Here is a 55211-nt window from a genome sequence, read left to right as displayed (position 1 = left end):
AAGAAGAATTCGCCAGCGCGCGGGCACGACAGGCAAAAAAATCTATTCGAATCAGAGGCTTACCGATAATTCTGCACGATTCAACCAAAGATTCCCAGAAAAAATATTTCTCCTGTTAAAGATTGTTACGGGACGTCCGAAGAAGGGGATGTCCGGCTCGTGATCGGAGCGGGCCAGGAAAAAGCAGCGGAAAAAAATCCTAAACTTTTTCCAGACCCGACCGATAAAGCTTTCAACAGCGGTTCAGCAACGCGGACCGGAGTTGAAAGACTCACACCGGAATGATTCGGCCCCCGTCAAATTAGGAGAAATACCATGGCCTCTTATATCAATACCAATATCTCGTCGCTGAACTCGCAGCGCGCACTGACCTCCTCCCAGGGCGCCCTGGCAAGCTCGCTGCAACGCCTGTCCTCCGGTCTGCGCATCAACAGCGCCAAGGATGATGCAGCAGGTCTGGCGATCTCCGAGCGCATGACCTCGCAGATCCGTGGCCTGAACCAGGCAACGCGTAACGCAAACGACGGCATCTCGCTGGCCCAGACCGCCGAAGGCGACATGGTCCAGATCGGCAACAACCTGCAGCGTATGCGTGAACTGGCCGTCCAGTCGGCCAACGCATCGAACTCCGGCGGCGACCGCTCGGCACTCGACGCTGAATTCCAGGCGCTGTCCGAGGAAATCGACCGCGTTGCATCCAACTCCCAGTTCAACGGCGTCAAGCTGCTTGACGGCTCCTTCAGCCAGCAGAAGTTCCAGATCGGCGCGAACGCAACCGCCGCCGACTCGATCAACATCAACAGCATCGCCAGCGCCCGCACCAGCGCCCTCGGCCAGTACAACGGCTTCGCCAGCACCTCGCTCGGCGCAATCACCGATGGCGCAGCCGCGACCCTGACCATGGTCCTGAACAAGACCAGCGGCCCGGCGCAGACCATCACCGTCTCTTCGGTGGAGACCGATGCCAAGTCGATCGCCGCAGCAATCAACTCGCAGAACATCCAGGGCCTGACGGCCACCGCCCAGAAGAACGAGGCAGTCGGTTCGCAGACCAACGGCATCACCGCCGGCGGCACCGATACCTTCACGCTGAACGGCCAGACCATCTCGGTCGTGGGCGGTACCGACGCAGCGTCGAACCGTGCCAATGCGCTCAAGGCAATCAACGACCAGTCCGCAGTGACCGGCGTCGTGGCAAAGGACACCGGCAACGGCCTGACCCTGACCGCCGCCGACGGCCGCAACATCGAGATCGCCAACTTCACCGCCGGCTCGACCGGTGGCGACCTGGCCTCCTACGGCCTGGTTGCAGCAGGCACGACCGAAGGCACCGTCAAGGTCGAATACCAGGCGCCGGCCGGCTCCAACATCACGTCGATGGCCTTCTCCGGCGCAGGCATGGCCGGCACCACCACCGGCACGGTGGCGGCTACCGGCAAGGCACTGTCCGCAGTCGACATCAAGACGGCCGACGCTGCTTCCGGCGCGCTCGCCTCGATCGATGCCGCACTCGGCTCCATCAACTCCAGCCGTGCCAGCCTCGGTGCAGTGCAGAACCGCTTCAACTCGGTGATCTCCAGCCTGCAGACCACCTCCGAGAACCTGAGCGCGTCCCGCAGCCGCATCCAGGACGCGGACTTTGCGGCAGAAACCGCGAACCTGACCCGTGCCCAGATCCTGCAGCAGGCTGGTACCGCGATGCTGGCGCAAGCCAACTCGGTGCCGAACGGCGTCCTGAGCCTCCTCCGCGGCTAATCATCGCGATCAGCAGCAAGAACCCGGCCAAATTACTGGCCGGGTTTTTCTCCTTGAAGGGTGATCAACATGGCAATCGAACCTACGAGCAGTCCAGCGGCCTCCGGCGCCGAGTATCCGCCGAAAACCGTCGCCGCGACCGGTTCCCCGGCGCCCGCGAAACCCGCCGCCGCCCCGAGCGAAGCAAAGACGACCGTCCAGCAGCCCGGCGCCGTGCCGAACCTGGCGGAACTCGAAGAGGCGGTGAAGAGCATCAAGGCAGCCGTTGAAGTGAAGTCGCAGGGGCTCGAATTCGTCATCGACGACGAGAGCGAGCGGCCGATCGTCAGGATCATCGACACCCAGACCAAGGAAGTCCTGCGCCAGATTCCCTCCGAGGAAGCGCTGAACATGGCGAAGGCCATCGATCGCGCTGCGGGCCTGCTGGTGCGGCAGAAGGCCTAAGAACCCGAAAAGACGGGGAATTCGCCTTCTAAAGTCTGCTTTAGCAAAGCCGTTATAGAGTTACATTGTGTTTTTCCGAAGGAGGCGCACGTGGCTCTCTCCCCACTTGGCGGTTCAAACCTCGACATCAACAGCATCGTCGCACAGCTGATGGCCGTCGAGGAACGGCCGCTCACGAGACTCACTGAAAAAGAAGCGAGCTACAAGGCGAGACTGTCCGCCGTCGGCAACCTGAAGAGCTCGCTGTCCGCCTTTCAGACCGCTCTCCGGTCCCTCTCCGACGTAAGCAAGTTCCAGTCCGTGAAGGCGTCCGTCGCCGACACGGCGGTTGCCACTGCAAGCGCATCCGCCGGGGCTGCCGGCGGCACCTTCACGCTGGAGGTCAGCAAGCTGGCGCAGGCGCAGAAGCTCGCGTCCGCCGGCCAGGCGAGCGCCGGCACGCCGATCGGCACCGGCACGATCACTTTCGATTTCGGTTCCATCAATGTCGGCTCCGGCAGCTTCGACGCCGCGACCGGCAAGTACACCGGCGCATCCTTCACGAGCAACGGCAACGGTGTCAAGACCGTGACGATCGGCAGCGGGAATGCCAGCCTGTCCGGCATCCGGGATGCGATCAATGCCGCCGGGATCGGCGTCACCGCGTCCATCGTCAACGACGGCAGCGCATCGCCCCATCGCCTGGTGCTGACGGAGCAAAGCACCGGCAAGACAAACAGCATGAAGATCTCGGTCTCGGGCGACGCCGCGCTGGCGAGCCTGATGAACCACGATCCCGCCGGCACGCCTGCGGCACAGGGCTTTACCGAGACCAGCACCGCCCAGAACGCGGAGCTCAAGGTCGACGGCATCGCTGTATCGAAGCCGAGCAACACGATCAACGACGTCATGACGGGCGTTACGCTCACCCTGAACAAGACCAACGTCGGCAGTCCGACCAATGTGTCGGTCACCAAGGACGCGAGCGCAATCAACGGCGCGGTCGGCCAGTTCGTTGCCGCCTACAACGTCATCAACCAGGCACTGACCAACGCCTCCTCCTACAATCCGGAAACCAAGGTGGCGGCGGTGCTCAACGGCGACGCGACGGTACGCTCGATCCAGACCCAGTTGCGTGCGATGCTGATTACGCCGATCGAGGGCGGAGGCGCGTTCAAGACGCTGAGCCAGATCGGCGTCTCGGTCCAGAAGGACGGCAATCTTGCGGTCGACAACGCGAAATTGCAGAAGGCGGTCGAAAGCAACTTCAGCGACATCGCCGCCCTGTTCACGGCGACCGGCAAGGCAACGGACAGCCTGGTGGCGTACTCCGGATCGACTGAAAAGACCAAGGCGGGCAGCTACGACCTGAACATCTCGCGTATCGCCACCAAGGGGAAGACGACCGGCAGCGCGGTTGCCGCACTGACGATCGGCGCATCGAACGACACGCTCGAAGTCAAGCTCGACGGCGTTACCGCCACCATCAAGCTGGCCCAGAAAACCTACGCCAGCGCCGATGCCCTCGCGCTCGAGATCCAGTCGAAGATCAACGGGGTCGCAGAATTCGTGTCCGCCGGCTCGAGCGTCAGCGTCAGCCAGACCGGCGGCAGGATTTCCATCCTGTCGTCGCGCTACGGTTCCGGCTCCAACATCAGCATCACCGGCGGCAACGGCAGCGCCGGCCTCCTTGGCGCCACCCCCGTGACCAGCGGCGGCGAGGATGTCGCCGGCACGCTCAACGGCGTCCCGGGCGTCGGCGCCGGCCAGTTCCTGACCGGGGCGGCGGGCAGCGCCGCCGACGGGCTCAAGCTCCTGATCAGCGGCGGAAGCGCGACCAGCCGGGGCACGGTCAGCTTTTCCAAGGGTTATGCCTACCAGTTCGACAAGCTGGTCGATACCCTGCTTGCGGAGGACGGCCCGATCAACGCAAAGACGGACGGCATCAATGCGTCCCTCAAGTCGCTCGACAAGCAGAAGCAGCAACTCAACGACCGCCTCGACCAGATCGAGAAGCGGTACAAGGCGCAGTTCAGCGCGCTCGACACGCTGTTGTCGAGCATGGGACAGACCAGCTCGTATCTGACACAACAGCTGGCGAGCCTGTCATCGTCGATGTAACAAAGGAAACAACGGGAATGTTTGGAGCACCCAACAAAGGCGCAAACGCCTACGCCAAGATCGGCATCGAGACCGGCGTCGCCTCCGCGAGTCCGCACAAGCTGATCGTCATGCTGTTCGAAGGCGCGATGGTGGCAGTCGCCTCCGCCGTGCAGCACATGAACGCGGGCGACGTCGCGAACAAGGGCGCTGCGATCTCGAAGGCGATCTCGATCATCGACAACGGCCTGCGTGCCAGCCTCGACAAGAACGTCGGCGGCGAAGTCGCGCTCAACCTCGATGCGCTGTATGAATACATGAGCAGCCGCCTGCTCATTGCGAACCTGAAGAACCAGCCGCAAACGCTGGACGAGGTGTACCAATTGCTGAAGGGATTGCGCGACGCCTGGGTGACGATCAACCCCGACGCCGCCGCGCAAGTGCCGGCCGCAGCTGCCCCGCAGCAGCCGGCCGACCCGCTCGCACCGCAGTCCTCCCGCCTTGTGAAAGCCTGACCATGGACAACCAGGAAATCATCTCCATCTACGAGACCGTCGCCGACATCACCGACCAGATGCTGGCCGCGGCCCGCACCGGTGACTGGGAACAGCTGGCTGCGCTCGAATCGCGCTGCTCCAGCCAGGTCGAGATCCTCAAGCGCAACGACCAGCCGCGCGAGCCACTGACGCCCACCGCCCGCGAGCACAAGACCCGGATCATCAAGAAGATCCTCGAGGACGACCGCCAGATCCGCAACATCACCGAGCCCTGGATGGCACGGCTGTCAAAGATGATGAACAGCGCCGGCACCGAACGCAAGCTGGCGCAGGCCTACGGCGCCAACCAGACCGGCTGACCGATGCTGCCGCGGGCCGACCTCAACGCCGCCCGGCCCGCCATGTCGGTCGATGCGCCGACGAGGTCAGTGTCAGCCACCGATCCGCGGCTGGATGTCCTCCGCCGGCTCAACCAGATCGCCATCGGCAAGGAAGTGCAGGCGATGGTCGATTCGATGCTCGATGACGGCAACTTCCTGGTGCGGGTGGGCGATGGCCAGGCCCGCATGGCGCTTCCCGTCGGGACCAGGGTCGGCGACCAGCTGTCGATGGTGTTCATCGCACGCGAGCCGCGTCCCACTTTCCTGCTCAACCAGCCCGGCGGCAGCGCGCCCGCCACCCTCAGCGCCACTGCGCGCCTGATCGACCATGTACTGCAGGCCGCCGGCGGAAATGCTTCCGCCGCGGTGAATGCCGGCGCCCCGCTCCTGGCCGCCGCCGACGCTGATCCGGCACGCATCGCCGGCGCGCTGCAGGACAGCCTCGGGCGCAGCGGCCTGTTCTATGAATCCCACCTGCAGGACTGGCTGAACGGCAGCCGCACGCTGGAGGAACTGGCGCAGGAACCGCAGGCGCGGCTCGCCCAGCCGGGGACGCGGCCGGAGCAGTCCGGCGCGGACATGGCGCGGCTGGCGGACAGCATGCGCGACCTCGGTGACGGCGTGCACAAGCTGCTGGACCTGATGCGCGACGCCAAAGTGCAGGCCGCCAATCCACAGATGACCGACGCCGACGTGATCGCGCGCGCCGACGCCGGCCTGCCGCCGATCGATCCCGAAGCGGCGCGCCTGATCAACCTCCAGCTCAATGCGCTCGAACAGCAGCAGATGCGCTGGCGCGGCGAACTGTGGCCGGGACAGGAACTGGAATGGGAAGTGAGCCGCGACCAGGGTGGCGGCGGCGCCGGCCAGGAAGTGGCGTGCTGGAGCAGCGCGGTGCGCTTTGAACTGCCGCACCTCGGCGCGGTGTCCGCGACGATCCGCCTGCTGGGCGGCCGCGTCCAGCTGCAGGTCAATACCGACAGCGACGACGCCGCCGCCCTGCTCCGCGGCCACGCGGACTCCCTTGCGCAGGCGCTGGACGCTGCCGGCGCGCCGCTCGATGCCATGCTGGTGAAGCGCGATGAACAGGCCTGACCGCATGCAGAATGCAGTCGCCCTCGCCTACCAGACCGGCGAGCTGGCGCCGAAGGTGGTGGCCAAGGGGCGCGGCATGGTGGCGGAACAGATCATCGCCCGCGCGCGCGAACACGGCGTCTTCGTGCACGAATCGAAGGAACTGGTCGCGCTGCTGATGCAGGTCGAACTCGACCGCCATATTCCGCCCGAACTCTATCGGGTAGTGGCGGAATTGCTCGCGTGGCTTTACCATATCGACGCGCTCAAAAATAAGGGGCCACACTCCCGCCCCTTGGCCGATTCATAGAAACAGAGACAATGGCATTCAACAGCAAGTTCGGAACGGAAGACGTCAGTCCGTACCAGGTTCACTCACGCCGGGAGATCGTCAGCCTGCTGCGTGCGATGCATGAGCGGAACCAGCTCGTCAGCATGCAGGCCGACGGCGGCGCGGACGCGGTGGTGACCTCGGTGCTCGACGTGGATGAGGAGGCGGGACTGGTCGTGATCGACCGCGCCCCGAGCAACCTGCTCAACCAGCGCCTGCTGGACAGCGACAACGTCTCGTTCGAGACCGTGCTCGACAACATCCGCATCATGTTCTTTGCCGACAAGGTCGGCGAATGCCTCTACGACAACCTGCCGGCGCTGTACATCGCGATCCCGTCCAACCTGATCCGGCTGCAGCGGCGCGAACACTTCCGCGTACCCACGCCGGTCGCCAGCCCGCTGCGCTGCACGATCCAGATTCCGCCGGACGACAACGGAACGGGCGGCACCTCGGTGGTCGTCACCCTGAAGGACATCAGCGGCGGCGGCATCGGCGTGGTCGACGAGAAGAAGCTGCTCGACAACACCATCGGCCGGGTCTACAAGGACTGCCGCATCGATCTCCCGAGCAGCGGTCCGGTGGTGTGCACGCTGCAGGTGCGCAACTCCCACGACCTTCAGCTCAGCACCGGCAAGTCCATCCGCAAGCTGGGATGCATGTTCGTCGACCTGCCCAAGCCGATGGTGGCGGCGGTGCAGCGCTACATCACCAAGCTGGAACGCGAACGCAACGCGAAAGCGACCGGCCTCAACTGAAGCGCCCGACGCCCTGCCCCGGGCCCGTCTCCCCCCGAGTCGCCGCACCTGCTCGCATTGAACGCGCGGACCGATGCCGTGCCGGTGCAGGACCGATGTCCGGATCATTCGTCCCGGGGAAATTCGTACACATCGCCGCCTGCGCCGGTATTGCGCTTGCCGGCGCGCAGATCCCGGTACACCGCGGCCCGCATGATCATCATTGCCACCACCGGCGCGGTCATCAGCACGAAGGCGGCGATGAGCAACTCATGCAGCACGAGCCGGCCCTGTTGCACGCCGAAGTAGAACATCGACGCAAGCAGTATGCACCCCGCGCCGAGCGTGATGGTGATCGCCGGCCCGTGGATGCGCTGGTAGAACTTCGGCAGGCGCAGCAGGCCCAGCGCACCGATCAGGCTGATACTGCCGCCGACGATCAGCAGCAAGGCAATCGGCATCGCCGCCCATCCGGGAATCCCCGTGAAGTCGCTCATTCGATCACCTCCCCGCGCATCAGGAACTTGGCAATGGCGATCGTCGATACGAAACCGAGCAGGGCAATCAACATTGCGAAGTCAAAATACACCTGGCTGCCGAAGCGGATGCCGAGCACGATCGCAAGCAGCATGGTGCACATCCAGAGCGTGTCGAGCGCGAGGACACGGTCGTGCGCGGAGGGGCCGATCACCAGCCTGATCGTACAGAACAGCATCGCCACCAGGATGCAGATGAAGGCATAGGCGACGGAGAGTTCCAGCAATGTTGCGAACACGGCTACTCCTGGTCAAAGATGTCTATCAGCGGTTTCTCGTATCGGGTCTTGATCGTGTCGACCCACCATTGCTCGTCGTGCAGGTCGAATACGTGCAGGGACAGCGTGTGAGTCCCCGGCAGGATCTCGACCCAGACGGTGCCGGGCGTGGAATTGATCAGGCATGAGAGCAGCGCCAGGCCGAACGGGCTTTGCAGATCAAGGGGGATGCGGATGAACTGGGAGTTGAGCCCGTCCGCTTTCGCAAACAGGATGATCCGGCCGACGTTGAAGCATGAGCGCACGATCTCGCGCAGCGCCATCGAAAGCAGGCGGACCATCGCCGCGGGCCGGGAGATACGGGGATAGCCGAGCGGCTGCAGGCTTCTCGTGAGCAGTGGCGCCGCCACTGCCACCACCGCGCCCAGCAGGACCTGCGCCGGCGCGAGGCTTTGATTCAGCACCAGCCAAAGCAGCAGCAGCAGGCCCGAGAGCCAGGGGAAAGGCAGCCATTTCTTCATTTTTCGCCTCCGGGGGTGGCCGGCCCCGGCACGGCGGGCGCCGCGCGCACCCGCTCGACATACTGCCCCGGCACATGAAGATCGCCGGCGGTGCGCGACAGGTGGCTGAAGATCGGCTGCGCCTGTACGGTCATGGCGATGCAGGCCAACAGCAACAGGCCGATCGGCGCGACTTCGGTTGCCTGCAAGGGGGGCGGCAACACCGGGCCCGCCGACCAGAAGGTGCGGACCCCGAAACGAAGCATGGATAGGATGGTGGCCAGGCCCGACAGCACGATCAGGACCACCAGTGCCCAGCCGAGCGGAGTCGGGCCGCTTGCGGATGCTTCCGGGTTGAGCAGGACATGAATCAGCCCGAACTTGGCGACGAAGCCGGAGAACGGCGGCAGCCCCGCGATGATCAGTGCGCAGGAGGCATAGGACAAGCCGAGAAAGGCGAGCGCCGCCGGTATGCCGACGCCGACCGGCGGGTCAGGCGCGTCCTCGATCGCAAACGCTTCCATCGTTACCGCCAGCAGGGCCGCGCCGGGGGTACGGATGCGTTCGATCAGTTCGATCAGCATGACGAAGGCCGCCATGGCCATCGTGGAGCCGAGCATGTAGTACAAGCCGGGCGTGATGAGCGAGGGCTGCCCGTAGCCGATCACGGAAAGCACGGTGCCCGAGGAGATCATGGCGCCATAGCCGGCCATCCGGCCGGGCGACTCGCTGGCCAGCATCCCCGCCGCGCCGTACACCATCGTCGCCATGCCTCCCCAGAGCAGCGCCTCGACCCCGAAACCGGCGGCGGCGCCCGCACCGTCCGGGAATACCAGCAGCCAAATCCGCAATATCGCGTACACCCCGACCTTGGTCATCAGTACCAGCATCACCGTCACCGGCGGCGAGGCCGCGTCGTAGGTCGGAGGCAGCCAGAAGCCGAGCGGCCACATCGCGCTCTTGATCAGGAAGGCGATGGCAAGCACGGTGACGCCGACCTTGAGCAACGCAAGATCGGTTGGACCGGCATGGGCAACGCGGCCGGCAAGATCGGCCATGTTCAGCGTCCCGGTGCTGGCGTAGATCAGTGCGACACCGATCAGGAACAGCAGGGACGCCACGAGATTGACCGCGATGTAATGCATGCCTGCGCGCAGGCGGCTGACGTTGTAGCCATGCAGCAGCAAGCCGTAGGATGCGGCCAGCATCACCTCGAAGAAAACGAAGAGATTGAACAGATCATGCGTCAGGAACGCGCCGTTGATCCCCATGATCAGGAACTGGAACAGCGGATGGAAATGCACGCCGACGCGGCTCCAGCGCAGCATCGAGTAAACCAGCGCCGATGCCGCCAGCAGCGCCGTCAGCAGCAGCATCAGCGCCGCCAGCCGGTCCGCGAGCAATGCGATGCCGAATGGCGCGCTCCAGTTCGCCGCCAGGTAGACACCGACGCCGGCGTTCCACTGCCCGCCGTCGATCAGCGCCAGCAGGATGATTGACACGAAAAAGGTGCAGGCGACCGAAGCCGCGCTCAGGCCGAACTTCAGCCAGTGCCGGTTGTGCCTGACCGACACCTGGAGCGCGCCGCACAGCAGCGGCACGAGTACGGGGGCCACGACCAGGTGTTCGCTCCAGGCCAGACTCATTGGTCAGGTTCCTCGCCGTCCACATGGTCGGTTCCGGTCACGCCGCGCGCCCCGATGATCACCACGAGATAGAGCGCCGTGGTGGCGAAACCGATGACGATCGCGGTGAGCACCAGCGCCTGCGGCAGGGGATCGGCGACCAGCGCGGGATCGGGCGCTTTGCCGGCCTCGATCAGCGGCGGGCGATCCAGCCACAGCCGGCCCATGATGAAGATGAACAGGTTGACGGCATAGGACATCAGCATCAGGCCGATCAGCACCTGGAAACTCCGGGGCCGCAATATGAGCCAGATGCCTGATCCGAAAAGTACGCCGATGGCGCAGGCGATGACAGGTTCCATCAAGGTATGTCTCCGGTGACGGCTTCCGGGGTCGCGGCCTGCAATCCGCTCGCAATGCGGTGGCTGCGGATCGACTGGTGCGCGAGCCCGACCAGGATCAGCATCGTCGACCCCACCACCACGGCAAACACCCCGAGGTCGAATGCGAACGCACTCGGTACGTGAACCTCTCCCAGCAGGGGCAGGTGAAGGTGGGCGGTGTGGCTGGTCAGGAAAGGATAGCCGAACAGCAAGGCCCCGAGGCCGGTGCACAACGCGACCAGCAGGCCGTATCCTATCCAGCGATGGGGGCGCAGCCGGATATGCGTCTCCACCCACACGGTGCCGGCGATCATGTACTGCACGATCAGCGCGGCGGCGAAGATCAGTCCCGCGACGAAGCCGCCGCCAGGCAGATTGTGCCCGCGCATGAAGAAATACGCCGTCACCACGACCATGAATGGCAGCAGGAACCGGAGGTACACCGCGGGGATCATCAGATAGCCGCTCTTCGCCTGCTGCAGCGGGGTCTGCAGCGCGGCCGGGTCGAGGTCGTTGGCCTGCTGTTCCGGTATCGGGATGCTCTCCGGCGCGGGGCGGAAGCGCCGCAGCAATGCATAGACGGTCAGCGCCACGATCGAGAGCACGGTGATTTCCCCCATCGTGTCGAAGCCGCGGAAGTCGACCAGCAGCACATTGACCACATTGCCGCCGCCGCCCTCGGGCAGCGCGCGCAGGATGAAGTAGTCGCCGATGCTCTTTGGCGCCGGATGCGTCAGCACGACATAGCTCGCCGCGGCGAGGCCCGACCCGCAGGCGACGGCGACCAGGAGATCGCGGGCGCGGCGGCCGGCCACGGCGAGCGGAAGACGGGCATCCCGCCCCTTCGGCACCAGCCGCGGCGGCAACCAGCGCAGCCCGAGCAGAATCAGCACCGTGGTCACCGTCTCGACCATGAGCTGGGTCAGCGCGAGGTCCGGCGCCGACAGCCAGAGGAAGGTCACGCTTGTGACGATCCCGGTTCCGCCAACCAGCAGCAGTGCGGCGAGCCGGTGATACTTGGCCTTCCATGCGGCGGCCACGGCACAGCCACCGCCGATCAGCCATGCCAGGGCGAACAGCAGATTGGCACCGCCGGCGGGTGGCGCCGGCAGTTCGGGAAGCGGGTTCACCAGCAGCAGCGGCAACGCGATCGCGGCCGTCATGATCAGCAACAATTGCAGTTGCAGGCGGCGTGCTCCAAGGCGCCTGATCACCCAGGCGGCCGAGACGGACAGCGTCAGCAAGGCGGTTTCGTAAGCCTGTGCCCCGCGGAACCGGTGCAGCACCGGGGTCTTGTCGCGGGATGCCAGGGTGTAGTACTTGCGCAGCAGCACATAGAAGACGACGCCGCCGGAGAGGGCCGCAACGCTCATCAGCAACGGCAGGTTGAAGCCATGCCATATCCCGAGATCGAATTGCGGCATGGCCTCGCCAAGCACGGCGCGCGCGCCCACCGTAAGCACGCTCCCGACGATCATTTCAGGCAGGATGCCGACCAGGACGCACACCAGAACGAGCAGTTCGACCGGGAACCGCATCCAGCGCGGCGGTTCGTGCGGGGCTTTTGGCAGGTTCGGGGAAAGCCGGCCGAAGAAGACACTGATGAAACGCAGCGAATACGCGATGCTGAAGATGCCCATGGCGACGGCGGCATAGGACATCCACCAGTTTTCGGTGCCGCCGACGTGGACCGTCTCGGCAAAGAACATTTCCTTGGACAGGAATCCGTTGAGCAAGGGCACGCCGCCCATCGCCGCGCTCGCCACGATGGCGAGCGTCGCCGTTTGCGGCATCGCCCGGTAAAGACCGCGCAAGACGCGCATGTCGCGAGTCCCGGTTTCATGGTCGATGATGCCGGCGGCCATGAAAAGCGACGCCTTGAAGACCGCGTGGTTGAGGGTATGGAAAATCGCGGCAACCACCGAAAGCGGCGTGCCGATGCCCATCAGGACGGTAATCAGGCCGAGGTGGCTGATGGTCGAATAGGCGAGCAGGCCTTTCAGGTCATGCTGAAAAATGGCGATGAACGAGCCGAGCAGCATGGTGCAGACACCCGCCCCGCCGACGATCCAGGTCCACTCCGGGGTGCCGGCCAACGCGGGCCACAGCCGCATCAGCAGGAATACGCCGGCCTTCACCATGGTCGCGGAATGCAGGAACGCCGATACCGGCGTCGGCGCGGCCATGGCGTGCGGGAGCCAGAAATGAAACGGAAACTGGGCGCTCTTCGTCAGCGCACCGAGCGCCACCAGGACCAGCGCCGGACGATACCAGGCGTGCGCCCGCACCGCTTCGCCGGACGCCAGCACGATGTCAAGGTCGTAGCTGCCCGCCATCCGTCCTAGCAAGAGGACCCCGCACAACAGGCACAGGCCGCCCGCCGTCGTCACCGTGAACGCCATCCGCGCGCCGCGGCGTCCGTCATGCCGGTGATGCCAGTAGCCGATCAGCAGAAAGGAGGTCAGGCTCGTCAGTTCCCAGAACACGACCATCTGAATCAGGTTGCCGGACAGCACGACCCCGAGCATCGCCCCGGAAAACGCGAGGATGAACGAGAAGAAGCGCGGTATGGGATCCTGCGGCGACATGTAATAGCGCGCATAGAGGACGATCAGCAATCCGATGCCGAGTATCAGCATCGAGAACAGCCAGGCGAGGCCGTCCATCCGCAGCACGAAGTTCAGGCCGTAGTCCGGCAGCCATGGCAGGTCGTAACGAATGATGGTGCCGTCCTGGATGTGGAAATACATCCACGCGCCCACGGCCAGCGCGACGGCGTTGACGGCACCTGCAACGCCCGCCGCCCTGTTGCGGGCGCGGGCGGGCGGACAGGCGGCACAGACGCTTCCAAGAAACGGCAAGAGCACAAGAAGCAGTAGCAGCAGCGGCATCATTGCGGCAGTCAAGGTCGAGGCGTGGCAATACGTGCGATGCGGACCGGGGAAGGTGTGGTCATCGCCATGAAATCAGAGCGTGCACTCGAACCTTAATGCGATGCCGGCGGCAGCGGGAGGAAGAATGTCAACGAACCGACAGGCGGAAGCGATCGACGCCGGCATCAGGCCACCACCCTGCCGCGCTTCATCCGCTCCCTGCGCCCGGGAATGACCAGCGTGTCGCACGACAGCCAGTAAACCAGGCTTTCCGCTGCGCCCTGCGACAGCACACGCGTGATCGCCGTCCTGGCGCGCGCGCCGGCAATGACGAGGTCGATGTCGTGATTGCGGACAAAGCGGGCAAGGCCGGTCGCAAGTGGCACCTCCTCGATGACGATCCGCAAGCCCCGTCGCACAGCGCCGGACAGCGTGCATTCCGCCACGAAACGCGCGCATGCGCCGTGCGCGGCCTCGATGCCGGCACCATGCAGCGCCCCGCGGTCATTGACCAGCCTCGCATAGGGCCGCCTGTGCACGTGATACAGGACCAGGACATGTTCCGGAAAAAGGCGCGCCGCCGACTCCAGCACCTGCCGCGATCCGGCGGAAAAATCGGTGGCAACGACGATCCGCCGGTAAGCGGCATGCGCGCGGTTGCGCACGACAAGCAGGGGGCGGGACAGGGTCCGCAAGAGCCGTTCGGCGGTGGTGCCGAGGAGAAAATCACGGACCGACCGCCGGCTTCCGGCACTGGCAATGACCAGGTCGCTGTCAAGCGCGGCAGCCGCACGGCGCACCACGCCTGGTGTATCCCCGGCGGCGACATGCATGCGCACGTCCAGGTTCGATCCCAGGAAGGCGCTTCGCGCGCGGCGAAACATCCTCATCCCGGCATCTGCGCCCTCTTTCCTGTCGAACCAGTCGAGTACCTCGGCCGGGTCGTCCAGGCCGTTCGGCGGCGAGACCAGGGTAAGGTCGGCGCGCCAGTCGCGCGCCAATTGCTTCGCGCGCTCCAGCGCCCTGTCGTCGTCGACGCTGAAGTCGGTCGCAAGGAGCAGCCGCCGCGGCGGCGAGAGATCGATATTATTTCTCATCATGGTCAATTCCTCCTGTCCGGACGCACCGGCGATGCGCCCGGTGCGATGACCGGACAAACACATGGAGCGGATTCCGGGCCCGCCCGCGGGACCGGCGCGGCGTGCGCGGGCGCCTGCGCGCCGCGCGGTCAGGGAAATACCAGCACCGGGATGCCCGATTGCCGGATGACCTGCTGGGTCGTGCTCTCACTGAAAAGGGTGTCGATGACACCCGTCTTTCCGCGCGTCGCCATGACGATCAGGTCGCAGTTGAACCGGCGGGAAGCCTTGAGTATTTCGTCCTCCGGGCTGGCGGAAACCGACACGACACGTTCGCACTGCACACCTGCGCCTTCGGCTGCTGCGCAGGCCATGTCGGTCCGCCGCTGTGCCCATTCGAGGTGTTCCGCCTCCGCGGCGGCGCCCGTTTGCAGGGAATCCCGGTCGGAAGCGCGGTACAGGCGCGGCTCGGCGACCGACAGGACAACGACTTTTGCGCCAGTGGCCTGCGCCATCGACATGACCGCCTCTACTGGCTTGAAGGAATTCTCGGCATCGCTCAGCGGTAACAAGATTGAATTGAACACGGTTGACCCCACTTTGTCGCTTGCGACGGGCAGGCGGAACCCGCTCGGGCCGATGCCCGCCGCTTTCTCTGGAATTGCGGAAGGAAGAGGCTTCCGCTCGCTGACTTCGGGCTGGCGGTCAGGCCCGTGGTGGTGGTGTGTGTCCTGGCAGGACGACGGAACGGCCGCAGGCCATCGGCGCGGTATCGCCGCCGGCACGCCGCGCGACCTCGCTGGCCGGCAGATCGAACGGGAGGTAATCGGACAGCTCCTCCGTCGAGGCGGATACTTCCTTGCTCCCCCGCTGGTCGGCGCCGTCGTCGGCCGCGACAGCCTCCTCAAGGACGTGCGCGGCGTGGGCCTGGCCCGCCAGCAGGCTGTCATGGCCAAGCGCCGGCACGGCACCCTGCAACGCAAGAATCGCCAGCAACAGGGATAGGAGAAGTGATTTCATATCCTGGGGTACATGCGGGAGCGAAGCGCTCCGGTCGGGAACCGCCGTCGCGCTGCAGCGCGCCGATGATGTCGGTCCATGGACAAGCGACGGGAATTCGCGCCATCCAACCCGGATAGAGTGTTATTCGAAGCGAAAGTTGCGGCGGGCGGATGCGGCGGCGCCGGACGCCGGGAAAGCAAACCGGCCGCGGGCGGGCCGTTGCAGGATTGGCAAATGTTCCGGGCGAGTCGGGCATGCCGCCCCGCCTTCGGCCCGCCGGTCAGACCTGCATGTTCATGATGTCGTGATAGGCGCTCACGAGCTTGTTGCGAACCTGCACGGTGGCCTGGAAGGCGATGCTCGCCTTTTGCGAATTGATCATCACATCCGACAGGTTGACGCTGTCATCGCCCGAGACGAAACGCTTGGCAAGCGCGTCCGCATTCTGCTGGGCGCTGTTGACCTGGTCGAGCGAGGCCTTCAGCGCGCTGGCAAAGTCCACCCGCTGCGCCGGCACATCGTCCTGCTGCACGCCCCTGACGGTATTCTCGGGACGGGTCGCGGCCGCGCGCAGCTGCGCTATCATCGACTCGATCCTGCTGCTATCGATCCCACCAGTTTTCATTCCTGCCTCGCACGTCCTGTCCGTCGCCATGCACGGACCCGTTTTCAGTAGCGCTAAGTTATCACCACGGAAGGCACGTTTTTTGCCGGATTAGGGGCGTGATTCATGCTCTTTTCGTTCGATTGAATTTACAGGAGAGGCACAAAATGCCAGCCTAAGAAAAGTCCCTCGAAACCCTGCATGCGTATGCAAACGAACAATATCAATCTGGTCAGCGGCGGCAAGCCGGGAGCGCAGCGATGACGCCAGCGGCGGAAGGCGCGGTCGCGGTCCCGTCGGGCATCGTCGGCTTCGCGCAGACGCCGGGCGGCAGGAATTTCTTCCTGATGCTGGGCGTCGCGGCCGTGCTCGCGGTGATGTCCGGCGTCTGGATGTGGAGCCAGACCCCCGACTATCGCGTGCTGTTCTCGAATTTCTCGGACCGGGACGGCGGCGCCATCGTCGCCTCGCTGCAGCAGCTGAATGTCCCCTATAAGTTCGCGGAAGGCGGCGGCGCCATCCTGGTCCCGGCGGACAAGGTGCACGACGCGCGCCTGAAACTGGCCGCGCAGGGCCTGCCGAAGGGCGGCAGCGTCGGCTTCGAGCTGATGGAAAACCAGAAGCTGGGCGTGTCCCAGTTCCTCGAACAGGTCAATTTCCAGCGCGCGCTCGAGGGCGAGCTGGCGCGCTCCATCCAGTCGGTGGCGGCGGTGCAGGCCGCGCGCGTGCACCTGGCGCTGCCGAAGGCGTCGGTGTTCGTGCGCGACCAGCAGAAGCCGACCGCCTCGGTGCTGCTCAATCTCCATCCCGGACGCGCGCTCGACGCGCAGCAGGTCAGCGCGATCGTGCACCTGGTCGCGAGCAGCGTGCCCGACCTCCCGACCAAGAACGTCACCCTGGTGGACCAGAACGGCAACCTGTTGTCGGAGAACGGCAAGCAGGCGGGCGCGAACGGACTCGACCCGACACAGCTCAAGTATGTGCAGGAACTGCAGCAGAGCATCGTCAAGCGCATCGAATCGATCCTGACCCCGATCGTCGGCGCCGCCAACGTGCGGGCCGAGGCAACCGCGGACGTGGACTTCTCCCACAGCGAACAAGCCGCGGAAACCTACAAGCCGAACGGCACGCCCAGCAACGCGACCATCCGCAGCCAGCAGACCAGCGAAAGCACCAACGGCGGCGCGGCCGCCGCCGGCGGGGTGCCGGGTGCGCTGAGCAACCAGCCGCAGCCGAATGCGACGGCGCCGATCAATCCGCCGGCCGCCGCCGCCCCCGGTGCACAGCCCGGCCAGCAGGCCGCCCCTGCGGCACCGACCCAGCGCGACATGACGGTCAACTACGAGGTCGACAAGACGGTGCGCTACGTGCAGCAGCCGATGGGCGGCGTCAAGCGGCTGTCGGTCGCGGTGGTGGTCAACTACCGGAAGGAAGTGGCGAAGGACGGCAAGGTCAGCATGAAGCCGCTGTCGGAAGCCGAGAAGACCCAGATCACCGACCTCGTGAAGGAGGCGATGGGCTACAGCAAGGATCGCGGCGACACCCTCAACGTGGTCAACAGCCCGTTCGCCCGCGCCGAGGCGGAAGTGCTGCCGGAAGTGCCGCTCTGGAAGCAGCCCGAGATGATCGAGCTCGGCATCACCGGCGCCAAGTACCTGCTCGGCATCGGCGTCCTCGCCTACCTCTTCTTCGGCGTGCTGCGGCCGCTGTTCCGGCGCATCGCCGCCACCTTCGGGCCGCCGCCGGCGCCGGAGGTGGAACACGAAGAGGAAGACGCGATCGTGCAGATCGAGCACGAGCCGGAACCGATGGGCACCAAGCCGCGCAGTTACCAGGACAACCTGGAAGCGGCCAAGCAACTGGCAAGGACCGATCCGAAGATGGTCGCCAACGTAGTCAAGTCATGGGTAGGAACAAATGAGTGAGGACGGCATTCTGAAGGGAGCGATCCTGATGCTCGCTTTGGGTGAGGAGGAAGCGGCGGAGGTGATGAAGTACCTCGGCCCGCGCGAAGTGCAGAAGCTGGGCGCCGCCATGTCCACGATGAAGGCGGTCGCGAGCGAGCAGCTGGAGTCGGTGCTCAACGAATTCCGCAGCGAGACCGAGCAGAACACCTCGTTCGGCCTCGATTCCGACGAATACATCCGCAGCGTGCTGACCAAGGCGCTGGGCGAGGACAAGGCGTCTTCCCTGCTCAACCGCATCCTCGGCACGCGCGACGCCAGCGGCATCGAAAGCCTGAAGTGGATGGACGCGCAGTCGGTCGCGGACCTGATCCGCAACGAGCATCCGCAGATCATCGCCACCATCCTGGTGCACCTGGAACGCTACCAGGCGAGCGAGGTCCTGACCTATTTCACGGAGCGGCTGCGCAACGACGTGGTGTTGCGCATCGCGACGCTTGACGGCGTGCAGCCCACCGCGCTGCGCGAGCTGAACGAGGTGCTGACCAAGCTCCTGACCGGCAACGAGAACCTGAAGAAGAAGTCGATCGGCGGGGTGCGCACGGCGGCGGAGATACTTAACTTCCTGGGCGGCGACACCGAGACCTCGGTGATGGACAACCTGAAGAACTACGACAGCGACCTGGCGCAGAAGATCATGGACGAGATGTTCGTCTTCGACAACATCATCGACATCGATGACCGCGGCATCCAGGTCCTGCTGCGCGAGGTGCAGTCGGAATCCCTGATCGTCGCGCTCAAGGGCGCCAGCCCCGAGCTGCGCGAGAAGATTTTCAAGAACATGTCGCAGCGCGCCGCCGAGATGATGCGGGAAGACCTGGAGTCGAAAGGCCCGGTCCGCCTGTCCGAAGTCGAGGCCCAGCAGAAGGAAATCCTGCAGATCGTGCGCCGCCTGGCCGACGAAGGCCAGATCATCCTTGGCGCCAAGGGCGACGACGCCTTCGTCTGACCACTGAATACCCATGAGCTCTCCCGTCATCCCGAAGGAACACCTGTCCGCCTACCAGCGCTGGGAAATGGCGTCGTTCGGCGAGGACCGGCCGACCATTACCCAGAGCCCGGCCGCGCTCGAGCAGGCGGCACGCAAGGCGGCGGAAGACGCCGCCCGGCTGCGCGAGGAAGCGCAGCGCGAGGGCTATGCGGAAGGACACGCGCAGGGACACGCCGCCGGCATGCAGGCCGGCATGGACGAAGGACGGGCCATTGCCGCCCGCGAGGCTGCGCAGTTGCGGATGGTGGCGGACGCTTTTGCGGGCGAAACGATGCGTGCCGGCGAAACCGTCGCGCACGACATGCTTGCCCTTGCGCTCGACCTCGCCAAGGCGATGCTCAAGACAGCCCTCAAGGCGAAACCGGAGCTCGTACTGCCGGTCGTGACCGAGGCGATCCGCTACCTGCCGGTGGTGCAGCAGCCGGCACAGCTGGTGCTGCATCCCGACGACGCCGCCGTCGTGCGCGGCCATATCGGGGACGAGCTTGCGGTGGGCGGATGGCGCATCGTGGAGGACCATGGCATGGAGCGCGGCGGATGCCGCGTCGATACGGCGAGCAATCAGATTGATGCGTCACCGCAGGTGCGGTGGCAGCGGATTGCGGAGGCGTTGGGGAAGCAAGGCGAATGGCTGGAATGAGGGGCGTGGCATGTGTCCGCGTTGCGTCAAACAGAGCCGTGACTTTATTCTTCCCGCTCTTCGGTGCTTCAGTGCGTTCGCTACGCCGTGCTACCGCCGGGACTGGCCCCGGCCACTTCCCACGGAGTGACAGCGGCCCTGCGGCACCGAAGAGAAGCGCGACCGGACGGCCAAGAACAACAGCATGACCACACCCCAACACACCACCCGCTGGCAATCCTACCTCCGCGACTGCGCATCCCTGGTATCGATCCCGGAACCGATGCTGGTCTCCGGCCGCGTCACGCGCGTCGCCGGCCTGGTGATGGAGGCGGTCGGGCTGCGGCTCGCGGTCGGCAGCGCCTGCACCATCCCGCTGCCGAGCGGCGCCCGGATCGAAGCGGAAGTGGTCGGATTCGAGAATGACAAGCTGTTCCTGATGCCGCAGAGCGACGTGGAAGGCGTGGTGCCCGGCACCCGCGTGTTCCCGGTGGAGGTGGTGCAAAGCCTGCCCCGCCCCGGCACCGTCAACCATCCGCGCCGCCGCCCGAGCGACCGCGGCCGCCACCTGCCGGTCGGCGACGAACTGCTGGGCCGGGTGCTGGACGGCGCCGGCCGTCCGCTGGACAGCCTCGGTCCGCTGAATGCGGCCCATGCGGCGCCGCTGACGGTGCGCGCCGCCAACCCGCTGACACGCGCGCCGATCACCGACGTGCTGGATGTCGGCGTGCGCGCGATCAACAGCATGCTGACCGTCGGACGCGGACAGCGCATGGGCCTGTTCGCCGGCTCTGGCGTCGGCAAGAGCGTGCTGCTCGGGATGATGGCGCGCTACACCAGCGCCGACGTCATCGTGGTCGGGCTGATCGGCGAGCGGGGGCGCGAGGTGAAGGAGTTCATCGAGCAGATCCTCGGGACCGTGGGCCTGGCGCGCTCGGTGGTCGTGGCCGCCCCGGCCGACACGCCGCCGCTGATGCGCCTGCAAGGCGCCGCCTACACGCATACCATCGCCGAGTACTTCCGCGACCAGGGCAAGAGCGTGCTGCTGATCATGGATTCGCTGACCCGCTATGCGATGGCGCAGCGGGAAATTGCGCTCGCCATCGGCGAGCCGCCGGCGACCAAGGGCTATCCGCCCTCGGTCTTCGCGAAACTGCCCAGCCTGGTCGAACGCGCCGGCAACGGCAACAAGGGCGGCGGCTCGATCACGGCGTTCTATACGGTCCTGACCGAAGGCGACGATCAGCAGGATCCGATCGCCGACTCGGCGCGCGCCATCCTGGACGGTCATATCGTGCTCAACCGCAGCCTGGCCGAGGCCGGCCACTATCCGGCGATCGATGTCGAACAGTCAATCAGCCGCGCCATGCACAACATCACCTCGGGCGAGCACCAGAAGCAGATGCGGCACCTGAAGCAGCTGTATTCCCGCTTCCAGCGCAACCGCGATCTGATCAGCGTCGGCGCCTACAGCGCCGGCTCCGATCCGGTGCTCGACCAGGCCATCGCCCTGCATCCGAAGATCGAGGCGTTCCTCCAGCAGGACATCGACGAACGGGCCGGCATTGCCGAGAGCTTGGGGCAACTTGCCTCGCTATTCAACGGATAGGCCGCAAGACCCGCTGCCTATAATGCAGCATGGCCAAGAGTTCCGCCCTCGACATCCTTATCGATCTGGCAAGTACGCAAAGCGACGAAGCCGCCAAGCGGCTCGGCGTGGCGGTTCGCGCCTGCGAGGATACCGAACAGAAGCTGGCGATGCTGCTGCAGTACCGCGACGACTACGAGGCGCGCTTCCGCGCAGGCGTCGCCAACGGCATCAGCATGGCCGGCTACCGCAATTTCCAGCAGTTCCTCGAAAAGCTGGACGCGGCGATCGCCGGCCAGCAGCGCATCGTCGACACGGCCAAACGCCGCATCGACGCGGAACGTGGCAACTGGCAGTCCTGCGAGCGCCAGCGCCTGTCCTACGGGACGCTCGCGACGCGCGCGCAGCAGGTCGAGCAGCGCAAGGAAAACAAGCGCGACCAGAAAATGATGGATGAATACGCCACGCGGCTGGCGAACTACAAACGGTAGAGACGACGATGCAGACACCCCAAGTGAGCAATCCGGCCAATGCGCTGGCAGGTGCCAGGCAGCCGGGCAAGCAGACCCAGGCCGAGAACGGCACGGAAGCCTTCGGCCAGGCCCTGTCGCGCGAAGTCGCCGGTCGCCGCAACGACGGCAGCAGCAACGGCGAGCCGGCGCGCGCAGCCGCGGACGCGGCGGCCAACCGCCAGCCTGCCGCCGCCCGCAACAAGCCTGCCGAAGCCAAGCCGGCAAAGGGCAAGGCCGAGGAAGGCAGCGAGCACGGCGAGGATGCCGTGGTCCCGGCCGATGCGCAGGCGCAGTTCTCGACCGACATGCTGGCCCTGGTCGCCGCGATCAACAGCATTACCGCGCCCGCAGTGACCGACACGGCGAAGCCGGCGACCGAGGCCGCCGACACTGCCCTTGGTCTTGCCGGCGACGCAGGGGGCGGCACTGCCGCGCAGGCTGCCTTCGCCGCGCTGCAGGCAGCGGCCGGCGAGACCCGCGGCAAGCCGGACCAGGTCGCGGCGACAAACACCGGTGACGACGCGGTGGCATTCGATCCGGCTGCCGCCGGCAGGGAAACCGCCGCGGCACTCGCCACCGCGACCGGCGAGAGCGCCGGCGCCACCGAAGCTGCGCCGGAGTTCCTCGCCGCGCTCCAGGAATCCGCAGCCGCCATCAACGCCGCCCCGGCCATGCCGCAGCTGGCGGTACAGGCCGCCCAGCACGCCAGCCACGCCGCCGCCGACAAGCTGACCCCGGCGGTCGGCACGGCCGCCTGGGACCAGGCGCTGGGCCAGAAGGTGGTGTGGATGGTGGCGGGCGAACAGCAATCTGCATCGCTCACCCTCAATCCTCCTGATCTCGGGCCGTTACAGGTAGTACTGAACGTGTCGAATTCACACGCCAGCGCGACCTTCACCGCGGCGCAGCCCGAAGTCCGGCAGGCGCTGGAAGCGGCGCTGCCGAAGCTGCGCGAGATGCTGGGCGAGGCCGGCATCCAGCTCGGCCAGGCCAGCGTCAACAGCGGCCATCCGCAGCAGCCGGGAGACAACGGCCAGCAGGCGGCGCAGTCGCGCGGCACGGGCGGCAATGGCGCCGGCTTCGGCGACGGTGCGGGCGACACTGCGCAAGCGCGCGTGTCCCACGTGCAGCCCGCCTCCTCCGGCACCGGGCTGGTCGATACCTTCGCCTGAACCCCGCCTGCGGGACGCCGCCGGGCAAGCAGCGATCAGGGGCGGCTTCCGCCTTCTTTTCGCTGCATGCCGGCCGTGGGTTTTTCCCGATAATCAGCAGCATAGGAATCTGTCGCACGACAGAGGACAGAGGATAGAAGATGGCAACTGCCCCCAAAGCAAACGCGAAAGTCGTACCGATCGATGAAGCCGCCGGCGCGGCGCCCAAGAAGTCGAAGAAGAAGCAGATGATGCTGGCCGTGCTGGCCGTGCTGCTGCTCGGCGGCGGCGGCGCGGGTGCCGCGTGGTTCTTCATGAACAAGGGCGAGCACGCGGAAGCCGTCGCCGAGGTCAAGCACGAACCCGGCAAGCCGCCGGTCTTTATCGCGATGGAACCCTTTACCGTCAACCTGCAGCCGGAGAACGGCGAGCAATACCTGCAGGTGGCGGTGACCGTGCAGGTCGCCGACGAAACGCAGACGGAACAGATCAAGGTTTATACCCCGCTGGTGCGCAGCCGGATCCTGATGCTGCTCGCAGCCAAGAAGCCGTCGGAGCTCGCCACCACCGAAGGCAAGGAAAAGCTGGCCGGCGAGATCGCCGAGCAGATCAGGAAGCCGTTCTCGCCCAAAGCCAGGCCGCAGGACGTTTCGGCGGTGTTCTTCACTTCCTTCGTGATCCAGTAAGCCATGGCCGACAATTTCCTGTCACAGGAAGAAGTCGATGCCCTGCTCAAGGGCGTCACCGGCGACCAGGACGAGGCCGCCGCGCCGGAGGACGAGTCCGGCATACGCCCGTACAACCTGGCGACCCAGGAGCGGATCGTCCGCGGCCGCATGCCGACGCTCGAGATCATCAACGAGCGTTTTGCCCGGCTGCTGCGAATCGGCCTGTTCAACTTCCTGCACCGCAGCGCCGAAGTCTCGATCGGGCCGGTGCGCGTCCACAAGTACAGCGAGTTCATCCGCAACCTGGTGGTGCCGACCAACCTGAACCTGGTGCACATGAAGCCGCTGCGCGGGACGGCGCTGATGGTGTTCGATCCCAACCTGGTATTCCTGCTGGTCGACAACCTGTTCGGCGGCGACGGCCGTTTCCATACCCGGGTCGAGGGCCGCGACTTCACCCAGACCGAGCAGCGGATCATCCAGCGCATCCTCGGCATCGTGTTCGAGACCTACGCCAAGTCGTGGGAGCCGGTGTACCCGGTCGAGTTCGAGTACGTGCGCTCGGAGATGAACACCCAGTTCGCCAACATCGCCACGCCAAACGAAGTGGTGGTGGCGACCACCTTCACGATCGAGCTCGGCCCGGTCAGCGGCGAGATGCACTTCTGCACGCCCTACTCGATGATCGAGCCGATCCGCGACATCCTGACCAGCAGCCTGCAGGGCGAGACGCTGGAGATGGACAAGCGCTGGGTGCGCCTGATGACGCAGCAGATCCAGACCGCGGAAGTGCAGATCGTCGCCGACTTCGGCCACGCGACCCTGACACTGGGCGACATCCTCAACATGAAGGCCGGCGACGTGATCCCGATCAACGTGCCGGAAATGGTGTCGGCCAAGGTCGACGGCGTGCCCGTGATGGACTGCACTTACGGCAAGTTCAACGGGCAATACGCGCTGCGCGTGCAACAACTGCTCACGCACAGCAGCAATGAATTTACAGGAGAAGACCATGGCTGACGAAAACGGCGGCATCACCGAAGACGACTGGGGCGCGGCGATCGCCGAACAGGCGCAGGCCGAACAGGCCGCCCTGACCAACAAGCAGGCGTCCGCGCAGGTGTTCCAGGAGTTCTCGGGCGCCGGGGTCAAGACCGGCACCCACAATGACATCGACTTCATCCTGGACATTCCGGTGCAGCTGACGGTCGAGCTCGGCCGCACCAAGATCGCGATCAAGAACCTGCTCCAGCTTGCGCAGGGCTCGGTGGTGGAGCTCGACGGCCTGGCCGGCGAACCGATGGACGTGCTGGTGAACGGCTGCCTGATCGCCCAGGGCGAGGTGGTGGTGGTGAACGACAAGTTCGGCATCCGGCTGACCGACATCATCACGCCGTCGGAACGCATCCGCAAGCTCAACAAGTGATGCGCCTGCTCCTCCCTTCCCTGGTCGCCATGCTGCTGTCGGCGCCCGCGCTCGCCGCCGATGCGCCGGCCTCGGCCGCCCCGGCAGTCGGCGCCGGAAGCCTCGCGCAGGTCCTGCTCTGGCTGCTGGTGGTGCTCGGGCTGCTGGCGGGAACCGCATGGCTGATGAAGCGCATGGGCGTGGCCGGCGCGGGCGCCGGCAACGTCGCCAGGGTGGTCGGCGGCGTGAGCGTCGGCAACCGTGAAAAAGTGCTGGTGGTGGAAGTCGCCGACCAGTGGATCGTCGTCGGCGTCGCCCCCGGCCGGGTAAGCGCGCTGTCGACCATGCCGCGCCAGGAGATCGCCGTCCAGCCCTCGCCGGCCACGGTGCAGCAACCGAACTTCGCCGCCTGGCTGAAGCAGACCATGGACAAGCGCAACGGCCGCTAGGGCCGGCGCGTCCCCCTTGCAGTGAATGCAGTGAACAGACTCCTACGCTATCTTCCGCTGGCCGCCCTGCTCTGCGCGCCGGCGCTTTCCTGGGCGCAGGCCGGCCTGCCGGCGTTGACCAGCACGCCCGGCCCGGGCGGCAGCCAGACCTACACCCTCAGCCTGCAGACGCTGGTCCTGCTCACCGCGCTGACCCTGCTGCCGGCGGCGCTGCTGATGATGACCAGCTTCACGCGGATCATCATCGTGCTGTCGCTGCTGCGCCAGGCGCTTGGCACCCAGACCGCGCCGCCGAACCAGGTACTGGTCGGCCTGGCGCTGTTCCTGACCCTGTTCGTGATGGGACCGGTACTGGACCGGGTATACACCGAAGCCTACCAGCCGCTCTCTGAAAACAAGATCACGATGAACCAGGCACTGGAACGCGGCGTCGCGCCGCTGAAAAGCTTCATGATCAAGCAGACCCGGCAGTCCGACCTGGCGCTCTACGTCAAGCTGTCCAACACACCGGCCCTCAACGGCCCGGAAGACGTGCCGCTGCGCGTGCTCGTGCCGGCCTTCATCACCAGCGAGCTGAAGACCGCCTTCCAGATCAGTTTCGCGATCTTCATCCCGTTCCTGATCATCGACATGGTGGTCGCCAGCATCCTGATGTCGATGGGCATGATGATGATGTCGCCGGCAATCGTGTCCCTGCCGTTCAAGCTGATGCTGTTCGTCCTGGTCGACGGCTGGCAACTGCTGGTCGGCTCGCTTGCGCAAAGCTTCTACTGAGGAACCGCAATGACCCCTGAAAGCGTAATCACGATGGGACGCCACGCGATGGAAGTGACGCTGATGGTCGCCGCGCCGATGCTGCTCGTCGCGCTGGCCGTCGGCCTGATCATCAGCATCTTCCAGGCCGCGACGCAGATCAACGAAACCACGTTGTCGTTCATTCCGAAGCTGGTGGCGATCTTCGTGACGATGATCATCGCCGGCCCGTGGATGCTGACCGTCATGCTCGACTACATGCGGCAGATGTTCACCAGCATCCCGTCGATGGTCGGCTAGCTGCACCCTGGCGGCGCCGGCCGCCCTTCCCTCCGATGATTTCCATCAGCAGCACCGAACTCTACACCTGGATCGCCGCCTTCCTCTGGCCCCTGACCCGGATCCTCGGCCTGATCGCCACTGCGCCGTTGTTCGGCAACCTGGCCGTCCCCATGCGCGTCAAGCTCGGCCTCGGCATCATGCTGACGCTGGTGATCGCGCCCGCGGTCCCGGCGATGCCCGCAGCGGATCCGATGTCCTTCGCCGGTCTGCTGATCCTGTTGCAGCAACTGGTGATCGGCCTGTCGATGGGGTTCGCGATGCGCATCGTGCTGGCCGCGGTGGAGATGGCCGGCGAAGTGGCCGGCCTGACCATGGGCTTCGGCTTCGCCACCTTCTTCGACCCGCAGACCCGGGCCCGCAGTTCGGCACTGGCGCAGTTCCTGGCGCTGCTGGCGCTGATGATTTTCCTGGCGCTGAACGTGCACCTGATGCTGATCGCGACGCTGGCGGAAAGCTTCGTGACGCTTCCGGTGTCGGCCCAGCCGATGGGCGGCGGCGGCTTCCGGCAGGTGGCGGTATGGGGCGGCCTCATCTTCAGTTCCGGCGTGCAGCTGGCGCTGCCGATCATCGCCGCCCTGCTGCTGACCAATATCGCACTCGGCATCCTGACGCGCGCCGCGCCGCAGCTCAACCTGTTCGGCATCGGCTTTCCGGTCACGCTCGGTGCCGGCTTCATCGTGCTGATGCTGTCGCTGCCCTACCTGGCGACGCCCCTGGAGCGGCTGTTCGAGCAGGGCAACAACTTCATCCGGCAGACGCTGGCGGTGCCGGCGCAGCGCTGAGACCGGGCGGGCAGGTCATTTCACCTGTTTCGGCGCAGGCAGCGCATGCGCTAAGCGTGGCAGTCACGGGACGAAAAAATCCGATGCGGACGAACGGGAACGGCCGATGGCGCCCGCGCTGCAGCAGCGGCGCAATGGAGGTGTTTCACACAAGGCCGGAGACACCACGCGGCGATGTGGTCCGGACCCGCGCCGGCCGGGCGGCGCGCCGGGACGCTCAAGCTCAGGACATGTAGTTGAACAGGCTCATGCCGGAGGTCTTGACGAATGCCTGCTGCGCGGCGTCGAGCATGATCTTCTGCTTGCTCAGGTCGGTGATCGCCTTGGTGTAGTCCAGTTCGGTCAGCTCCTGCAGCGATTTCGCATACAGCGTATCGCGCTCGTCGCCCTGCTCGTCGAGCGCCTCCAGTTCGCGCAGGCGCGAGCCGACGCTGGCGCGCGTGGTCAGCACGTTGTCCAGGGCATTGCCGAGATTATTGATTGCCGTGTTGAGGTTGTTGCTGAGGCGGGCCTTGCCGGTCGCGTCGCCGGCCGACTGGCCGAGTGCTTCGACCAGGCCGGCCAGCGTATTGAACAGGCTCTGGTTCTTGCTGGGCTGCACGTCGAAGGTATCGGTCACGGCGGGCGTGCCGGTGATGCTGACCTTGTATTCGCCGACGGTGATCGCATCGCCGGCAACGAAGGGCTGCGGCGCGCTGGTGGTCGAGGCCGTTAGGTCGTGCACCACGTAGGTGGTCGGCGTATCGAACTCGATCCGGTAGCTGTGGTGGGTGATCGCCGCGGTGGCGGTGCCGTTGACGATCACGCCGCTGCCGGCGTTGTCGCCGCGGGCGATGGTGGTGACGACGCCGGTGCCGGTCTTGATCTTTTCGAAGATCGCGCTGCCGCTGTCGTTGATTTCCAGCTTGCGCGAAGGCCCGACCTGGATCAGGCGCTGGCCCTGGTCGCCTTCGTAGGTGGCGCCGCCCGGGACCTTGAGGAAGGGCACTTCAGACACCCGGTAGCCGCCGAACACGTAGTTGCCTTCGGCATCCCTGGTATTGGCCAGGCCGAACAGGTCTTCCAGACGGCCCTTGAGTTCGGTCGCCAGGTACTTGCGCTGCTCGTCGTCGAGGGAGCCATTGCCGGCGTTGACTGCGGTGGTCTGTGCATCCTGGATCAGCTTCGTCACGCTCTGCAGCACATGCTCCTCGAGGTTCAGCGCATTCTTTGCCGCGGTCCTGTTGGTGGCGAACTGGGCGTTGATCGACTGCGCCTGGCTCAGTTCGAGCGCCTGCGCGGCGGAGATCGGGTCGTCGGAGGGCGTCAGAACGCGCTTGCCCAGCGAGATCTGCTCCTGCAGCTTGGCCAGGCGCGACTGGAGATCGCCGATGCGGCCGGCGCCGGTTTCGAAGAGAGTGTTGGTGCTGATACGCATGCTCATGTCCGTTTCCCGTTCGGGTGTGATCCTCAGCCGCCCATCGTCAGCAGCATGTCGAACAGCTGGCTGGCGGTCTGCATCAGTCTTGCCGCGGCCTGGTAGGCCTGCTGGTAGCGCATCAGGTCGGCGGCCTCCTCGTCGAGGTTGACGCCGGATTCGGCCTGCATCGCGGTCTCCGCCTGCGCCAGGTACTTGGTCTCGGCGGCGTTGGTGACTTCCAGCTCGCGCGCCTTGTTGCCGACCGAGCTGACCAGCTGCGAATACGCGCCCTGGTAGGTCGCGCTGCCGTTGAGCATGGTCTTCGTGGTCTGGAGGGCGCCGAGGGCCACCGCGTTGCGGTTGTCGCCGCTGCCGGCCACGTTCTGGTTGAGCTCGAACTTGTCGCCGTTCTGCGGGGTGCCCGTCATCGTGAAGCTGATGCCGCCGAAGCTGAAGGTATCGCCCGGCTTGTAGGGCACGTCGGTGAGGTTTGTGACGTTGTCGATCACGGTATCCGGCGTACCGTCCGCATGCTTGATGGTGATCGTGCTGTTGTCCGGGAAGCCACGCAGGTTGTTGCTGTTGAACGTGAGCGTGCCGTAGGGCCGGTCGATGGTATGCGCGCCGGGCGTGGTCGGGATGCCGCTCAGGGCCACGCCGCCGACGGTCACGCGATAGTTGGTGTCGTACGGCACGCTGTCCGTGCCCGGCGGATAGACGGTGGTGGTGGTGCCGTCGAAGACGGAGATCGGCTGGTCGGCCGGGAAACCGGACAAGGCGCCCGGCGCCGGGACGGCGGCGAAGTTCAGCGTCAGCGGCGAACCCTGCATCAGCAGGGATGACGTCACCGTTACCGGCGACATCGTGGCGTTGCCGGCATTGGTGGTCGGCACCTTGCCGGTGACGGCGGCCGAGGCGGCGATCTGCTCCGTGTTGGTGACGGCGACGCCAAAGTGCGACGCGCCATTGCGCGTCGGACGGATCAGGAACCGGTCGCCGGCGGTGGTCGGCGGGTCGGCCGCCTCGATGGTCACGCCCTTGATGGCGGCGGTCGCCACGGCAAAGCTGCCGGTGGTCTTCACGCCGGTGGTCAGGTTGGTGACGGTGAAGCTGCCGCCGCCGTTATCCTGCAGCTGGTAGTCGTCGATCGTCAGCGCGGACGGATCGGTGATGTTGATCTCGAACTTGGCTGCCGGCGCCTTGAAGTTGTTCCTGTGCGCCTCCGCCTCCACCTGCGGCTGCTTGAAGAAGTTGCCGGCCGCCGCGCCGGTCTGGTCGATGCCGAGCTTGTGCTGCGCGTTGAAGGTTGCGGCCAGACCGATCGCCACGCGGCCGAGCGCGTTGATCGCCGGGTCGAGGGACTTGGCGCGGAACTCGATCAGCCCGCCGAGCTTGCCGCCGGCAATGGAGCTTTCCGCGAGCTCGTTCAACTTCCCGTTCATCATGTAGCCGACGCCGAGACGGGACGGATCGTTGGCGGACGCCACTGCAGCGAGGTCGTAGACATTGGTGCCCACCACGAGCGGCTGGCCGTTGCCGATGAAGATGTTGTAGCTGTTGCCCTGCTTGACGATCGAGGTCTTGATTTCCTTGCTCAGCTCGCTGATCGCGTAGTCGCGCTGGTCGAGCAGGTCGTTGGACGCCTTGCCGTCGCCGCTGCCCTGCGCCTTTTCGATGGCGTCGTTGAGCTTGGCGATCTGCTCGGCATAGGTGTTGATGGTCTGGACGCTGGTCTCGATCTGGCCGTTGACGCCGTCCGCCACTTCCCGCATCTGGCCGTCCAGCGCCTGGAAGCGCGCCGCCAGCGTCTGGGCGGTCGAGAGCACGCCCTGGCGTGCCTCCGCGGTGTCCGGATGCGAGGCGAGGCTCCCCACGTTCTTGAAGAATTCCTGCAGCGCCGGCGACAGGCCGCCGGCCGAATCCGCGAGCTGGTTGTTGATGCGGTTGAGCTGCGTGTAGTACGCCTGGATCTGGCTCTGCGTCGATTGCGCGCTGCGCACGTTCCCGGCCAGCAGTTCGTTGTACACCCGGCGCACATCCGCGACCTGGGTGCCCTTGCCGACAAAACCGCCGCCCATGTTCTGGGAACCCGCCGATGCCTGGACCACGACCTGGCGCGAATACCCGGGCGTGGCCGCATTGGCGATATTGTGGCCGGCCGTCGCGAGGCCGGCTTGCGCCGCGGCCAGCGCGCTCTTGCCGATGCCGAGGATTGAGCTCATAGGTCCTTCGTCCAGAAATCGATATCTTGTTGATCGGCAGCGCGCTCCAAAACTTGAGGAAAAGGCGTCAAGTTTTGCGCTTTATTGTCAGGCAGACAAGGAACGGGTGATGATCCGCGTCAGTTTCGCCGCGTACTGCGGGTCGGTCGCGTAACCGGCCTTCTGCAGGCCCTGGGCGAACCCGACGGCGTCCTGCGCGTTCGCAATCACGTTCTCGTAGCGCGGATTGTTCTTCAGCAGCCTGGCGTAGTCGCGAAAGGCATCGGCATAGGAGTCGTAGGCGCGGAACTTCTCGACACGGGTTTGCGGCACGCCGTTCACGTACTCGGTGGTGGTGGCCTCCACGACCCGGCCCTTCCAGCCGCCGGTGGCCTTGATGCCGAACAGGTTGTTGCTGCGTGTGCCGTCGGCGCCGACGATCTCGCGCTTGCCCCAGCCGCTTTCCAGCGCCGCCTGTCCCAGCATGAACTTGGCGGGGATGCCGGTGACGCGGCTGGCCTCCTCCGCGTGCGCGGCCAGCTTGTCCTGGAATGCGCGCACATGGGCGGGCTGCGACGCGCTGCCCTTCCCGGGTTCGGCCGGCACGGGCGCGACGGCGGCAGCACCCTGGCGCGGCAGTTCGAAGCCCTGCACCGGCGGCTGTTCGCCCACGCTTCTCGCCCCGTGCATTCCCTGCATTCCCTGCTGTCCGACGGTGTTCGACAGCTGGCGCATCAGCACCTCGGCCAGGCCGATGCCCCTGCTGGCCATGTTCTGGCTCAGCTGCTGGTCCAGCATCGAGGTGTACATCTTGCTCTGCTGGCTGTCGAACATGCCTTCCTGCGGCGTCGCCTCGCGCATGCTCTTGAGCATCATGTTCATGAACAGCGCCTCGAACTGCTGGGCGGTCGCCTTCAGCGCTTCCGGCGCGTTCTCGCGCGCGGCGCGGCGCAGGTTGCCGACTTCCTTGACGTCGAGGGCGAAGCCGCCCGCGGGATGATTGTTGACCGGCGCCGTCATGTCAGATGATTTCCAGTTCCGCCCGCAGCGATCCCGCCGCCTTCATCGCCTGCAGGATGGCCAGCAGGTCCTGCGGCGTGGCGCCGATCGCGTTGAGCGCCTTGACCACATCGGCCAGCGAAGTGCCGCCCTTCAGCAGCAGTACCTGCCCGGGCTCCTTCTTGATGTCGATCTGCGACGTCGAGGTGACGACGGTCTGGCCGCCCGACAGCGGCGCAGGCTGGGAGATCACCGGCTCGGTATTGATCACCACCGACAGATTGCCGTGCGAGACCGCGCAACTGTCCAGGGTCACCGCCTGGTTCATCACCACCGAGCCGGTCCGCGCATTGAGGATCACCTTGGCATTGGTCTGCGCCGGCGTCACCGTCAGGCTTTCCAGCATGCCCAGGAAGGCCACGCGCTGGTCGCTTTCCTCCGGCGCGCGCACCCGGATCACGCGCCCGTCCTGGGCGGCGGCGGTCTGCGGGCCGAAGCGGCTGTTGATGGCAGCGACCACCCGGCTGGCCGTCGAGAAATCGGTGTCGTTCAGTTCAAGGAAAATCGCCTCGCCGTTGCCCAGCGTGGTGGGAACGGCGCGCTCGACCGTGGCGCCGGCCGAGATGCGGCCGACGCTCAGGTGGTTGACCTGGGCCTTGCTGCCGCTGGCGGAGGCGCCGACGCCGCCGACCAGTACATTGCCCTGCGCGATGCCGTAGATCTGGCCGTCCGCGCCTTTCAGCGGCGTCATCAGCAGCGTGCCGCCGCGCAGGCTCTTGGCGTTGCCCATCGACGAGACGGTGACGTCCAGCGTCTGGCCGGGCTGGGCAAAGGCGGGCAGCGAGGTGGTCACCACCACGGCGGCGACGTTCTTGAGCTGCAGGTTGGTGCTCGGCGGCAGGTTCACGCCGAGGTTCTGCAGCATGCTGACCACGCTCTGCACGGTGAACGGCGTCTGCGTGGTCTGGTCGCCGCTGCCGTCCAGGCCGACCACCAGCCCGTAGCCGATCAGCTGGTTCTGGCGCACGCCCTGGATGCTGGCAAGGTCCTTCAGGCGTTCGGCATGGCCGGCGCCGGCGGCAAGCAGCGCGCATGCGCCGAGGGCGGCGGCTGCCAGGCGGCGGACGGAACGGGATTGGAAGGTTTGGTTGGTGCGCTGGTTCATGCGGTCAGAGCGGCAGGATGCTGAGGAAGAAACGGGTCAGCTGCGACATCATCTCGGCCTTGTCGATGCGACTGTTGGTGCGGTATTCGACGCGGGCGTCCGCGACCTGGGTGGACGCGACGACATTGCCCCCGAGGATGGTGTCCGGGTTGACGACGCCCGAGAAGCGCACGTACTCGACGCCCTTGTCGAGCGCCACCTGCTTCTCGCCGCTCACCAGCAGGTTGCCGTTGGGGAGGACTTCCATCACGGTGACCGCGATGGTCCCGCTGAAGGTATTGCTGGACGAGCTGCTGCCCTTGTCCTCGAACTTGTTCGCGCTTTCCACGTCCAGGCCGAGCTTGGCCGCGGTCGCCGCCGGAATGCCGAACAGCCTGTTCGCGCCGAACTCGACGTCGCTGCTCTTGCTGGTCGCATTGGCGGCCGACTTGCCGGCGCTGGTGCGCTCGCTGATCGCGATGGTCAGCATGTCGCCCACCCTGCGCGCGCGGCGGTCCTCGAACATCGGCCGGTAGCCGGCGTTGAAGATGGCACCGTTGGCCGTCGGCGCCGCTGCCGGCATCGGCTGGCGCGTGGTCGGCTGCTGGACGATGGTGTCCGGCACGGTCGAGCAGCCTGCCAGCAGCAATGCCGCCAGGGGAAGCTGGCGTGCGTGGACGATAAAGCGTTTGATCATCATGCCCGTCGTTGTCGATTACATCTGCGTCAGGCGCTGCAGCATCTGGTCGGAGGTGGTGATCGCCTTGCTGTTGACTTCGTATGCGCGCTGCGTCTGGATCATGTTGACCAGTTCCTCCACCACGTTCACGTTGGAGGTCTCGACATAGGCCTGCACCAGCAGGCCGGAGCCGTTGGTGCCGGGCGTCGTCGTGTTCGGCGTGCCCGATGCGGCGGTCTCGACGAACAGGTTCTCGCCCTTGGCTTCGAGGCCGGCCGGATTGATGAAGGTGGCCAGCTGGATGTTGCCGATCTGGGTCGGCGCCGCGGTGCCGGCCTGGGTCACGGACACGGTGCCGTCGCGCGCCACGCTCAGGCTGTGGGAATCGGCGGGGATGGTGATCGCCGGCTGCACCACGAAGCCGCTGGCGGTCACCAGCTGGCCCTGGCTGTCGGTCTGGAACGAGCCGTCGCGGGTATAGGCGGTGGTGCCGTCCGGCAGCAGCACCTGGAAGAAACCGGGACCCTGGATCGCGACGTCTTTCTCGTTGCCGGTCTGCTGCAGGTTGCCCTGGGTGAAGATCTTCTCGGTCGCCACCGGGCGCACGCCGGTGCCGATCTGCAGGCCCGAAGGCAGCTGCGTCTGCTGCGAGGACTGGGCGCCGGGCTGGCGCATGGTCTGGTACAGCAGGTCCTCGAACACGGCGCGCGAACGCTTGAACCCGGCGGTGCTGACGTTGGCCAGATTGTTGGAAATGACGTCCATCTGCGTCTGCTGCGCATCGAGGCCGGTCTTGGAAATCCAGAGGGATCGAATCATGTTGTTCTCCGCGTCGCCGGCGCACTGCCGGCATCGTCATTGTGCGTCGCTTATCAGGCTGTCAAAGAGAGGATCTGCGAGGCTTTCGCCTCATTGCTCTCGGCGTTCTTCAGTACGCTCATGTGCATTTCGAACTGGCGCGCGAGGTCGATCATGTCGACCATCGCATCGACCACGTTGACGTTGCTGCCCTCTACCGCGCCGGCGACCAGCCTGACATTGGCGTCGGCCGGCGCATCGCCACCCTCGCGCAGGCGGAACAGGCCGTCGTCCCCGCGCACCAGGTCGGCTTCCGGCGGGTTGACCAGCTTGATGCGGCCGAGCACATTGGGCGCGCCCGGCTTGAACCCGGTCTCCATCGCGGTGACGGTGCCGTCGCCGCCGATCGTGACCGTCACATCCGGCGGAATGGCGATCGGCCCGCCGTCGCCGAGCACCGCCTTGCCGCCCTGCGTCTGCAGCAGGCCGTTCTCGTTGGTCTCCAGGCTGCCGTTGCGGGTGTACGCCTCGGTGCCATCCTCCATCTGCACCGCGATCCAGCCGCTGCCCTGCACCGCGACATCGAGGTCGCGCCCGGTCTGCTGGATGGCGCCGGGGCGGAAATCGGTGCCGACGGTGGAGTCCACCACGAAGGCGCGGGTGGGCAGCGGCGCTCCCTGCACCGGCACCGCGCGGAAGCTGTCGATCTGGGCGCGGAAGCCGGACGTGTTGACGTTGGCAAGGTTGTGCGAGGTGTTCGCCTGCTTTTCCAGGATGTGCTTCGCCCCGGTCATCGCGGTGTAGATCAGTCGGTCCATCGTATTCTCCGAAGGCGCGGGCCGCGGCCCGTGCCAGGGTGTATTTGAGACGCGTAGCGAGCAGTCCCGGATTTGCACCGAGCACCGCGCGCGTACGATCGGTACGGCGGGCACCGCAGGCGCAAACCCGGGCCGCGCGGCAGCTTGTCAGGCATCAGCGCAGGTTCACCAGCGTCTGCAGCACCTGGTCCTGCGTCTTGATGGTCTGCGCATTCGCCTGGTACACCCGCTGCGCGGTGATCATGTTCACCAGTTCCGCCGTGAGGTCGACATTGGAATCCTCGACCGCGTTGGACTGCAGCACGCCGAGACCCGCCGAGTTCGGCGGACCGACCAGTGCCGGACCAGAGACCGACGACTCCGCCCACTCGTTGTTGCCCAGCGGTTGCAGGCCGTTCGGGTTGGTGAAATTGGCCAGCACCACCTGGCCGAGGGTCGCTGCCTCGCCGTTGGTGTAGCGGCCGGTGATCACGCCGTCGGCGCCGATGTTGAAGCCCGACAGGCGCCCGGCGGTGTAGCCGTCCTGGTTCAGCTTGTTGACGCCGAAGGCGGAGCCGAACTGGGTCGAGTTGGTGAAATCCAGGCGCAGGTCGAAGGCCGGATCGGCGTTGTTCTCGACCGGTTTCCCGGTGGCGGCCTCCAGCGCCGCGGCCAGGTTGTTGAGGTTGATCGGCGTCAGGGCGTCGCCCTGCATCGCGAGGGACGTGCTGCCTTCGATGATCTTGCCGTCCGGGTCGAACTGGATGTGGCCGAGCGTGGCGGCCGGGGGCATCGGGACGCCCGGCGGCAGCGTGATGCCGTCCATCGAGCCGAACACTTCCCAGCGTCCCGGCGTGGTGGTGTTGACGTAATAGAGCTGCAGCACGTGCTCGTTGCCGAGGCTGTCGTACACCGACACCGAGCTGGAATTGGTGTACGTGGTTGCATCGGTGACGTCGAAATTCGCCGGATCGAGCTGCGGCTTGCGGGAATCGAGGTTGACCTGGACGTTGACGTTCTCGGTGGTCTTCGGCGGCAGGTCGTCGGTGCGGATGTTGATTTCGGTCGGCGCGCCGGTCGAGAGGACACCCGCGGCGTTGGCCGCATAGCCGGTCAGGCGCGAGCCGCTGTTGTTGACGATGTAGCCCATGTTGTCGAGCTGGAACTGGCCGTTGCGGGTATAGGTGATCGCGCCGTTGTTGCTCATCCTGAAAAAGCCGCCGCCGTTGATCGCCACGTCCAGCGGGTTGTTGGACGCGGTGATGTTCCCCTGCGTGAACTGCTGGACGATGCCCGCCACCTTGGTACCGATGCCGACCTGCGAGCCGCTGGCGCCGGTCAGCGAATTCGCGAACACGTCGGCGAACTGGGTCTGCGACGTCTTGAAGCCGACGGTGTTCGCATTGGCGACGTTATTGCCGATCGTCTCCAGGTTCTTGGACGCTGCGTTCAGTCCGCTCAGTCCCTGTTGAAAGCTCATGGTGTTCTCCTGGTCAGGATGTGTTCGATGGATTAGTAGATCTGGCGGATCTCGGAGAAAGCGACCGTGCCGAGCCCCGGCAGCATCACCTTCACGCCCTGCGCATTGCTGGTCACGCTGGCCACTTCGCCGTAGGACAGCGATGTCGACTTCACCACGCCGTCGCCGCGCGTGGCCTTGATTTCAAATTTGTAGACCCCGTCCGGCGCCTTGGTGCCGGTATCGGTCTTGCCGTCCCAGGTCAGGGGCACCGTGCCCGCGTCCAGCTTGCCGGTATCGAAGGAGCGCACCGGGACACCGGCAGCGTTGGTGACGGTGACGCGCACGTTGTCGACGGCTTCCGGCAGCTCGACGCCGAACACCGACTGGCTCTCGTACAGGCTGAGGGTCGAGCCTGGCACCAGCACGCCGTGGCCGATCATGTCGGTGGCCTGCAGCGCCTGGCTGGTCTGGTAGCTGGCCTGCAGCGCCTGCAGCGTGCTGTTGAGCTTGTCGATGCCGGTCACGGTCGACAGCTGCGCCATCTGGCTGGTCACCTGCGCGTTGTCGAGCGGATTGAGCGGATCCTGGTTGCGCATCTGCGTCACCAGCAGCGTCATGAAGCGGTCTTGCGCCTCCTGGGTGCTGGCGGCCGTGGACTTGGTCCCGTTCATCGCCGCCAGCAGGTCGGACGGCACCCTGTTCGTGTTCTGCACTGTCGTTGCCATTCAATTCTCCTTTACTGGCCGAGCGTGAGCGTTTTCAGCAGCATGGTCTTTGCTGCATTCATGGTCTCGACATTGGTCTGGTAGGAACGCGAGGCGGAGATCATGTTGACCATCTCCTCCACCACGTTCACGTTCGGCATCGCGACGTTGCCGTACTCGTCGGCCTGCGGATGCTTGGGGTCGTACACGGTCTTCAGCGGCGACGGGTCTTCCACCACCTGGGCGACGCGCACGCCGGCGGCGGCCGGGTTGGCGGTCGGGACGACCTGGAACACCACCTGCTTGGCGCGATAGGTCTTGCCATCGGCGCTGGTGGTGCTGTCCGCGTTGGCGATGTTGGAGGCCACCGTGTTGAGGCGCTGGCCCTGTGCGCTCATGGCGGAGCCGGCAACGTTGAAGATATTGAAGAGCGACATGGCTATTGCCCCTGGATCGCCGTCAGCAGGCTCTTGAGCTGGCCGCTGGCGAAAGTGATGCCGGCTTCGTAGCGCAGCGCGTTGTCGGCGAACTGGTTGCGTTCGGCATCCATGTCGACGGTGTTGCCGTCGACATTGCCCTGCTGGTTGGTCCGGTACAGGAGGGTCGCGCCGCTCGCCGTGACGCCGGCCGCGGTACCGCCGAGATGCGCGGGAGACGTCTTCGTCAGCGCGCCGGCCGGCGACGGCGCGGCCGCTGCGCCCCCCATCGCCTGTTTCAGCGCGGTGCCGAAGTCCACGTCGCGCGCCTTATAATTCGGCGTGTCCGCATTGGCGATATTCGACGCCAGCACCTGCTGCCGCTCCGCCCGCAGCCTGAGCGCGGTCTGGTGGAACCGCAGCGCCTCGTCCAGTTTTCCTATCATGTCGACCTCCCGGCATTGCCACTTCAGCATCGGCCGTGCAGCGCACGGAAAACCGATGATGGATTGATATAGACTGGATGTTACGGACGCGAAAGTCACACCGATCGGACGAGAAGACTTGGAAAGTCTCTGCTGTTCACCCTTTTGAATCGCCGGCGGCTCGTCAACAATGACGCTCAGATTTCGCCCCTTTCCCACCGATGAGAAACCGCCCCCAAGGATTGCTTGTCCTCCTGTGCCTGGCCTCCGCCGGCGCGCTGGCGCAGCCTGTCGCACAGCCGCCCCGGCAGGAGCCGTCGGTGCTGCGCCAGGGCGCCGAGCAGTTCCTGCGGGTGCAGGCTGCCGGACTTCCCGGCGAAGTGCAGATCACCGTCGGCCAGATCGACGCCCGGACCTCGCTTCCGGCCTGCGCCTCTCCGGAGTATTTCCTTCCCAACGGCGCCCGCGCCTGGGGCAAGACGACGGTAGGCGTGCGCTGCACGGTGCCCTCGCCCTGGACGATCTATGTATCCGCGGTGGTGCAGGTACAGGGCGACTACGTGGTGACCGCGCTGCCGGTCGCCCAGGGACAGGCACTCGGACCGAACGACGTGGCCAGGGTGCGCGGCGACCTTTCCGCCCTCCCCGCCGGCATCGTCACCGACCCGTCGCAGGCCGTGGGCCGCACCGTCACCATGTCGCTGCAGGCGGGCACGCCCTTGCGCAACGATGTGCTGCGCAGCATCCAGGCGGTGCAACAGGGACAGACCGTCAGGATCGTGACCGCCGGACCGGGCTTCAAGGTGTCGGCCGAAGCGCGTGCCCTGAACAATGCGGCCGAGGGCCAGGTGGCCCAGGCGCGCACGGCGTCCGGACAGGTGGTCAGCGGCGTCGCGCGGGCAGGTGGGGTGGTCGAAGTCACGTATTGATCAAGCCACGGCGATTTTTTCGGTTCAGGTGCTAAAGTTTCGGCTGGTGCCGTCGATAAGTACATTGAGAAGTAATGAAAGACTGCTAACCAGCGAAGGACACCCCAGTGAAGATCGAAGACGCATTGAAAAAGACCGCGGGCATCGGCGTCGCAACGACGCCGGCGCGCGGCAAGGGCGCCGACAAGGCGGCGGGCGTTGGCCAGGCGGCGACGGAAACCGACAGCGTCAAGCTGTCCGCGACCGGACAGGCCCTGGCGCAGGCCGGCACCGGCGGCGTGTTCGACAGCCAGAAGGTGGAAGAGATCAAGGCAGCGATCGCCAAGGGCGAATTCAAGGTCGATCCGGAAAAGGTGGCCAATGGATTGCTCGACACGGTCAGCGACCTGATCAAGGCCAACAAGAAGGGTTAATTTTCATGCAACAAACCGGTAACGTCCCCATGCTGCAGTTCGGCGAGGAAATCAACGCAGGCAAGGCGCTGCTCGCATTGCTGCAGCAGGAGCAAGACTGCCTGGTCGCCGCCGACCTCGATGCGCTGGGTGCGCTTGCCGAAGAAAAGACGCGCCTGCTCGCCCGCCTGGGCGAACTGGCGCAGGCGCGCCAGCGCGCGCTGGCCGCCGCCGGCCTCGAGGACAGCGAAGCCGGCATGCAGGCCTGCCTGAAGGCCGCGCCCGCCGCCGTACGCGCCGAGTGGGACGCGCTGATGGACATCGCCCGCGACGGCAAGGAACTGAACCGGGTCAACGGCCTGCTGATCGGCCAGCACATGGCCCGCAACAATGCGGCGCTGAATGCCCTCCAGGGCGGCGATGCGCCTGCCGGACAGCTCTACGGACCGGATGGCCAGTCGGCATCGTCCGGCGGATCGCGTCGGCTGGTCGTCGGCTGAGCGTCGCGCCGCCGATATTCCCGCATCAATACCAGGCAATACCAGGGACCTTCCCTTCGTCCGCCGCAGGTTGCCGGATCGATCCGCTGCGTCCCGATTCCCCCGTCCTGCTGCTGGGCCTGCCAATACCGGCGACGCCGATCGCCCACCCGACCGGTCGATCCGCCGGTGTCGGCACGCTTGCAATCAGTGTCGCCAGCGCATCAGGCCTGGCCGGCGCTTCTGGCCGCGGCCAGCGCATGCTGCAGGTAGGTCGCCAGCTTCTTCGAAGCGATGTCGTGCACACTCCGCAGCTTGATGTGCCGGCGCCCCTTGCCGGCGCCTTCCAGAAACCCATCGCGGTCCAGGATGGCGGCGCCGTGGCTGAACTCCACGGACACATGCTCCCTGTAGGCGAACACGCCGCCGAACTGCAGCCCGGATGAGAACAGGATCCCGCCGTACTTGACTTCCTCGGTGAGTGGAGAGACCGTGCATCGGGCGAGGCTTCTTACCGCCTCGACAATCTGGAACTGGTGTTCGCCGAGCAGGCGAATGTCTTCGAGCAGGGCTTCGACGGACTTGGCCATGGTGATGTTTCTTCCGGTAGGTGCGGCGGCCTGGCGCCGGGCGCGATGGATCGCTGCCGCCAGATTAACACGCGGAGCGGCGCGGGTCCGGGCGGCCGCAAGGCCGGGGGCCGCGGCATCCGTAGTGGAGAGACTGCGCGTTCCGTAAGCAGGCGAGCCCGGCGGCGGCAAGGAACACGCCGGAACCTTCGGCGGCAACGAAGCCGGCCCCGGCGGAGGCCGGCGTCAGTTCTCGAGCGCGACCGGCACTTCGGTCCTTTCCTCCGGCAGATTGGACAGGATCATGATGGAGACGCGGCGGTTGCGCAGCCGTCCGTCGGCGGTCTCGTTGCTGTCCACCGGCCGGGTCGCGCCGTGCCCGACGGCGGTCAACCTTTGCTCCCCGATCCCGCCGTCGACGAACAGGCGCACCACGGAAGAAGCCCGCACTGCCGACAATTCCCAGTTGGAGGGAAAGACCGCAGTGCGGATCGGCACGCTGTCGGTATGCCCTTCGACCTGGATCGCATGGTCATCGTCCTTCAGGACCGCCGCGACCGCGCGCAGCGCCTGCACGCTGCCTTCCGACAGGCGCGCGTCGCCGGGCGCGAACAGCACGCTGGCATTGATCTCTACATTGACGCCGCGCGGCGTCTGCGTGACCCGCACCTTGCCCTGCTCCACCAGCGGCGCAAGCACCTTGAGGATGTCGCGCGCCACGCCGGTCAGCTGCTCCTTCTCGCGCCGCAGGGCCTCGGCATTGCGCGGGCGCGGCGGCAGTGCGCGCGGCGCCACCGGGCCGCTCGGCACCACAGGCGGCACCTCCGGCGCCACCGGCGCGACCGGCGCCCCGCCGAATGCATTGAGCAGGGAGTTCGACAGCACCCGGTACTTGCCCTCGTTGACCGAGGACAGCGCGTACATCACCACGAAGAAGGCGAACAGCAGCGTGATGAAGTCGGCGTAGGACACGATCCAGCGGTCCTGGTTTTCGCTTTCCTCCTCGAACCGCTTGCGTCGTTCGCGCGCCATGGCCGATTCCCTGCTCAGCTGTAGGCGAGGATCCGCTCCTCGACCACGCGCGCGTTGTCGCCATTGGCGACGCTGCAGAAGACATCCGCCAGCATTTCGCGCCGGCGCACTTCGTCGCCGACGATGTTCTTGAGCTTGTTGGCGACCGGAAGGAAGATCAGGTTGGCCAGCCCTACGCCATACACGGTGGCGACGAAGGCAACCGCAATGCCGCTGCCGAGCCTGGCGGGATCGCCAAGGTTTTCCATTACGTGGATCAGGCCGAGCACCGCGCCGAGGATGCCGATGGTCGGCGCATAGCCGCCGGCGGCTTCCCAGATCCGGATCGCCTGGCGCTCGCGGCGTTCATAGCTGGAGATGTCGACATCGAGGATCTCGCGGATCTTGTACGGGTCGATGCCGTCGACGATCAGGCGCAGGCCTTTTTCGGCATAGCGGTCGTTCACGGTGTCGACGAAGCGCTCCAGGCTCAGCAGCCCTTCGCGGCGCGCCGTCGCGCTCCACAGCAGCGCATCCTGCTTCAGCGTATTGCTCTTGCTGACCGGCGGCGAGAACACCCAGCGGAGCATCCGCATGCCGCGTACGAAACTCGCCATCCCGCTCTGCAGCAGCACCGCCCCCATGGTGCCGACCGCGACAATCAGGAAGGCGGCCGGCTGCAGCAGGGAGCCGATCTGCCCGCCGTCCAGCACCTGCCCCGCTGCGACGCCGGCCAGCGCCAGCGCAATTCCCGCTAGACTAGCCCAGTCCATGCCTGCTCCTTGAGACGCGCGCGCATCCGCGCAATTGCCTGGCCGTGCAGCTGGCAGACGCGCGACTCCGACACGCCCATCACCGCACCGATCTCCTTCAGGTTCATTTCCTGCTCGTAGTACAGGCCCATGAGGATCTTCTCCCGCTCCGGCAAGGCCTCGATGGCGCGGATCACGGCCTGGCGGAAGCCGCCGTTCATCAGGGCCTGCAAGGGATCGCTGACCAGGTCGACGCAGTAGCGGTCGAGGAAATGGTCGTTGTCGTCCTTGTCGTGGAAGTCTTCGTAGTACACCAGCTGGTGGCCGCTGCCCTCGCCCAGCATCTCCTGGTACTCCTCCAGCGAGATCTTGAGTTCCTTGGCGATCTCGGCTTCCTTCGGCGCGCGTCCGAGGCGCTGCTGCGCCCGGTTCATCGCATCCTCGATCTTGCGCATGGTCTGGCGTATGCTGCGCGGCAGCCAGTCGTTGCTGCGCAGTTCATCGAGCATCGCGCCGCGGATACGTTGCACTGCGTAGGTCTCGAACTGCGCGCCGTGCGTCTCTTCATAGCGGCCGACGGCATCGAGCAGGCCGATCATGCCGGCCTGGATCAGGTCGTCCACCTCGACGCTGGGCGGCAGCTTGGCCTTCAGCTGGTGCGCCAGGCGCTTGACCAGCGGCGTGTGCTCCTCCAGCAGGTGGTTCTTGTCCGATTTTCCGCTAACGGTGTACATAGTCTGGGGATGATGCGGGCGCCCCGGGCGCCCGCGACTGAATCATGTTATCCCGCCGCTGCCGCATCCGGTACCACGAACCGGCCGGCCAGCCGGCGGAACGCGACCGATGCACCGGCCAGCGGAAAGGCGTCGACCACGGCGCGCCCGAGCTTCATTGCCCGCTTCAGGTGCTCGTCGGCCGGCACCGAGCCTACCGAGTTGAGCTTGACGGCGAGGTAGCGATTGGCGACCTGGGCCATGTTTTCATAGACCACCTGCGCCTCCTTCTCGCTGGCGCCGGTGACGAGGATGCTGAACGGCCGGCGGCCGAGCTGGCCGTTGACCCGCTTGATGATGGTATAGGCGGCCTTGATCGATGCCGGGCTGTTCGCCACCTGCACCACGATCTCGGATTCGGCCAGCGCCGGGATGGCGAAGGCGTCGTCGCGGTCGAGTTCCGCGTCGACGACCAGGATGTCGGCCCGGGTCGACAGGATGCCGAAGGCGTCGTTCAGGCGCGCCTGCTCGGCCGCGTCCGCGAGCGGACGGTGCGGACCGCGTCGCAGCGCGGCGACGCCGAATCCCTGCGGCATCGGCTGAACCGCCTCGTCGAGGCTGCGCTCCTGCCGCGCGACCTGCTGCAGCGTCGCCGACTTGAGCGCGCCAAGACGGCCGGCGATGCCCTCGGAGGCGATGCAGGCATCCAGCATCAGCACGTCACGGCCGGCCTGCGACAGCGAGGCGGCCACGTTCACCAGCATCGCGCTCTTCTCGTCGGCCGACTCGGCGGACAGGAAGGTGTAGATGCGTGGCTTGGGGCCGGCCAGCATGCGGCGCAGACCCTCGGCCTGGTCGAAATCGAAACTAGCCAAGTGACACCTCGCGCAAAGCCTTGTCGTTCATTGCATGGGCGGTATTGGCGATCACCAGCGGCAGCTCCTCGTCCTGGTACTGAAAAGGCGCGGTCTCGCGCTTGAGCTTGAAGGCGCGGTCGATCAGGTAGTGCTGGTTCGGCACATGCAGGTCCTCCGGCACGCGCTGGCCGTTGGCGACGTAGTACAGCGGCAGCTTCTGGCGGATCATCACGTCCAGCACGTTGCCGACGGTCGCCGCCTCGTCCAGCTTGGTCATGATGCAGCCGGCCAGGCCGCCGCCCTGGTAGGAACGCACCACCTCGTTCAGCGTCTCGCCGGTGGAGGTGGCGGACAGGCAGAGCAGGCGCTTTACCTTGGCGTCGCTGCCGGACAGCATCGCGATCTGCTCGGCCACCATCTTGTCGCGCTGGCCCATGCCGACCGTGTCGATCAGCACCGTGTGCTTGTTCTTCAGCTCGTCGAGCGCGATGCGCAGGTCGGTCTCGTCCTTCACCGAATGCACCATCACGCCGAGGATCTTGCCGTAGATGCGCAGCTGTTCATAGGCGCCGATACGATAGCCGTCGGTGGTGATCAGGGCCAGCTTGCCGGCGCCGTGACGCATCACGCAGCGTGCCGCCAGCTTGGCGGTGGTGGTCGTCTTGCCGACGCCGGTCGGTCCGACCAGGGCATACACGCCGCCCTTCTCGAGGATCTCGTTCTCGTTGCCGACGATGCTCAGGTTGCGCGCCAGGACCGACTTCACCCAGGCGATGCCGTTGTCGGTCTCCGCCTCGTTCTTCGGCATGTTCTGCGTCAGGTAGCGTGCCAGGCTGGCGGAGAAGCCGGCCGACAGCAGCTCGCGCATCACCGCCGCCTTCACCGGTTCGCGTTTCTGCTGGGTACTCCATGCGATTTCCGCGAGCTGCGATTCGAGCATGCCGCGCATCGAGCGCAGCTCGTTCATCACCTGGGCAAACTCTGCCGCGCCTTCCGCGGCCGGCGTCCGGCTGGCGGCAAGCGCGCCTGCCAGGCTGGCCGCCTGATCGTCCGCCGCCTTGGGACCGGCGGCCTGCGGCTCCGGCTGCCGCTTGGCGCCGAGCGCGGCCAGCGTGGACGCCGACACCGCGGGACGATCGACCACCGGCTCGGCCAGGGACGACATGTCCTCCGGCGCCAGGGCAAGGATCTCGACCATGCCGTTGACGGTGCGGTTGGAGAGGATCACGGCATCCGGACCGAGCGCGTCGCGCACGTCGCGCCATGCCTCGCGCGAAGAGTTCGCGGTGAATCGTCTTACGTTCATGCTTGGCCTCCAACTAGGCTGGTAACTTTAATTGTCTTGGAATCGGGCAGCTCCGCGTGCGACAGCACTTTCAGCTGCGGCAGCGCACGGCGCAGGAAGCGCGCAAGCAGCGCGCGCAGCGGGCCGGGCACCAGCAGCACCGGAGTCAGTCCCATTTGCTCTTGCTGGCGCGCGGCCTGTTCCGCCTGCGCCTGTATCGTATCGGCCAGTCCCGGCTCGATGCCGGCGCCGTCCGGTCCGCCCGCCTGCAGCGCCTGCATCAGGATGCGCTCGAGGCGGCTGTCGAGGGTGATCACGGCGAGTTCGTTCGCCGCCGGGAAAATCTGCTGCACGATCGCACGGCCGAGGGCGATGCGCACCATCGCGGTCAGTTCGTTCGGATCCTGCGACTGCGGCGCGTATTCGGCAAGGGTCTCGATGATGGTGCGCATGTCGCGGATGTGCACGCCTTCGACCAGCAGGTTCTGCAGCACCTTCTGCAGCGCCGACAGGGAAAGCTGCTTCGGCACCAGGTCTTCCACCAGCTTCGGCGATTCCTTGGTCAGGTGATCGAGCAGCGACTGCACTTCCTGGCGGCCGAGCAGTTCGGCCGCATGGCTGGTGATCAAATGATTCAGGTGGGTGGCGATGACGGTGCCCGCATCGACCACGGTATACCCCAGCGCCTGCGCATGCTCGCGCATCGCGCTGTCGACCCAGACGGCCGGCAGGCCGAAGGCGGGATCGGTGGTCGCCGGCCCGGGCAGCATGCCGCTGACCATGCCGGGATTGATCGCCAGGAATTGCCCGACGTAGGCTTCGCCGGCGCCGACCTCGACGCCCTTGAGCGTGATGCGGTAGGCAGCCGGCCGCAGCTCGAGGTTGTCGCGGATATGCACCGGAGGCGACAGGAATCCGACCTCCTGCGCGAACTTCTTGCGTATGCCCTTGATCCGGCGCAGCAGCTCGCCGTCCTGGCCCTTGTCCACCAGCGGAATGAGGCGGTAGCCGACTTCCAGGCCGAGGGTGTCGACCGGGACCACGTCCTGCCAGCTCGCCTCTTCCTGCTCGGGCGCCTTGACCGCGGCCTCCGGCACCGGCGGCGGCGCTTCCTGCGCCTTCTTCGCGCGCTGCGTCATCATGTAGGCGCCGCCGCACAGGGCGCCGCCCAGCAGCAGGAAGGCGATATGCGGCATGCCCGGGATCAGGCCCATGCCGGCGATGATGCCGCCGGTGATGGACAGCACCTGCGGCTTGGCGAACAGCTGGTTGACCATCTGCCCGCCGATGTCCTGCTCGCTCGCCACCCGCGACACGATCACGCCCGCCGCGGTGGAGATGATCAGCGACGGGATCTGGGCTACCAGGCCATCGCCGATCGCCAGCAGCGTGTAGTTCTTCATCGCGGCCTCGAAACCCATCTCGTGCTGCACCATGCCGACGATGAGGCCGCCGAAGACGTTGATGACGGTGACCAGGATGCCGGCGATGGCGTCGCCGCGCACGTACTTGCTGGCGCCGTCCATGGAACCGTAGAACTCGGCTTCCTGCCCGACTTCGGTACGCCGGCGACGGGCCTCGGCTTCGCCGATCAGGCCGGCGTTGAGGTCGGCGTCGATAGCCATCTGCTTGCCGGGCATCGCGTCCAAAGCGAACCGCGCGCCGACTTCGGCGATCCGGCCGGCGCCCTTGGTGACGACCACGAAGTTGATGATGGTGAGGATCACGAACACCACGATACCGACCGCATAGTTGCCGCCGATAAGGAAGTGGCCGAAAGCCTCGATCACCTTGCCGGCGGCGTCCGGGCCGTTGTGGCCCTCGGTCAGCACCACGCGGGTGGAGGCCACGTTGAGCGACAGGCGCAGCATGGTCGATACCAGCAGCACCGCCGGGAAGGCCATGAAGTCGAGCGGCTTGACGGTGTACAGGCTGGTCAGCAGCACGATGATCGACAGCGCGATATTGAAGCTGAAGAACATGTCCAGCACGAAGGCCGGCAGCGGCAGCACCATCATCGCCAGCATCATGATGATGAGGATCGGCGCGGCCAGGGCCTTGCTGTTGCCGCTCAGCCAGGCGGGAATGCGCAGGCTGTTCATTGGACGCCTCCGCCAGCCTGCGGCTGCGCAGCGGGATTGAGCGGATCGAGCGCGGCCGGCACGTCGAGCGCGGTCGGCGCGACCGGGCGCACGCCGCCCTGCTTGCCGTAGGCGCGCAGCTGGAACACATAGGCGAGCACCTCGGCAACCGCGGTATAGAGCGCCGCCGGGATCTCGTCGCCCAGGTCGGCATGCTTGTACAGCGCGCGCGCCAGCGGCGGCGCTTCCAGCAGCGCCACCTTGTGTTCGGCGGCGATCTCGCGGATCCTGGCGGCCACTTCGTCCGCGCCCTTGGCGACTACGACGGGCGCCCGGTTCTTGCCTTCGGTGTACTTCAGCGCCACGGCGAAGTGGGTCGGGTTGGTGACCACCACGTCAGCGGTCGGCACTTCGGACATCATGCGGCGGCGGGCCATCTCGCGCTGCAGCTGGCGGATGCGGGCCTTGACCTGCGGGTCGCCGTCGGACTCCTTGGCTTCCTGGCGCACCTCCTCGCGGGTCATCTTCAGCTTGTTCGCGTAGTGCCACAGCACGTAGGGCACGTCGATCAGCGCGATCACGACCAGGCCGCAGACGATGGACATGAAACCGGTCAGCAGCAGGTCCGCCATGTGGGCGCTGCTGCTTGCCAGCGGCTCCGTGCTGAGCGCGAGCATCGGCTCGATCTGGCTGGAGACGACGACCCAGGCGACCGCGCCGACCAGCAGCGTCTTGCCGATGGCCTTGACCAGTTCGACCAGGGCGCGGGTGGAGAACATGTTGCCGATGCCGCTGAGGGGATTGAGGCGGGCGAAATTCGGCGCTAGCGCCTTCGAGGAGAACAGCCAGCCGCCGATGAGCAGCGGCGACCCGACGGCCACCAGCAGCAGGATGCCGGCGAGCGGCGCCAGCGCCAGCAGGACGTCGGCCATCGCGGTGCCCAGCTTCACCAGCAACAGGCTGAAATCGAAGGCCTGTTCACGACTGAATGCCAGGCCGTCGACGAGCATGTGATTGAGCCGGCGGACGAGGTGCTCTCCCGTCACCCAGAGACCGAGCCCGGCCGCCAGGAGAACCGTGCAGGTGGCCAGTTCCCGCGAACGGGGAACATCGCCTTCCTCGCGCGCCTGCTCCAGTCTTCTGGGCGACGCTGGTTCAGTTTTTTCGAGATCGCTGTCTTCGGCCATCGCCGACTCCTGTCACCCCCGCCGCGCTCTCCGGACGGCACGGGTCGGTGGGTAGCATGCATTATTCTCGAATTGACAGGGAAACCATGCCCGGAACAGGGGCGAAAACCCCTCGCTATTCAGGGGCGCACAGAGGGAATGCAGGGGGAAATCCGGGTAGTTCCGCCATACCGGCGCTTCGGCATGTCGCGCGTGGACGGCCCCTGGCGGGATGGCGGCGCGCGGACCCGCTCCGGTCGCCGTGCAGGACACGGCGCGCATGACCGGTGGCGGGCGGCGGTCGTGCGCGGCCGCCGGGCACCGCGCAGGCGCTTGCGTTCCGCGCGGCGTTGCCGCCGTCCCGCTACCGGCCTTCCGCGAAGCGCAGGCCGCCGCGCACGCGCGACCGTTCCGGCCAACGCGGCGCCGGGGCTAGAGCTTGAGGCTCTGGGCCCAGGCCAGGGACGACAGCTGTGCCTGGTTCACCTGCCGGTCGCTGATGCAAAGCGACGTTGCCATCATTTCCAGGTCGGGATGGTGCAGTTCGCATGCCTCCGCGAGCGCCAGGAAAGGACCGTAGATCCCTTCGCGCCCAAGCAGCGCCTGGGTGACCGATTCCGACAGTTGCAGCTTCTCCAGCACATCCTCCATCGGCACGCCGAGCAGCTTGTCCAGCAGCGAGAACATGCCGGCCACGAACAGGTTCTCGGCCTCGTTCCGGGGCAGGAAACCGGCGCCGAGCAGCTCGGCGAAACGCCCGCGTATCACCGCGGTCTGCATCAGCACCGGCGAATAGCCTGTCGTCGTCGCGGTGGCCAGGAGCAGCGCCAGCCAGCGGTACAGCGGCGAGTAGCCGAGCATGGTCACCGCGTGCTTGAGCGACTGGATTTCGCAGCCGAGACCGAAACCGGCCGAGTTGATGTAGCGCAGCAGCTTGTAGGAGAGCGCCGCATCCCGCTTCAGCACCCCTTCCAGCTGCTTGACGTCGGCATTCTTGCGCACCATGTCCATCAGCTCGAGGATCAGGGCCTGCGCCGGGTTGAGCTCGCGCGCCCGCGTATCCGGCCGCGGCGTCAGGTGCAGGTTGCCGCAGAAGGCAAGCATGCCGAGCTGGGCGCACAGGTCGAAGCTGCGCCAGTTGTCGACCCCGCGCGCGATGATCTTCAGCGCCGGCAGGCCGAGCGCGCGGATGTGCTGGACCTGGGCCGCGAACTCGACGGAGCGCACGTTGAGCTCCGCATGGGTTGCCAGCGCCAGCAGTCCCTTGTCCGCGCTCGCCGGCAGGCCGCGCAGCACGACGCCGTAACCCTTGGCGCGCATGGCCTGCACCGCCGCCTTCGTGCTGTCGTGCGCGAGTTGCGCGGCATCGAGGCGCAGCAGGGTCGCCTGCGGCGGAAGCGCAGCGATCGCCGGGTCATCCAGCAGCGCGGCCAGGGTGTCGAGCACGATCACCTGTTCGCCGACCAGCGAGCCGGAATCGGATTCGCCCAGTTGCTCGGCAACGAACGCCGCCAGTGCGCGCGCCTGGTCGACGGGCATGTCCCCGCCCTCGCCGGCCGTGTTCCATGAGAGCGCATGGCCGACCACCCGTTCCTGGGCATTGACCAGCGGTTCGCGAACGATGAATTTCTCTTCTTGCATATGGGATCCGGAAGTAGTTCTGGCGCGCGCCCGGCAAGGCCCGGCGCGGCGCGTGTATCAGAAGCCGAGGCTTTCCAGAAGATCGTCGACCTGTCCCTGGTCGGCCACGACATCGGGATGGGCGCCGGGGTTGATCTGTGGGCCGTTCAGGAGGCCGGGTGCTGTTTCGCGCCGCGCGTCCTGCGGTGCAAAGTCGACCAGGAGCTGGACCAGCTGCTGCTCCAGGTTCTGCGCCAGTTCCGTCACCTTCCTGATGACCTGGCCGGTGAGGTCCTGGAAATCCTGCGCCATCATGATGTCCAGCAGCTGGCCGCGCGTGACTGCCGCATCCTCGCGCGACTGCGCAAGGCCGGCAAGGGTGCGCTCGGCGAGCGCCCGGCAGCGTGGATCGGCATCGGGCGCCTGCAACAGCGACTGCCACTCCTGCGTCAGTCCGTCGGCCTGCGCAACGATCCTGTCCTGCAGCGGCAGCGCGGCTTCGGTCGCGCCGAGCACGCGCTGCGCCGCCTGCTCCGTCATCCGCGCGACGTAGTCGAGGCGGTCACGGGCATCGGGAATGTCATGCGCGGCCTTCGCCAGCAGCTTGTCGAACCCGAGTCCGCGCAGGTTGTCATGCAACATGCGCGTCATCTGGCCGACGCGCGCCAGCATGTCTTCCTGGCTCGCGGCGTCGATACCGGTCGGCGCAGGTGCGCCGGAATGGGATTCAGGCACCGACTTTTTCCAGCTTTTCGAAGATCTTGGACAGCTTCTCGTCGAGGGTGGCGGCGGTGAAGGGCTTCACCACGTAGCCGTTGGCGCCGGCCTGGGCCGCCGCGATGATGTTTTCCTTCTTGGCCTCGGCCGTGACCATCAGCACCGGCAGCTTCGACAGCGCGGCGTCGGCACGGATGTTCTGCAGCATCGTCAGGCCGTCCATCACCGGCATGTTCCAGTCGGAGATGACGAAGTCGAACTGCTCGCTCCTCAGCTTCGACAGCGCCATGGCGCCGTCCTCGGCCTCATCCACATTCGTGTAGCCCAATTCCTTCAGCAGATTGCGAACGATGCGGCGCATGGTCGAGAAGTCGTCAACCACCAGGAATTTCGTATTCGGACCAGCCATGAATTACTCCATTTTCTACTGCAAACTGTTGTTGGGCGAGGCGGAAAGGCGCTCCAAGTATAATCCTTCCGCTTCCGGTTTTGCACCTAAAGAACCTGCTCCTGCCAGCCGTTGTGACCGCCGGCCATCCCCTGCGCAATGGCCGCCCGCCCGGCGTGAATCTTCTGACAACGCCTTGCCCCTTCGCTGCGACCGCGCTTCGCGGTCATACCCGCAGCGCCCGGCTGCTGTGGGCCGCCAGATGACCGAGCACCATGCCGGGCAGCGCCTGCAGGGCGCCCACCTCGTGCGCTGCGCCCACGGCGATGGCCTCCCGCGGCATGCCGAACACGACGCAGGTCGCTTCGTCCTGCGCGAAGTTGTGCGCGCCCGCGTTCCGCATCGACAGCATGCCGGCGGCGCCGTCCTTGCCCATCCCGGTCAGGATGACGCCGACGGCGTTCTTGCCGGCGCAGCGCGCGGCCGATTCGAACAGCACATCGACCGATGGGCGGTGCCGGTTGACCGGCGGTCCCTGGTCCAGCTGGGTCACATAGTTGGCGCCGCTGCGCGCGAGCTGCAGATGGGAATGGCCGGGCGCGATGAATGCGTGGCCCGGCAGCACCCGCTCGTTGCCTTCCGCTTCCTTCACGGTGATCTTGCACAGGCTGTCGAGCCGCTTGGCGAAGGAACGCGTGAAGCCTTCCGGCATGTGCTGGGTGATCAGGATGCCCGGACAGTCGGACGGCATCTGCATCAGGAATTCCTTGATGGCCTCGGTGCCGCCCGTGGAGGCGCCGACAATGATCAGCTTCTCGCTACTGGTGAGCGGATTGCGGATCATCGGCAGTCCGCCCGCCGCGTTCTTCCCCGGATCGGTGCTGGCCACCGTGCGAGCCTTGACCCGCGCCTTGGCGGCGGTCCGGATCTTGTCGGTGATGAGTTCCGCGTATTCCAGCATGCCGCTCTGGATCGACAGCTTGGGCTTGGTGACGAAGTCGACCGCGCCCAGCTCCAGCGCCCGCATCGTGATCTCGGAGCCGCGCTCGGTCAGCGAGGACACCATCACCACCGGCATCGGCCGCAGCCGCATCAGCTTCTCGAGGAAATCGAGGCCGTCCATGCGCGGCATTTCCACGTCCAGCGTGAGCACGTCGGGATTGGTCTGCTTGATCAGCTCGCGCGCCACGATCGGGTCCGGCGCGACGCCGACCACCTCCATGTCCGGCTGCCGGCGAATGATCTCGTTCATCACGCTGCGGATCAGCGCACTGTCGTCAACAATCAGTACTTTCGTTTTCATCATGTCACTAGGTGAACAATTCCACGTCGCCGGCGACCGGGACGGATTGCAGGCGGCTGGCGTAATCCTGCTCGCGGTTCACCAGCGTGTTGTTGTTGAGCTGCCTGAGCTTCTTGACCAGCACCTTGCCCGTTCGGGGGAAGAAGTACACCTTGCGCGGGTAGATGTCGTTCAGGTCTTCCGCCATCACGCGGATGTTCTCGGCGCGCAGGTAGTCGCGGACGAACTGCGCATTGCGCTCGCCGACATTGATGGCGATGAAGCCCCGCAGCACGTTGCCGCCGCCGAATACCTTGGCTTCGAGGTTCTCGCGCCGGGCACCGGCCTTGAGCAGGTCGTTGATCAGGACTTCCATTGCGTAGGTGCCGTACCGCATCGACGCCGAAACCGGGCTGTCGGCGTCGCCGCCGCCGTCGGGAAGCATGAAATGGTTCATGCCGCCGATCCCGGTGACCCTGTCGCGGATGCAGGCGGAGACGCAGGACCCGAGGACCGTCACGATCATCATGTCCTTGCAGGTGTAGTAGTACTCGCCCGGAAGGATCTTGGCAGCGTCGCAGTCGAAGGTGCGGTCGTAGTAGACGTTGGTCGCAAATTGCTCTTGGATGCCGAAGCTCATCGCTCACATTCCGTTCTTGCGCACTGCGGCGCGTTGCGCTGCCGGATGGCGCGGGTCCAGCTCGTACACGGTCTTGCCCCGCAGCTTGAAGGCGTCGGACACATACAGAAAATTCTCTGAGTGGCCGGCGAACAGCAAGGCATCCGGCTTCATCAGCGGCGCGAACTTGGCGAGGATCCTGCCCTGCGTCGGCTTGTCGAAATAGATCATCACGTTGCGGCAGAAGATGGCGTCGAACGGGCCGGTGACCGGCCACTGGTCCGCCAGCAGGTTGAGCTGCTTGAAGGTCACCATCTGCCGCAGCTCCGGCCGCACCTTCACCATGCCTTCATGGTGCCCCTTCCCCTTCAGGAAAAACTTGCGCGCGCGCTCCGCGGGCATCTTGTCGAGGCGGTCCATCGCATAGACGCCCGCCGAGGCAGTTGCCAGCACGTTGGTGTCGATGTCGGTGGCGATCACATGCGCAGGCGGCGTCATGCTGCCCATCGCCTCGCACAGGGTCATGGCGATCGAGTACGGCTCCTCGCCGGTCGAACTCGCGGAGCACCAGACCAGGAACGGGTCCCTGGCCTTGCGCGCGTGGTCATGCAGGATGGGGAAATGATGTGCTTCGCGGAAGAACGAGGTCAGGTTGGTCGTCAGCGCATTGGTGAAGGCTTCCCACTCGGCGTTGTCCGGCCTGTTCTCCAGGCTGTCGAGATAGTCGTGGAACGAGCGTATGCCTGTTGCGCGAAGCCGCCGCGCGAGCCGGCTGTAGACCATCTCCTGCTTGCTCTCGGCGAGCGCGATACCGGCGCGACGGTGGATCAGGGTGCGTACCCGCTCGAAGTCGCGCGGCGTGAAATCGAATTCCTTCACCGAATCCGCCCTGTTGATGTGTCGTGCCGAGGTTTCCAAACCGATTGTCTTTCTCTGCCATGAGGCCTGGCATGCAGGCATCTGTTCCTTCGTCGTTGCGCTTATGCAGGATGCTTCATGCCCTGCCGCACCGGTCGCCGCGATACCCCTGCAGCATGCGGGACGGACAGGCGCGGCGGTCGACGGAACACAGGCGTATTATTGCGCCTATTTCCCAAAAGAAAAAGGCGCGTTGCTTAACAACACGCCTTTTTCCCTGACTTCGCCACACTTTGGGGCCGCTCCGCTTCTCCTTCGCCATCCCGGATGAACCGGGCAGCGCGGAGCGCGGCCGCGGACCCGTCAGAACTCTTCCCAGTCGTCCCCGGCGGTGACCGGCGGCGCCGGCCGGCTTCTGACGGCCGGCACCGGATTGCTCATGCTCACCCGGCCGGCGCGCACCGCCGGTGCGGCAGCGGTGGCGGGCCTGGCGGCAACCGCCGGGGCCGCGGGCGCCGCAGCCGGCGCGGTCCGTGCGGGCGGCGCCTGAATCACCGACGATCCGCCATGCAGGGTCTTGAACACTGCGACCGCCTGGGCCAGCGCCGCCGCCTGGGTCTGCATGCTTTCGGCGGTCGCCGCCGCCTGCTCCACCAGGGCCGCGTTCTGCTGCGTCATCTCGTCCATCTGTGCAATCGCCCGGTTCACTTCCTCGATCCCCGAACTCTGCTCCTGGCTCGCCGCGCTGATCTCGTTCATGATGTCGGCCACATGCTTGACCGAGGTCACGATCTCCCCCATCGTCTTGCCCGCCACATCCACCAGGTTGCTGCCGGCGTCCACCTTCTCCACCGAGTCGCCGATCAGCGACTTGATCTCCTTGGCTGCACCGGCCGACCGCTGCGCCAGGCTGCGCACTTCCGCCGCCACCACCGCAAAACCCCGCCCCTGCTCCCCGGCACGCGCCGCTTCCACCGCCGCATTCAGCGCCAGGATGTTGGTCTGGAACGCGATGCCGTCGATGACGCCGATGATGTCCACGATCTTGCGCGAGCTGTCCTTGATCGAGGCCATCGTCTGCACCACCTGCCCCACCACCTCGCCGCCGCGCAATGCCACGTCCGAGGC

The 55211-nt window shown here is 66.0% G+C and carries 61 protein-coding genes; 25 read left to right on the top strand and 36 right to left on the bottom strand.

The features are described 5' to 3' along the window. The first annotated feature begins 315 nt into the window (after window positions 1-315). The 8 genes from VIM12_RS05220 (at window position 316) to VIM12_RS05185 (ending at window position 7318) form a co-directional block, all read left to right on the top strand. Window positions 316-1755, top strand: a complete 1440-nt coding sequence (locus tag VIM12_RS05220) for a flagellin (RefSeq protein WP_331940557.1) — start codon at window positions 316-318, stop codon at window positions 1753-1755. A gap of 69 nt (window positions 1756-1824) precedes the next feature. Then, window positions 1825-2199: a flagellar protein FlaG gene (locus tag VIM12_RS05215; RefSeq protein WP_331940556.1), complete on the top strand. Its 375-nt coding sequence runs from the start codon at window positions 1825-1827 to the stop codon at window positions 2197-2199. A gap of 90 nt (window positions 2200-2289) precedes the next feature. Further along, window positions 2290-4299, top strand: coding sequence for a flagellar filament capping protein FliD (fliD, locus tag VIM12_RS05210; RefSeq protein WP_331940555.1), 2010 nt, complete (start codon window positions 2290-2292; stop codon window positions 4297-4299). A 17-nt stretch (window positions 4300-4316) separates the two neighbouring features. Next, window positions 4317-4793 carry a flagellar export chaperone FliS gene (fliS, locus tag VIM12_RS05205; RefSeq protein ID WP_331940554.1) on the top strand — a complete coding sequence of 159 codons (477 nt, stop codon included), beginning with the start codon at window positions 4317-4319 and terminating at the stop codon, window positions 4791-4793. Window positions 4794-4795: 2 nt separating this feature from the next. Continuing rightward, window positions 4796-5134: a flagellar protein FliT gene (locus VIM12_RS05200; RefSeq protein WP_331940553.1), complete on the top strand. Its 339-nt coding sequence runs from the start codon at window positions 4796-4798 to the stop codon at window positions 5132-5134. A 69-nt stretch (window positions 5135-5203) separates the two neighbouring features. Continuing rightward, window positions 5204-6250, top strand: coding sequence for a flagellar hook-length control protein FliK (locus VIM12_RS05195; RefSeq protein WP_331940552.1), 1047 nt, complete (start codon window positions 5204-5206; stop codon window positions 6248-6250). Then, window positions 6237-6539, top strand: coding sequence for an EscU/YscU/HrcU family type III secretion system export apparatus switch protein (locus VIM12_RS05190; protein ID WP_331940551.1), 303 nt, complete (start codon window positions 6237-6239; stop codon window positions 6537-6539). Before VIM12_RS05195 ends, VIM12_RS05190 begins: the two co-directional genes overlap by 14 nt. An 11-nt stretch (window positions 6540-6550) precedes the next feature. Next, on the top strand, window positions 6551-7318 hold the full coding sequence (locus tag VIM12_RS05185; RefSeq protein WP_331940550.1) for a flagellar brake protein: 768 nt from the start codon (window positions 6551-6553) through the stop codon (window positions 7316-7318). 104 nt (window positions 7319-7422) lie between these two features. Here the strand turns inward: VIM12_RS05185 and mnhG are convergent, their stop codons facing one another. The 10 genes from mnhG to fliE form a co-directional block, all read right to left on the bottom strand. Next, a complete protein-coding gene (gene mnhG, locus VIM12_RS05180) occupies window positions 7423-7794 on the bottom strand; it encodes a monovalent cation/H(+) antiporter subunit G (protein ID WP_331940549.1) in 372 nt (123 codons plus the stop codon). Beyond that, window positions 7791-8072 (bottom strand): K+/H+ antiporter subunit F, encoded by a 282-nt coding sequence (locus VIM12_RS05175; protein WP_331940548.1) that lies wholly within the window; start codon window positions 8070-8072, stop codon window positions 7791-7793. The genes mnhG and VIM12_RS05175 overlap by 4 nt, the downstream gene beginning before the upstream one ends. 2 nt (window positions 8073-8074) lie before the next feature. Further along, on the bottom strand, window positions 8075-8572 hold the full coding sequence (locus tag VIM12_RS05170; protein ID WP_331940547.1) for a Na+/H+ antiporter subunit E: 498 nt from the start codon (window positions 8570-8572) through the stop codon (window positions 8075-8077). Continuing rightward, complete coding sequence (locus tag VIM12_RS05165) at window positions 8569-10197, bottom strand: monovalent cation/H+ antiporter subunit D (RefSeq protein WP_331940546.1); 1629 nt, start codon at window positions 10195-10197, stop codon at window positions 8569-8571. Before VIM12_RS05165 ends, VIM12_RS05170 begins: the two co-directional genes overlap by 4 nt. After that, complete coding sequence (locus VIM12_RS05160) at window positions 10194-10538, bottom strand: Na+/H+ antiporter subunit C (RefSeq protein WP_331940627.1); 345 nt, start codon at window positions 10536-10538, stop codon at window positions 10194-10196. Before VIM12_RS05160 ends, VIM12_RS05165 begins: the two co-directional genes overlap by 4 nt. Beyond that, window positions 10538-13444 carry a monovalent cation/H+ antiporter subunit A gene (locus tag VIM12_RS05155; protein WP_414691754.1) on the bottom strand — a complete coding sequence of 969 codons (2907 nt, stop codon included), beginning with the start codon at window positions 13442-13444 and terminating at the stop codon, window positions 10538-10540. Before VIM12_RS05155 ends, VIM12_RS05160 begins: the two co-directional genes overlap by 1 nt. Before the next feature lie 173 nt (window positions 13445-13617). After that, window positions 13618-14532, bottom strand: coding sequence for a universal stress protein (locus VIM12_RS05150; protein WP_331940545.1), 915 nt, complete (start codon window positions 14530-14532; stop codon window positions 13618-13620). 128 nt (window positions 14533-14660) lie between these two features. Beyond that, window positions 14661-15098: a universal stress protein gene (locus VIM12_RS05145; protein WP_331940544.1), complete on the bottom strand. Its 438-nt coding sequence runs from the start codon at window positions 15096-15098 to the stop codon at window positions 14661-14663. A gap of 118 nt (window positions 15099-15216) precedes the next feature. After that, complete coding sequence (locus tag VIM12_RS05140; RefSeq protein ID WP_331940543.1) at window positions 15217-15531, bottom strand: hypothetical protein; 315 nt, start codon at window positions 15529-15531, stop codon at window positions 15217-15219. A 262-nt stretch (window positions 15532-15793) separates the two neighbouring features. After that, a complete protein-coding gene (fliE, locus tag VIM12_RS05135) occupies window positions 15794-16138 on the bottom strand; it encodes a flagellar hook-basal body complex protein FliE (protein ID WP_331940542.1) in 345 nt (114 codons plus the stop codon). A gap of 239 nt (window positions 16139-16377) precedes the next feature. Between fliE and fliF the strand changes: the two genes are divergently transcribed. From fliF to fliR, 13 genes are all read left to right on the top strand, one after another. Further along, on the top strand, window positions 16378-18042 hold the full coding sequence (gene fliF / locus VIM12_RS05130) for a flagellar basal-body MS-ring/collar protein FliF (protein WP_331940541.1): 1665 nt from the start codon (window positions 16378-16380) through the stop codon (window positions 18040-18042). Next, the gene (gene fliG, locus VIM12_RS05125) at window positions 18035-19030 is read left to right on the top strand and encodes a flagellar motor switch protein FliG (protein ID WP_331940540.1); all 996 of its coding nucleotides are present in this window, start codon (window positions 18035-18037) and stop codon (window positions 19028-19030) included. The genes fliF and fliG overlap by 8 nt, the downstream gene beginning before the upstream one ends. Window positions 19031-19043: 13 nt before the next feature. Next, window positions 19044-19712, top strand: coding sequence for a FliH/SctL family protein (locus tag VIM12_RS05120; protein WP_331940539.1), 669 nt, complete (start codon window positions 19044-19046; stop codon window positions 19710-19712). Window positions 19713-19896: 184 nt separating this feature from the next. Then, on the top strand, window positions 19897-21300 hold the full coding sequence (fliI, locus tag VIM12_RS05115) for a flagellar protein export ATPase FliI (protein WP_331940538.1): 1404 nt from the start codon (window positions 19897-19899) through the stop codon (window positions 21298-21300). 29 nt (window positions 21301-21329) lie between these two features. Next, window positions 21330-21770: a flagellar export protein FliJ gene (gene fliJ / locus VIM12_RS05110; RefSeq protein WP_331940537.1), complete on the top strand. Its 441-nt coding sequence runs from the start codon at window positions 21330-21332 to the stop codon at window positions 21768-21770. Between the two features lie 8 nt (window positions 21771-21778). After that, on the top strand, window positions 21779-22963 hold the full coding sequence (locus tag VIM12_RS05105; RefSeq protein WP_331940536.1) for a flagellar hook-length control protein FliK: 1185 nt from the start codon (window positions 21779-21781) through the stop codon (window positions 22961-22963). A 140-nt stretch (window positions 22964-23103) separates the two neighbouring features. Beyond that, complete coding sequence (gene fliL, locus VIM12_RS05100; protein ID WP_331940535.1) at window positions 23104-23628, top strand: flagellar basal body-associated protein FliL; 525 nt, start codon at window positions 23104-23106, stop codon at window positions 23626-23628. Between the two features lie 3 nt (window positions 23629-23631). Next, window positions 23632-24630, top strand: coding sequence for a flagellar motor switch protein FliM (gene fliM, locus VIM12_RS05095; protein ID WP_331940534.1), 999 nt, complete (start codon window positions 23632-23634; stop codon window positions 24628-24630). After that, the gene (gene fliN, locus VIM12_RS05090; RefSeq protein ID WP_331940533.1) at window positions 24623-25036 is read left to right on the top strand and encodes a flagellar motor switch protein FliN; all 414 of its coding nucleotides are present in this window, start codon (window positions 24623-24625) and stop codon (window positions 25034-25036) included. The genes fliM and fliN overlap by 8 nt, the downstream gene beginning before the upstream one ends. Beyond that, complete coding sequence (gene fliO, locus VIM12_RS05085) at window positions 25036-25464, top strand: flagellar biosynthetic protein FliO (RefSeq protein WP_331940532.1); 429 nt, start codon at window positions 25036-25038, stop codon at window positions 25462-25464. Before fliN ends, fliO begins: the two co-directional genes overlap by 1 nt. Window positions 25465-25494: 30 nt before the next feature. After that, complete coding sequence (gene fliP / locus VIM12_RS05080; protein ID WP_414691752.1) at window positions 25495-26238, top strand: flagellar type III secretion system pore protein FliP; 744 nt, start codon at window positions 25495-25497, stop codon at window positions 26236-26238. A 9-nt stretch (window positions 26239-26247) separates the two neighbouring features. Continuing rightward, the gene (fliQ, locus tag VIM12_RS05075) at window positions 26248-26517 is read left to right on the top strand and encodes a flagellar biosynthesis protein FliQ (RefSeq protein ID WP_331940531.1); all 270 of its coding nucleotides are present in this window, start codon (window positions 26248-26250) and stop codon (window positions 26515-26517) included. 35 nt (window positions 26518-26552) lie between these two features. Continuing rightward, window positions 26553-27341, top strand: a complete 789-nt coding sequence (fliR, locus tag VIM12_RS05070; RefSeq protein WP_331940530.1) for a flagellar biosynthetic protein FliR — start codon at window positions 26553-26555, stop codon at window positions 27339-27341. Window positions 27342-27564: 223 nt separating this feature from the next. Here fliR and flgL read toward each other — a convergent pair whose 3' ends face one another. The 11 genes from flgL to flgB form a co-directional block, all read right to left on the bottom strand. Continuing rightward, window positions 27565-28764: a flagellar hook-associated protein FlgL gene (gene flgL, locus VIM12_RS05065; protein ID WP_331940529.1), complete on the bottom strand. Its 1200-nt coding sequence runs from the start codon at window positions 28762-28764 to the stop codon at window positions 27565-27567. A gap of 26 nt (window positions 28765-28790) precedes the next feature. After that, window positions 28791-30962 (bottom strand): flagellar hook-associated protein FlgK, encoded by a 2172-nt coding sequence (flgK, locus tag VIM12_RS05060; RefSeq protein ID WP_331940528.1) that lies wholly within the window; start codon window positions 30960-30962, stop codon window positions 28791-28793. Between the two features lie 87 nt (window positions 30963-31049). Further along, window positions 31050-31961 carry a flagellar assembly peptidoglycan hydrolase FlgJ gene (gene flgJ, locus VIM12_RS05055; RefSeq protein ID WP_331940527.1) on the bottom strand — a complete coding sequence of 304 codons (912 nt, stop codon included), beginning with the start codon at window positions 31959-31961 and terminating at the stop codon, window positions 31050-31052. Window position 31962: 1 nt separating this feature from the next. After that, complete coding sequence (locus VIM12_RS05050) at window positions 31963-33105, bottom strand: flagellar basal body P-ring protein FlgI (RefSeq protein WP_331940526.1); 1143 nt, start codon at window positions 33103-33105, stop codon at window positions 31963-31965. Between the two features lie 4 nt (window positions 33106-33109). Further along, the gene (locus tag VIM12_RS05045) at window positions 33110-33784 is read right to left on the bottom strand and encodes a flagellar basal body L-ring protein FlgH (protein ID WP_331940525.1); all 675 of its coding nucleotides are present in this window, start codon (window positions 33782-33784) and stop codon (window positions 33110-33112) included. A gap of 15 nt (window positions 33785-33799) precedes the next feature. Next, a complete protein-coding gene (gene flgG / locus VIM12_RS05040) occupies window positions 33800-34582 on the bottom strand; it encodes a flagellar basal-body rod protein FlgG (protein WP_331940524.1) in 783 nt (260 codons plus the stop codon). A 53-nt stretch (window positions 34583-34635) separates the two neighbouring features. After that, on the bottom strand, window positions 34636-35379 hold the full coding sequence (flgF, locus tag VIM12_RS05035; protein WP_331940523.1) for a flagellar basal-body rod protein FlgF: 744 nt from the start codon (window positions 35377-35379) through the stop codon (window positions 34636-34638). Window positions 35380-35533: 154 nt separating this feature from the next. Further along, complete coding sequence (flgE, locus tag VIM12_RS05030; protein ID WP_331940522.1) at window positions 35534-36838, bottom strand: flagellar hook protein FlgE; 1305 nt, start codon at window positions 36836-36838, stop codon at window positions 35534-35536. A gap of 32 nt (window positions 36839-36870) precedes the next feature. Continuing rightward, window positions 36871-37545 carry a flagellar hook assembly protein FlgD gene (locus tag VIM12_RS05025; RefSeq protein ID WP_331940521.1) on the bottom strand — a complete coding sequence of 225 codons (675 nt, stop codon included), beginning with the start codon at window positions 37543-37545 and terminating at the stop codon, window positions 36871-36873. A gap of 11 nt (window positions 37546-37556) precedes the next feature. Next, window positions 37557-37961 carry a flagellar basal body rod protein FlgC gene (flgC, locus tag VIM12_RS05020; RefSeq protein WP_331940520.1) on the bottom strand — a complete coding sequence of 135 codons (405 nt, stop codon included), beginning with the start codon at window positions 37959-37961 and terminating at the stop codon, window positions 37557-37559. A gap of 2 nt (window positions 37962-37963) precedes the next feature. Beyond that, on the bottom strand, window positions 37964-38386 hold the full coding sequence (gene flgB, locus VIM12_RS05015) for a flagellar basal body rod protein FlgB (protein ID WP_331940519.1): 423 nt from the start codon (window positions 38384-38386) through the stop codon (window positions 37964-37966). Window positions 38387-38607: 221 nt separating this feature from the next. On the opposite strand from flgB, the gene flgA reads away from it, so the two are divergent. From flgA to VIM12_RS05000, 3 genes are all read left to right on the top strand, one after another. Further along, on the top strand, window positions 38608-39294 hold the full coding sequence (gene flgA / locus VIM12_RS05010; protein WP_331940518.1) for a flagellar basal body P-ring formation chaperone FlgA: 687 nt from the start codon (window positions 38608-38610) through the stop codon (window positions 39292-39294). Between the two features lie 107 nt (window positions 39295-39401). Further along, the gene (gene flgM / locus VIM12_RS05005) at window positions 39402-39707 is read left to right on the top strand and encodes a flagellar biosynthesis anti-sigma factor FlgM (RefSeq protein WP_331940517.1); all 306 of its coding nucleotides are present in this window, start codon (window positions 39402-39404) and stop codon (window positions 39705-39707) included. A gap of 5 nt (window positions 39708-39712) precedes the next feature. Beyond that, the gene (locus VIM12_RS05000; RefSeq protein WP_331940516.1) at window positions 39713-40186 is read left to right on the top strand and encodes a flagellar protein FlgN; all 474 of its coding nucleotides are present in this window, start codon (window positions 39713-39715) and stop codon (window positions 40184-40186) included. 203 nt (window positions 40187-40389) lie between these two features. On the opposite strand, the gene VIM12_RS04995 is transcribed toward VIM12_RS05000, so the two are convergent. The 14 genes from VIM12_RS04995 to VIM12_RS04930 all read right to left on the bottom strand — a co-directional run bounded on the left by VIM12_RS04995 (window position 40390) and on the right by VIM12_RS04930 (window position 54104). After that, a complete protein-coding gene (locus tag VIM12_RS04995; RefSeq protein WP_331940515.1) occupies window positions 40390-40755 on the bottom strand; it encodes a DUF1801 domain-containing protein in 366 nt (121 codons plus the stop codon). Window positions 40756-40980: 225 nt separating this feature from the next. Beyond that, entirely contained in the window at window positions 40981-41766 is a 786-nt protein-coding gene (gene motD / locus VIM12_RS04990; RefSeq protein ID WP_331940514.1) for a flagellar motor protein MotD, read from the bottom strand. 14 nt (window positions 41767-41780) lie between these two features. Then, a complete protein-coding gene (locus tag VIM12_RS04985) occupies window positions 41781-42518 on the bottom strand; it encodes a flagellar motor protein (RefSeq protein WP_331940513.1) in 738 nt (245 codons plus the stop codon). Further along, window positions 42500-43231, bottom strand: a complete 732-nt coding sequence (locus VIM12_RS04980) for an RNA polymerase sigma factor FliA (protein WP_331940512.1) — start codon at window positions 43229-43231, stop codon at window positions 42500-42502. The genes VIM12_RS04985 and VIM12_RS04980 overlap by 19 nt, the downstream gene beginning before the upstream one ends. 47 nt (window positions 43232-43278) lie before the next feature. Then, the gene (locus tag VIM12_RS04975) at window positions 43279-44085 is read right to left on the bottom strand and encodes an antiactivator of flagellar biosynthesis FleN protein (protein ID WP_331940511.1); all 807 of its coding nucleotides are present in this window, start codon (window positions 44083-44085) and stop codon (window positions 43279-43281) included. Next, complete coding sequence (gene flhF / locus VIM12_RS04970) at window positions 44078-45373, bottom strand: flagellar biosynthesis protein FlhF (protein ID WP_331940510.1); 1296 nt, start codon at window positions 45371-45373, stop codon at window positions 44078-44080. Before flhF ends, VIM12_RS04975 begins: the two co-directional genes overlap by 8 nt. Continuing rightward, complete coding sequence (gene flhA / locus VIM12_RS04965; RefSeq protein ID WP_331940509.1) at window positions 45370-47454, bottom strand: flagellar biosynthesis protein FlhA; 2085 nt, start codon at window positions 47452-47454, stop codon at window positions 45370-45372. Before flhA ends, flhF begins: the two co-directional genes overlap by 4 nt. Beyond that, window positions 47451-48620, bottom strand: a complete 1170-nt coding sequence (flhB, locus tag VIM12_RS04960) for a flagellar biosynthesis protein FlhB (RefSeq protein ID WP_331940508.1) — start codon at window positions 48618-48620, stop codon at window positions 47451-47453. Before flhB ends, flhA begins: the two co-directional genes overlap by 4 nt. 411 nt (window positions 48621-49031) lie before the next feature. Further along, window positions 49032-50240, bottom strand: coding sequence for an EAL and HDOD domain-containing protein (locus VIM12_RS04955; protein WP_331940507.1), 1209 nt, complete (start codon window positions 50238-50240; stop codon window positions 49032-49034). A 57-nt stretch (window positions 50241-50297) separates the two neighbouring features. After that, window positions 50298-50954, bottom strand: a complete 657-nt coding sequence (cheZ, locus tag VIM12_RS04950; protein ID WP_331940506.1) for a protein phosphatase CheZ — start codon at window positions 50952-50954, stop codon at window positions 50298-50300. Then, entirely contained in the window at window positions 50947-51345 is a 399-nt protein-coding gene (gene cheY / locus VIM12_RS04945) for a chemotaxis response regulator CheY (protein WP_057289438.1), read from the bottom strand. Before cheY ends, cheZ begins: the two co-directional genes overlap by 8 nt. Before the next feature lie 205 nt (window positions 51346-51550). Further along, window positions 51551-52627, bottom strand: a complete 1077-nt coding sequence (locus tag VIM12_RS04940; RefSeq protein WP_331940624.1) for a chemotaxis response regulator protein-glutamate methylesterase — start codon at window positions 52625-52627, stop codon at window positions 51551-51553. 7 nt (window positions 52628-52634) lie between these two features. Next, entirely contained in the window at window positions 52635-53246 is a 612-nt protein-coding gene (gene cheD / locus VIM12_RS04935; RefSeq protein WP_331940505.1) for a chemoreceptor glutamine deamidase CheD, read from the bottom strand. Window positions 53247-53249: 3 nt separating this feature from the next. Continuing rightward, window positions 53250-54104, bottom strand: a complete 855-nt coding sequence (locus tag VIM12_RS04930) for a CheR family methyltransferase (RefSeq protein WP_414691751.1) — start codon at window positions 54102-54104, stop codon at window positions 53250-53252. On the opposite strand from VIM12_RS04930, the gene VIM12_RS04925 reads away from it, so the two are divergent. After that, complete coding sequence (locus VIM12_RS04925) at window positions 54085-54414, top strand: hypothetical protein (protein ID WP_331940631.1); 330 nt, start codon at window positions 54085-54087, stop codon at window positions 54412-54414. The genes VIM12_RS04930 and VIM12_RS04925 overlap by 20 nt on opposite strands. A 32-nt stretch (window positions 54415-54446) precedes the next feature. Here VIM12_RS04925 and VIM12_RS04920 read toward each other — a convergent pair. Then, window positions 54447-55211 (bottom strand): methyl-accepting chemotaxis protein (locus tag VIM12_RS04920; protein WP_331940503.1); only part of this gene is annotated, 765 nt, incomplete at its 5' end.

The sequence above is a fragment of the Noviherbaspirillum sp. genome, from assembly GCF_036563305.1.
Lineage (GTDB): Bacteria > Pseudomonadota > Gammaproteobacteria > Burkholderiales > Burkholderiaceae_D > Noviherbaspirillum.
Note: the sequence above shows the minus strand (reverse complement) of the source record. Positions and strands in the feature narration are given on the sequence as shown.

What these genes read in the sequence shown, in the direction of transcription:
- VIM12_RS05220 (WP_331940557.1), top strand. Translation starts at nt 316, where the DNA reads ATGGCCTCTTATATCAATACCAATATCTCGTCGCTGAACTCGCAGCGC.
- VIM12_RS05215 (WP_331940556.1), top strand. Translation starts at nt 1,825, where the DNA reads ATGGCAATCGAACCTACGAGCAGTCCAGCGGCCTCCGGCGCCGAGTAT.
- fliS (WP_331940554.1), top strand. Translation starts at nt 4,317, where the DNA reads ATGTTTGGAGCACCCAACAAAGGCGCAAACGCCTACGCCAAGATCGGC.
- VIM12_RS05200 (WP_331940553.1), top strand. Translation starts at nt 4,796, where the DNA reads ATGGACAACCAGGAAATCATCTCCATCTACGAGACCGTCGCCGACATC.
- VIM12_RS05190 (WP_331940551.1), top strand. Translation starts at nt 6,237, where the DNA reads ATGAACAGGCCTGACCGCATGCAGAATGCAGTCGCCCTCGCCTACCAG.
- VIM12_RS05185 (WP_331940550.1), top strand. Translation starts at nt 6,551, where the DNA reads ATGGCATTCAACAGCAAGTTCGGAACGGAAGACGTCAGTCCGTACCAG.
- mnhG (WP_331940549.1), bottom strand. Translation starts at nt 7,794, where the DNA reads ATGAGCGACTTCACGGGGATTCCCGGATGGGCGGCGATGCCGATTGCC.
- VIM12_RS05170 (WP_331940547.1), bottom strand. Translation starts at nt 8,572, where the DNA reads ATGAAGAAATGGCTGCCTTTCCCCTGGCTCTCGGGCCTGCTGCTGCTG.
- VIM12_RS05165 (WP_331940546.1), bottom strand. Translation starts at nt 10,197, where the DNA reads ATGAGTCTGGCCTGGAGCGAACACCTGGTCGTGGCCCCCGTACTCGTG.
- VIM12_RS05160 (WP_331940627.1), bottom strand. Translation starts at nt 10,538, where the DNA reads ATGGAACCTGTCATCGCCTGCGCCATCGGCGTACTTTTCGGATCAGGC.
- VIM12_RS05150 (WP_331940545.1), bottom strand. Translation starts at nt 14,532, where the DNA reads ATGATGAGAAATAATATCGATCTCTCGCCGCCGCGGCGGCTGCTCCTT.
- VIM12_RS05140 (WP_331940543.1), bottom strand. Translation starts at nt 15,531, where the DNA reads ATGAAATCACTTCTCCTATCCCTGTTGCTGGCGATTCTTGCGTTGCAG.
- fliE (WP_331940542.1), bottom strand. Translation starts at nt 16,138, where the DNA reads ATGAAAACTGGTGGGATCGATAGCAGCAGGATCGAGTCGATGATAGCG.
- fliF (WP_331940541.1), top strand. Translation starts at nt 16,378, where the DNA reads ATGACGCCAGCGGCGGAAGGCGCGGTCGCGGTCCCGTCGGGCATCGTC.
- fliG (WP_331940540.1), top strand. Translation starts at nt 18,035, where the DNA reads ATGAGTGAGGACGGCATTCTGAAGGGAGCGATCCTGATGCTCGCTTTG.
- VIM12_RS05120 (WP_331940539.1), top strand. Translation starts at nt 19,044, where the DNA reads ATGAGCTCTCCCGTCATCCCGAAGGAACACCTGTCCGCCTACCAGCGC.
- fliI (WP_331940538.1), top strand. Translation starts at nt 19,897, where the DNA reads ATGACCACACCCCAACACACCACCCGCTGGCAATCCTACCTCCGCGAC.
- fliJ (WP_331940537.1), top strand. Translation starts at nt 21,330, where the DNA reads ATGGCCAAGAGTTCCGCCCTCGACATCCTTATCGATCTGGCAAGTACG.
- VIM12_RS05105 (WP_331940536.1), top strand. Translation starts at nt 21,779, where the DNA reads ATGCAGACACCCCAAGTGAGCAATCCGGCCAATGCGCTGGCAGGTGCC.
- fliL (WP_331940535.1), top strand. Translation starts at nt 23,104, where the DNA reads ATGGCAACTGCCCCCAAAGCAAACGCGAAAGTCGTACCGATCGATGAA.
- fliM (WP_331940534.1), top strand. Translation starts at nt 23,632, where the DNA reads ATGGCCGACAATTTCCTGTCACAGGAAGAAGTCGATGCCCTGCTCAAG.
- fliN (WP_331940533.1), top strand. Translation starts at nt 24,623, where the DNA reads ATGGCTGACGAAAACGGCGGCATCACCGAAGACGACTGGGGCGCGGCG.
- fliO (WP_331940532.1), top strand. Translation starts at nt 25,036, where the DNA reads ATGCGCCTGCTCCTCCCTTCCCTGGTCGCCATGCTGCTGTCGGCGCCC.
- fliQ (WP_331940531.1), top strand. Translation starts at nt 26,248, where the DNA reads ATGACCCCTGAAAGCGTAATCACGATGGGACGCCACGCGATGGAAGTG.
- fliR (WP_331940530.1), top strand. Translation starts at nt 26,553, where the DNA reads ATGATTTCCATCAGCAGCACCGAACTCTACACCTGGATCGCCGCCTTC.
- flgL (WP_331940529.1), bottom strand. Translation starts at nt 28,764, where the DNA reads ATGAGCATGCGTATCAGCACCAACACTCTCTTCGAAACCGGCGCCGGC.
- flgK (WP_331940528.1), bottom strand. Translation starts at nt 30,962, where the DNA reads ATGAGCTCAATCCTCGGCATCGGCAAGAGCGCGCTGGCCGCGGCGCAA.
- flgJ (WP_331940527.1), bottom strand. Translation starts at nt 31,961, where the DNA reads ATGACGGCGCCGGTCAACAATCATCCCGCGGGCGGCTTCGCCCTCGAC.
- VIM12_RS05050 (WP_331940526.1), bottom strand. Translation starts at nt 33,105, where the DNA reads ATGAACCAGCGCACCAACCAAACCTTCCAATCCCGTTCCGTCCGCCGC.
- VIM12_RS05045 (WP_331940525.1), bottom strand. Translation starts at nt 33,784, where the DNA reads ATGATGATCAAACGCTTTATCGTCCACGCACGCCAGCTTCCCCTGGCG.
- flgG (WP_331940524.1), bottom strand. Translation starts at nt 34,582, where the DNA reads ATGATTCGATCCCTCTGGATTTCCAAGACCGGCCTCGATGCGCAGCAG.
- flgF (WP_331940523.1), bottom strand. Translation starts at nt 35,379, where the DNA reads ATGGACCGACTGATCTACACCGCGATGACCGGGGCGAAGCACATCCTG.
- flgE (WP_331940522.1), bottom strand. Translation starts at nt 36,838, where the DNA reads ATGAGCTTTCAACAGGGACTGAGCGGACTGAACGCAGCGTCCAAGAAC.
- VIM12_RS05025 (WP_331940521.1), bottom strand. Translation starts at nt 37,545, where the DNA reads ATGGCAACGACAGTGCAGAACACGAACAGGGTGCCGTCCGACCTGCTG.
- flgC (WP_331940520.1), bottom strand. Translation starts at nt 37,961, where the DNA reads ATGTCGCTCTTCAATATCTTCAACGTTGCCGGCTCCGCCATGAGCGCA.
- flgB (WP_331940519.1), bottom strand. Translation starts at nt 38,386, where the DNA reads ATGATAGGAAAACTGGACGAGGCGCTGCGGTTCCACCAGACCGCGCTC.
- VIM12_RS05000 (WP_331940516.1), top strand. Translation starts at nt 39,713, where the DNA reads ATGCAACAAACCGGTAACGTCCCCATGCTGCAGTTCGGCGAGGAAATC.
- VIM12_RS04995 (WP_331940515.1), bottom strand. Translation starts at nt 40,755, where the DNA reads ATGGCCAAGTCCGTCGAAGCCCTGCTCGAAGACATTCGCCTGCTCGGC.
- motD (WP_331940514.1), bottom strand. Translation starts at nt 41,766, where the DNA reads ATGGCGCGCGAACGACGCAAGCGGTTCGAGGAGGAAAGCGAAAACCAG.
- VIM12_RS04985 (WP_331940513.1), bottom strand. Translation starts at nt 42,518, where the DNA reads ATGGACTGGGCTAGTCTAGCGGGAATTGCGCTGGCGCTGGCCGGCGTC.
- VIM12_RS04980 (WP_331940512.1), bottom strand. Translation starts at nt 43,231, where the DNA reads ATGTACACCGTTAGCGGAAAATCGGACAAGAACCACCTGCTGGAGGAG.
- flhF (WP_331940510.1), bottom strand. Translation starts at nt 45,373, where the DNA reads ATGAACGTAAGACGATTCACCGCGAACTCTTCGCGCGAGGCATGGCGC.
- flhA (WP_331940509.1), bottom strand. Translation starts at nt 47,454, where the DNA reads ATGAACAGCCTGCGCATTCCCGCCTGGCTGAGCGGCAACAGCAAGGCC.
- flhB (WP_331940508.1), bottom strand. Translation starts at nt 48,620, where the DNA reads ATGGCCGAAGACAGCGATCTCGAAAAAACTGAACCAGCGTCGCCCAGA.
- VIM12_RS04955 (WP_331940507.1), bottom strand. Translation starts at nt 50,240, where the DNA reads ATGCAAGAAGAGAAATTCATCGTTCGCGAACCGCTGGTCAATGCCCAG.
- cheY (WP_057289438.1), bottom strand. Translation starts at nt 51,345, where the DNA reads ATGGCTGGTCCGAATACGAAATTCCTGGTGGTTGACGACTTCTCGACC.
- VIM12_RS04940 (WP_331940624.1), bottom strand. Translation starts at nt 52,627, where the DNA reads ATGAAAACGAAAGTACTGATTGTTGACGACAGTGCGCTGATCCGCAGC.
- cheD (WP_331940505.1), bottom strand. Translation starts at nt 53,246, where the DNA reads ATGAGCTTCGGCATCCAAGAGCAATTTGCGACCAACGTCTACTACGAC.